This window comes from Methylotuvimicrobium alcaliphilum 20Z, from assembly GCF_000968535.2.
GTDB lineage: Bacteria > Pseudomonadota > Gammaproteobacteria > Methylococcales > Methylomonadaceae > Methylotuvimicrobium > Methylotuvimicrobium alcaliphilum.
Window position 1 is genome coordinate 807,402 of sequence record NC_016112.1, and the last position, 55,474, is coordinate 862,875.

At 47.1% G+C, this 55,474-nt stretch carries 62 protein-coding genes, 1 tRNA gene and 1 pseudogene (2 of these 64 only partly in view); 45 read left to right on the top strand and 19 right to left on the bottom strand.

Features of this window, described 5'->3' with window-relative positions:
* The 14 genes from MEALZ_RS03520 to MEALZ_RS20575 all read left to right on the top strand — a co-directional run.
* On the top strand, positions 1 to 450 hold the 3' portion of the coding sequence (locus MEALZ_RS03520) for an ATP-binding protein (RefSeq protein WP_014147225.1). Its footprint begins 1,146 nt before the window's first position; the window shows 450 of its 1,596 coding nt (coding positions 1,147–1,596); the start codon falls outside the window, past its left edge; the stop codon is at positions 448 to 450.
* A 56-nt stretch (positions 451 to 506) separates the two neighbouring features.
* A complete protein-coding gene (locus tag MEALZ_RS03525) occupies positions 507 to 680 on the top strand; it encodes a hypothetical protein (RefSeq protein ID WP_206742862.1) in 174 nt (57 codons plus the stop codon).
* A gap of 606 nt (positions 681 to 1,286) precedes the next feature.
* On the top strand, positions 1,287 to 2,291 hold the full coding sequence (gene pseB / locus MEALZ_RS03530) for a UDP-N-acetylglucosamine 4,6-dehydratase (inverting) (RefSeq protein ID WP_014147228.1): 1,005 nt from the start codon (positions 1,287 to 1,289) through the stop codon (positions 2,289 to 2,291).
* The gene (gene pseC, locus MEALZ_RS03535) at positions 2,288 to 3,445 is read left to right on the top strand and encodes a UDP-4-amino-4,6-dideoxy-N-acetyl-beta-L-altrosamine transaminase (protein ID WP_014147229.1); all 1,158 of its coding nucleotides are present in this window, start codon (positions 2,288 to 2,290) and stop codon (positions 3,443 to 3,445) included. Before pseB ends, pseC begins: the two co-directional genes overlap by 4 nt.
* Positions 3,446 to 3,716: 271 nt before the next feature.
* A complete protein-coding gene (pseF, locus tag MEALZ_RS03540) occupies positions 3,717 to 4,403 on the top strand; it encodes a pseudaminic acid cytidylyltransferase (RefSeq protein ID WP_014147231.1) in 687 nt (228 codons plus the stop codon).
* Positions 4,400 to 5,512: a UDP-2,4-diacetamido-2,4,6-trideoxy-beta-L-altropyranose hydrolase gene (pseG, locus tag MEALZ_RS03545; RefSeq protein ID WP_014147232.1), complete on the top strand. Its 1,113-nt coding sequence runs from the start codon at positions 4,400 to 4,402 to the stop codon at positions 5,510 to 5,512. Before pseF ends, pseG begins: the two co-directional genes overlap by 4 nt.
* Before the next feature lie 10 nt (positions 5,513 to 5,522).
* A complete protein-coding gene (gene tagD, locus MEALZ_RS03550; RefSeq protein ID WP_014147233.1) occupies positions 5,523 to 5,939 on the top strand; it encodes a glycerol-3-phosphate cytidylyltransferase in 417 nt (138 codons plus the stop codon).
* A 28-nt stretch (positions 5,940 to 5,967) separates the two neighbouring features.
* Positions 5,968 to 6,957, top strand: coding sequence for a glycosyltransferase family 2 protein (locus MEALZ_RS03555; RefSeq protein WP_223842371.1), 990 nt, complete (start codon positions 5,968 to 5,970; stop codon positions 6,955 to 6,957).
* The gene (locus MEALZ_RS20570; RefSeq protein ID WP_014147235.1) at positions 6,957 to 8,030 is read left to right on the top strand and encodes a glycosyltransferase family 2 protein; all 1,074 of its coding nucleotides are present in this window, start codon (positions 6,957 to 6,959) and stop codon (positions 8,028 to 8,030) included. Before MEALZ_RS03555 ends, MEALZ_RS20570 begins: the two co-directional genes overlap by 1 nt.
* Before the next feature lie 221 nt (positions 8,031 to 8,251).
* Positions 8,252 to 9,577: a methyltransferase domain-containing protein gene (locus MEALZ_RS03565; protein ID WP_014147236.1), complete on the top strand. Its 1,326-nt coding sequence runs from the start codon at positions 8,252 to 8,254 to the stop codon at positions 9,575 to 9,577.
* 52 nt (positions 9,578 to 9,629) lie between these two features.
* A complete protein-coding gene (locus MEALZ_RS03570; RefSeq protein WP_052712514.1) occupies positions 9,630 to 10,526 on the top strand; it encodes a hypothetical protein in 897 nt (298 codons plus the stop codon).
* 1 nt (position 10,527) lies between these two features.
* The gene (locus MEALZ_RS03575) at positions 10,528 to 11,637 is read left to right on the top strand and encodes a DegT/DnrJ/EryC1/StrS family aminotransferase (RefSeq protein WP_014147238.1); all 1,110 of its coding nucleotides are present in this window, start codon (positions 10,528 to 10,530) and stop codon (positions 11,635 to 11,637) included.
* A complete protein-coding gene (locus MEALZ_RS22545; RefSeq protein WP_014147239.1) occupies positions 11,634 to 12,281 on the top strand; it encodes an acetyltransferase in 648 nt (215 codons plus the stop codon). Before MEALZ_RS03575 ends, MEALZ_RS22545 begins: the two co-directional genes overlap by 4 nt.
* A 32-nt stretch (positions 12,282 to 12,313) precedes the next feature.
* A complete protein-coding gene (locus MEALZ_RS20575) occupies positions 12,314 to 13,465 on the top strand; it encodes a glycosyltransferase (protein ID WP_014147240.1) in 1,152 nt (383 codons plus the stop codon).
* Here the strand turns inward: MEALZ_RS20575 and MEALZ_RS03590 are convergent.
* Genes MEALZ_RS03590 through pseI form a run of 4 tightly spaced genes read right to left on the bottom strand, consistent with a single transcriptional unit; the run spans position 13,451 to position 17,080 of the window.
* Positions 13,451 to 14,107, bottom strand: coding sequence for an HAD family hydrolase (locus tag MEALZ_RS03590; RefSeq protein ID WP_014147241.1), 657 nt, complete (start codon positions 14,105 to 14,107; stop codon positions 13,451 to 13,453). The genes MEALZ_RS20575 and MEALZ_RS03590 overlap by 15 nt on opposite strands.
* Positions 14,104 to 15,036: an ATP-grasp domain-containing protein gene (locus MEALZ_RS03595; protein ID WP_206742863.1), complete on the bottom strand. Its 933-nt coding sequence runs from the start codon at positions 15,034 to 15,036 to the stop codon at positions 14,104 to 14,106. The genes MEALZ_RS03590 and MEALZ_RS03595 overlap by 4 nt, the downstream gene beginning before the upstream one ends.
* Before the next feature lie 8 nt (positions 15,037 to 15,044).
* Positions 15,045 to 15,971 carry a LicD family protein gene (locus tag MEALZ_RS03600; RefSeq protein WP_014147243.1) on the bottom strand — a complete coding sequence of 309 codons (927 nt, stop codon included), beginning with the start codon at positions 15,969 to 15,971 and terminating at the stop codon, positions 15,045 to 15,047.
* Positions 15,968 to 17,080: a pseudaminic acid synthase gene (gene pseI / locus MEALZ_RS03605; protein ID WP_223842344.1), complete on the bottom strand. Its 1,113-nt coding sequence runs from the start codon at positions 17,078 to 17,080 to the stop codon at positions 15,968 to 15,970. Before pseI ends, MEALZ_RS03600 begins: the two co-directional genes overlap by 4 nt.
* A 168-nt stretch (positions 17,081 to 17,248) precedes the next feature.
* Between pseI and MEALZ_RS03610 the strand changes: the two genes are divergently transcribed.
* The 5 genes from MEALZ_RS03610 (at position 17,249) to MEALZ_RS03630 (ending at position 20,732) form a co-directional block, all read left to right on the top strand.
* Entirely contained in the window at positions 17,249 to 18,100 is an 852-nt protein-coding gene (locus MEALZ_RS03610) for a flagellin N-terminal helical domain-containing protein (RefSeq protein ID WP_014147245.1), read from the top strand.
* 61 nt (positions 18,101 to 18,161) lie between these two features.
* Complete coding sequence (locus tag MEALZ_RS03615; RefSeq protein ID WP_014147246.1) at positions 18,162 to 18,593, top strand: flagellar protein FlaG; 432 nt, start codon at positions 18,162 to 18,164, stop codon at positions 18,591 to 18,593.
* Positions 18,594 to 18,614: 21 nt separating this feature from the next.
* Positions 18,615 to 19,964: a flagellar filament capping protein FliD gene (gene fliD / locus MEALZ_RS03620; protein ID WP_014147247.1), complete on the top strand. Its 1,350-nt coding sequence runs from the start codon at positions 18,615 to 18,617 to the stop codon at positions 19,962 to 19,964.
* A gap of 42 nt (positions 19,965 to 20,006) precedes the next feature.
* Positions 20,007 to 20,393: a flagellar export chaperone FliS gene (gene fliS / locus MEALZ_RS03625; protein ID WP_046060966.1), complete on the top strand. Its 387-nt coding sequence runs from the start codon at positions 20,007 to 20,009 to the stop codon at positions 20,391 to 20,393.
* A 9-nt stretch (positions 20,394 to 20,402) separates the two neighbouring features.
* Complete coding sequence (locus MEALZ_RS03630) at positions 20,403 to 20,732, top strand: flagellar protein FliT (protein WP_014147249.1); 330 nt, start codon at positions 20,403 to 20,405, stop codon at positions 20,730 to 20,732.
* Between the two features lie 449 nt (positions 20,733 to 21,181).
* Here the strand turns inward: MEALZ_RS03630 and MEALZ_RS03635 are convergent, their stop codons facing one another.
* The 3 genes from MEALZ_RS03635 to MEALZ_RS03645 form a co-directional block, all read right to left on the bottom strand.
* Positions 21,182 to 23,677 (bottom strand): 6-hydroxymethylpterin diphosphokinase MptE-like protein, encoded by a 2,496-nt coding sequence (locus MEALZ_RS03635; protein ID WP_014147250.1) that lies wholly within the window; start codon positions 23,675 to 23,677, stop codon positions 21,182 to 21,184.
* Between the two features lie 517 nt (positions 23,678 to 24,194).
* Positions 24,195 to 25,025, bottom strand: a complete 831-nt coding sequence (locus MEALZ_RS03640; RefSeq protein WP_046061347.1) for a flagellin N-terminal helical domain-containing protein — start codon at positions 25,023 to 25,025, stop codon at positions 24,195 to 24,197.
* 189 nt (positions 25,026 to 25,214) lie between these two features.
* Entirely contained in the window at positions 25,215 to 26,012 is a 798-nt protein-coding gene (locus tag MEALZ_RS03645; protein WP_014147253.1) for a cytochrome C assembly family protein, read from the bottom strand.
* Between the two features lie 132 nt (positions 26,013 to 26,144).
* Between MEALZ_RS03645 and ffh the strand changes: the two genes are divergently transcribed.
* The 8 genes from ffh (at position 26,145) to lpxA (ending at position 31,908) form a co-directional block, all read left to right on the top strand.
* The gene (gene ffh, locus MEALZ_RS03650; protein WP_014147254.1) at positions 26,145 to 27,500 is read left to right on the top strand and encodes a signal recognition particle protein; all 1,356 of its coding nucleotides are present in this window, start codon (positions 26,145 to 26,147) and stop codon (positions 27,498 to 27,500) included.
* A gap of 77 nt (positions 27,501 to 27,577) precedes the next feature.
* A complete protein-coding gene (gene rpsP, locus MEALZ_RS03655) occupies positions 27,578 to 27,829 on the top strand; it encodes a 30S ribosomal protein S16 (RefSeq protein ID WP_014147255.1) in 252 nt (83 codons plus the stop codon).
* A gap of 3 nt (positions 27,830 to 27,832) precedes the next feature.
* Positions 27,833 to 28,339: a ribosome maturation factor RimM gene (gene rimM / locus MEALZ_RS03660; protein ID WP_014147256.1), complete on the top strand. Its 507-nt coding sequence runs from the start codon at positions 27,833 to 27,835 to the stop codon at positions 28,337 to 28,339.
* A gap of 10 nt (positions 28,340 to 28,349) precedes the next feature.
* Complete coding sequence (gene trmD / locus MEALZ_RS03665; protein WP_014147257.1) at positions 28,350 to 29,090, top strand: tRNA (guanosine(37)-N1)-methyltransferase TrmD; 741 nt, start codon at positions 28,350 to 28,352, stop codon at positions 29,088 to 29,090.
* A 13-nt stretch (positions 29,091 to 29,103) separates the two neighbouring features.
* Complete coding sequence (gene rplS, locus MEALZ_RS03670) at positions 29,104 to 29,448, top strand: 50S ribosomal protein L19 (RefSeq protein WP_014147258.1); 345 nt, start codon at positions 29,104 to 29,106, stop codon at positions 29,446 to 29,448.
* A gap of 289 nt (positions 29,449 to 29,737) precedes the next feature.
* Positions 29,738 to 30,247 (top strand): methylated-DNA--[protein]-cysteine S-methyltransferase, encoded by a 510-nt coding sequence (locus tag MEALZ_RS03675; RefSeq protein ID WP_014147259.1) that lies wholly within the window; start codon positions 29,738 to 29,740, stop codon positions 30,245 to 30,247.
* Entirely contained in the window at positions 30,244 to 31,128 is an 885-nt protein-coding gene (gene xerD, locus MEALZ_RS03680; RefSeq protein ID WP_014147260.1) for a site-specific tyrosine recombinase XerD, read from the top strand. Before MEALZ_RS03675 ends, xerD begins: the two co-directional genes overlap by 4 nt.
* A 6-nt stretch (positions 31,129 to 31,134) precedes the next feature.
* Entirely contained in the window at positions 31,135 to 31,908 is a 774-nt protein-coding gene (gene lpxA, locus MEALZ_RS03685; protein WP_014147261.1) for an acyl-ACP--UDP-N-acetylglucosamine O-acyltransferase, read from the top strand.
* 63 nt (positions 31,909 to 31,971) lie between these two features.
* Here the strand turns inward: lpxA and MEALZ_RS03690 are convergent, their stop codons facing one another.
* Positions 31,972 to 32,301 carry a DUF2845 domain-containing protein gene (locus MEALZ_RS03690; protein ID WP_014147262.1) on the bottom strand — a complete coding sequence of 110 codons (330 nt, stop codon included), beginning with the start codon at positions 32,299 to 32,301 and terminating at the stop codon, positions 31,972 to 31,974.
* A gap of 316 nt (positions 32,302 to 32,617) precedes the next feature.
* On the opposite strand from MEALZ_RS03690, the gene MEALZ_RS03695 reads away from it, so the two are divergent.
* Genes MEALZ_RS03695 through MEALZ_RS03705 form a run of 3 tightly spaced genes read left to right on the top strand, consistent with a single transcriptional unit; the run spans position 32,618 to position 36,225 of the window.
* Positions 32,618 to 33,085 carry a 4Fe-4S dicluster domain-containing protein gene (locus tag MEALZ_RS03695; protein ID WP_014147263.1) on the top strand — a complete coding sequence of 156 codons (468 nt, stop codon included), beginning with the start codon at positions 32,618 to 32,620 and terminating at the stop codon, positions 33,083 to 33,085.
* A 9-nt stretch (positions 33,086 to 33,094) separates the two neighbouring features.
* Positions 33,095 to 34,945 (top strand): aldehyde ferredoxin oxidoreductase family protein, encoded by a 1,851-nt coding sequence (locus MEALZ_RS03700; protein ID WP_014147264.1) that lies wholly within the window; start codon positions 33,095 to 33,097, stop codon positions 34,943 to 34,945.
* Positions 34,946 to 34,953: 8 nt separating this feature from the next.
* Positions 34,954 to 36,225 carry an NAD(P)/FAD-dependent oxidoreductase gene (locus MEALZ_RS03705; RefSeq protein WP_014147265.1) on the top strand — a complete coding sequence of 424 codons (1,272 nt, stop codon included), beginning with the start codon at positions 34,954 to 34,956 and terminating at the stop codon, positions 36,223 to 36,225.
* A 194-nt stretch (positions 36,226 to 36,419) separates the two neighbouring features.
* Here MEALZ_RS03705 and MEALZ_RS03710 read toward each other — a convergent pair whose 3' ends face one another.
* The 5 genes from MEALZ_RS03710 to MEALZ_RS03730 all read right to left on the bottom strand — a co-directional run bounded on the left by MEALZ_RS03710 (position 36,420) and on the right by MEALZ_RS03730 (position 43,729).
* Positions 36,420 to 37,766, bottom strand: coding sequence for an FAD-dependent monooxygenase (locus tag MEALZ_RS03710; protein ID WP_014147266.1), 1,347 nt, complete (start codon positions 37,764 to 37,766; stop codon positions 36,420 to 36,422).
* Between the two features lie 23 nt (positions 37,767 to 37,789).
* Positions 37,790 to 40,042, bottom strand: a complete 2,253-nt coding sequence (locus MEALZ_RS03715) for a terpene cyclase/mutase family protein (RefSeq protein ID WP_014147267.1) — start codon at positions 40,040 to 40,042, stop codon at positions 37,790 to 37,792.
* A 324-nt stretch (positions 40,043 to 40,366) separates the two neighbouring features.
* Positions 40,367 to 40,969, bottom strand: a complete 603-nt coding sequence (locus tag MEALZ_RS03720) for a hypothetical protein (RefSeq protein WP_014147268.1) — start codon at positions 40,967 to 40,969, stop codon at positions 40,367 to 40,369.
* A 9-nt stretch (positions 40,970 to 40,978) separates the two neighbouring features.
* Positions 40,979 to 42,610 (bottom strand): cytochrome P450, encoded by a 1,632-nt coding sequence (locus MEALZ_RS03725; RefSeq protein ID WP_014147269.1) that lies wholly within the window; start codon positions 42,608 to 42,610, stop codon positions 40,979 to 40,981.
* A gap of 108 nt (positions 42,611 to 42,718) precedes the next feature.
* Positions 42,719 to 43,729: an ornithine cyclodeaminase gene (locus MEALZ_RS03730; protein WP_046060967.1), complete on the bottom strand. Its 1,011-nt coding sequence runs from the start codon at positions 43,727 to 43,729 to the stop codon at positions 42,719 to 42,721.
* Between the two features lie 264 nt (positions 43,730 to 43,993).
* Between MEALZ_RS03730 and MEALZ_RS03735 the strand changes: the two genes are divergently transcribed.
* The 3 genes from MEALZ_RS03735 (at position 43,994) to MEALZ_RS03745 (ending at position 45,572) form a co-directional block, all read left to right on the top strand.
* Positions 43,994 to 44,245 (top strand): MoaD/ThiS family protein, encoded by a 252-nt coding sequence (locus MEALZ_RS03735; protein ID WP_014147272.1) that lies wholly within the window; start codon positions 43,994 to 43,996, stop codon positions 44,243 to 44,245.
* A complete protein-coding gene (locus MEALZ_RS03740) occupies positions 44,238 to 44,525 on the top strand; it encodes a hypothetical protein (RefSeq protein WP_162472909.1) in 288 nt (95 codons plus the stop codon). Before MEALZ_RS03735 ends, MEALZ_RS03740 begins: the two co-directional genes overlap by 8 nt.
* A 351-nt stretch (positions 44,526 to 44,876) precedes the next feature.
* Positions 44,877 to 45,572 carry an SDR family oxidoreductase gene (locus MEALZ_RS03745; RefSeq protein WP_014147274.1) on the top strand — a complete coding sequence of 232 codons (696 nt, stop codon included), beginning with the start codon at positions 44,877 to 44,879 and terminating at the stop codon, positions 45,570 to 45,572.
* A 46-nt stretch (positions 45,573 to 45,618) separates the two neighbouring features.
* On the opposite strand, the gene MEALZ_RS03750 is transcribed toward MEALZ_RS03745, so the two are convergent.
* The 4 genes from MEALZ_RS03750 to arsC are packed head-to-tail and all read right to left on the bottom strand — an operon-like array spanning position 45,619 to position 47,997.
* Positions 45,619 to 46,560, bottom strand: a complete 942-nt coding sequence (locus tag MEALZ_RS03750; RefSeq protein WP_014147275.1) for a ketopantoate reductase family protein — start codon at positions 46,558 to 46,560, stop codon at positions 45,619 to 45,621.
* A complete protein-coding gene (gene hda, locus MEALZ_RS03755) occupies positions 46,547 to 47,251 on the bottom strand; it encodes a DnaA regulatory inactivator Hda (protein ID WP_014147276.1) in 705 nt (234 codons plus the stop codon). The genes MEALZ_RS03750 and hda overlap by 14 nt, the downstream gene beginning before the upstream one ends.
* 3 nt (positions 47,252 to 47,254) lie before the next feature.
* The gene (locus MEALZ_RS03760) at positions 47,255 to 47,602 is read right to left on the bottom strand and encodes a DUF2069 domain-containing protein (RefSeq protein ID WP_014147277.1); all 348 of its coding nucleotides are present in this window, start codon (positions 47,600 to 47,602) and stop codon (positions 47,255 to 47,257) included.
* Between the two features lie 47 nt (positions 47,603 to 47,649).
* Positions 47,650 to 47,997, bottom strand: coding sequence for an arsenate reductase (glutaredoxin) (gene arsC, locus MEALZ_RS03765; protein WP_046061349.1), 348 nt, complete (start codon positions 47,995 to 47,997; stop codon positions 47,650 to 47,652).
* 638 nt (positions 47,998 to 48,635) lie between these two features.
* On the opposite strand from arsC, the gene ubiA reads away from it, so the two are divergent.
* The 3 genes from ubiA (at position 48,636) to MEALZ_RS03780 (ending at position 50,479) form a co-directional block, all read left to right on the top strand.
* The gene (gene ubiA / locus MEALZ_RS03770) at positions 48,636 to 49,508 is read left to right on the top strand and encodes a 4-hydroxybenzoate octaprenyltransferase (protein ID WP_014147279.1); all 873 of its coding nucleotides are present in this window, start codon (positions 48,636 to 48,638) and stop codon (positions 49,506 to 49,508) included.
* A gap of 15 nt (positions 49,509 to 49,523) precedes the next feature.
* Positions 49,524 to 50,339, top strand: coding sequence for a YdcF family protein (locus tag MEALZ_RS03775; protein WP_046060969.1), 816 nt, complete (start codon positions 49,524 to 49,526; stop codon positions 50,337 to 50,339).
* A gap of 64 nt (positions 50,340 to 50,403) precedes the next feature.
* Positions 50,404 to 50,479 (top strand) — tRNA-Thr (locus tag MEALZ_RS03780).
* 162 nt (positions 50,480 to 50,641) lie between these two features.
* On the opposite strand, the gene MEALZ_RS03785 is transcribed toward MEALZ_RS03780, so the two are convergent.
* Positions 50,642 to 50,878 (bottom strand): hypothetical protein, encoded by a 237-nt coding sequence (locus MEALZ_RS03785; RefSeq protein ID WP_014147281.1) that lies wholly within the window; start codon positions 50,876 to 50,878, stop codon positions 50,642 to 50,644.
* Between the two features lie 69 nt (positions 50,879 to 50,947).
* Here MEALZ_RS03785 and MEALZ_RS22550 point away from each other — a divergent pair, with 69 nt between their 5' ends.
* Positions 50,948 to 51,076 (top strand): catalase, encoded by a 129-nt coding sequence (locus MEALZ_RS22550; protein WP_223842345.1) that lies wholly within the window; start codon positions 50,948 to 50,950, stop codon positions 51,074 to 51,076.
* Positions 51,077 to 51,102: 26 nt separating this feature from the next.
* Here the strand turns inward: MEALZ_RS22550 and MEALZ_RS22555 are convergent, their stop codons facing one another.
* Entirely contained in the window at positions 51,103 to 51,246 is a 144-nt protein-coding gene (locus MEALZ_RS22555; protein WP_162472910.1) for a hypothetical protein, read from the bottom strand.
* A 150-nt stretch (positions 51,247 to 51,396) separates the two neighbouring features.
* On the opposite strand from MEALZ_RS22555, the gene MEALZ_RS22560 reads away from it, so the two are divergent.
* The 8 genes and pseudogenes from MEALZ_RS22560 to rmuC form a co-directional block, all read left to right on the top strand.
* Positions 51,397 to 51,570, top strand: coding sequence for a hypothetical protein (locus tag MEALZ_RS22560; protein WP_162472911.1), 174 nt, complete (start codon positions 51,397 to 51,399; stop codon positions 51,568 to 51,570).
* Between the two features lie 848 nt (positions 51,571 to 52,418).
* Complete coding sequence (locus MEALZ_RS23335) at positions 52,419 to 52,670, top strand: hypothetical protein (protein WP_223842346.1); 252 nt, start codon at positions 52,419 to 52,421, stop codon at positions 52,668 to 52,670.
* A gap of 143 nt (positions 52,671 to 52,813) precedes the next feature.
* On the top strand, positions 52,814 to 53,278 hold the full coding sequence (locus MEALZ_RS21475; RefSeq protein ID WP_048481318.1) for a transposase family protein: 465 nt from the start codon (positions 52,814 to 52,816) through the stop codon (positions 53,276 to 53,278).
* Between the two features lie 6 nt (positions 53,279 to 53,284).
* Positions 53,285 to 53,572 (top strand): annotated as a pseudogene (locus MEALZ_RS23895) (ISL3 family transposase); the annotation flags it as partial.
* 49 nt (positions 53,573 to 53,621) lie between these two features.
* The gene (locus MEALZ_RS23700) at positions 53,622 to 54,041 is read left to right on the top strand and encodes a transposase (RefSeq protein ID WP_084685298.1); all 420 of its coding nucleotides are present in this window, start codon (positions 53,622 to 53,624) and stop codon (positions 54,039 to 54,041) included.
* Positions 54,042 to 54,588: 547 nt separating this feature from the next.
* Positions 54,589 to 54,774 (top strand): hypothetical protein, encoded by a 186-nt coding sequence (locus tag MEALZ_RS23345; protein ID WP_014147282.1) that lies wholly within the window; start codon positions 54,589 to 54,591, stop codon positions 54,772 to 54,774.
* Positions 54,771 to 54,953 carry a hypothetical protein gene (locus tag MEALZ_RS03810; protein WP_014147283.1) on the top strand — a complete coding sequence of 61 codons (183 nt, stop codon included), beginning with the start codon at positions 54,771 to 54,773 and terminating at the stop codon, positions 54,951 to 54,953. The genes MEALZ_RS23345 and MEALZ_RS03810 overlap by 4 nt, the downstream gene beginning before the upstream one ends.
* 127 nt (positions 54,954 to 55,080) lie before the next feature.
* Positions 55,081 to 55,474: the beginning of a DNA recombination protein RmuC gene (gene rmuC, locus MEALZ_RS03815; RefSeq protein WP_014147284.1), read on the top strand. It continues 1,409 nt past the right edge of the window; the window shows 394 of its 1,803 coding nt (coding positions 1–394); its start codon is at positions 55,081 to 55,083; its stop codon lies off the right edge, out of view.

The following is a 55,474-nucleotide window of genomic DNA, read 5'->3' on the forward strand; positions in this document are numbered from 1 at the left end:
CAGCATCAGGTTTTTGACAGTCTGAATCAAGGTGATTTGGTACAGTTGCAGACCGTGCTGCAACGCCTATTCGCCGGCATTCCCTGGCGCAATTTTACTCACAATGCATTGCCCGAGTCGGAAGGCTACTACGCCAGCGTTCTCTATGCGTATTTCGCGAGCTTGAACGCGACGATTATTCCGGAAGACACCACAAACCGAGGGCAGGTTGATATGACGGTTATGTTGGGCGACTTTATTTATGTCATGGAAATCAAGCTGGACAAAAGTACGGATTACCAGCCGCAAGATCCCAACCCGGCTTTACAGCAAATTCAGGATAAAGGGTATGCCGAAAAATATTCCGGGCAGGGCAAAGCCGTATTCGAAGCCGGGCTGGTGTTCAATCGAACTCGGCGAAACCTGGTTCAGCTTGATTACAGCGATTACCTAAAGCGGATGGCTCGTTGAAAGTTGTAAATTGAAGGCTCTTGAAAACTTCGATGACACCTATGAAAAAGAAATCAATGATGAAACACGACGCCGGCTTGCGTGAACGTCACGATGACAGCATTTGGCGGCTGAAATTCAAAGAGACCTGGCTGTATCTGAATTTGTTGCTAGAATTTCAATCCGGTGACGAATATTTCATGACCTACATGGGCTTTTGTTTCAAGATATCATGTGCTCTCAGATCTTGAGCAAAGGCGACTTATTTCCAGCAATTCCCAATTTGGAGATCAAAAAGGGTGAGGGCTTGGCGAGGATGTCGGCAGCAGGGAGCTGCCGCCAAGCCCCCATGGATGGGTTTACGGCGCTCCTCGACAGGCATACCCCACACCCTAAAATCGGCGAAACTGCTCAAACTGGGAATTGCTGACTTATTTCCGCCGATCATGCCTATCGTCATTTACAACGGCTCGTCCGATTGGACAGGTTGACACGCAGCACTATCAAAAGATGAGTCGAAGCTCGCTATTTGGCTTAGCCGCTTATTACGCGTAAGATTTAAACAAGACAGTATTCCAGAATATCAAGAACTCAAAACGAGGTAGATGTCATGTTGGCTGAACGGATGACCAACTGGACAAGGCAATAGGAAGAGAGAGGCAAAAAAAAGAGGTGCCGGACAAGAAGCCGTTGATCGAAGACGAACGCACCGGCATCTTCGCCATTCGGTTTCAAGCCGATGGCGGGCTGGGACGTATCATGCAAATTAACGGCCCTTTGAACGCTCAGCTGGGAATGAGTTCCTCCAGCCTACATTCATAGCGGGTTTCGCGATTATGATTTGAATTCAAGAGTTTATGATAAACGGAAAAAGTATATTGATAACCGGTGGCACCGGTTCTTTCGGCAAGCAATGTGTAAAAATGTTGCTGGAACGCTATAGTCCAAAAAAGCTGATTGTGTTTTCCAGGGACGAACTTAAGCAATACGAAATGCGTCAGGTTTTCAACCAGCCATGCATGCGCTATTTTATCGGTGATATTCGTGACTACAGTCGCTTGAAACGCGCATTGGAAAATATCGATATCGTGATTCATGCGGCGGCTTTGAAACAAGTTCCGGCCGCCGAGTACAACCCGTTCGAATGCATCAAGACGAATGTATTGGGTGCGCAAAATTTGATCGAAGCCTGTTTGGATGCGAAGGTGCAGCATGTGGTCGCACTTTCAACCGACAAAGCCGCGGCGCCTATCAATTTATATGGCGCCACTAAACTATGTTCGGATAAGCTGTTTGTTGCGGCAAATAACATCAAAGGTACGCGTGATATTAGGTTTAGCGTGGTGCGTTATGGGAATGTGATGGGAAGCCGCGGTTCGGTAATCCCGTTTTTTCTACAGCAGCGTAAAACAGGAGTGTTGCCGATCACTGACCCGGAAATGACTCGTTTCAACATCCGCTTGTGTGAAGGTATCGAGATGGTGTTATGGGCGCTTGAAAACGCCTGGGGCGGTGAGGTTTTCGTGCCGAAAATCCCGTCTTATCGCATCACGGATTTGGCTAGAGCGATCGGGCCGGATTGTGAACAGCGTATCGTAGGTGTGCGCCCCGGAGAAAAAATTCACGAAGAAATGATTACCGAAAGCGATAGTTTCAATACGGTGGATTTGGGCAACTACTATGTCATTCTACCGGCCGGCGCATCTTATAATACGAAAAACTATTGCGCTCGAACCGGCGCGCAAAAGGTCCGGCCGGGTTTTCGATACGATAGCGGCAGCAACGAACGTTTTCTCAGTGTTGAAGAATTACGGATTTTGATTGAAGCCTATGCTGTCGAGGAAGATTTGGCCGATCAATGATTCCATACGGTAAACAAAACATCAACGAAGACGATATACAAGCGGTTGTTAAAGTTCTGCGCTCGGATTTTCTAACGCAAGGGCCGGTGGTTCCGGCTTTTGAAGCTGCGGTTGCCGAGTATTGCAAGGCAGGCTTTGCCGTTGCCGTCAATAGCGCCACTTCCGCATTACATGTGGCATGTCTGGCGTTGGAGGTTGGCCCGGGCGATTGGGTTTGGACGTCGCCTAATACTTTTGCGGCTAGCGCCAATTGTGCATTGTATTGCGGCGCCAAAGTCGATTTCGTGGATATTGATCCTGCTACTTATAATCTTGACGTGGCCTGTTTGACGCAAAAATTAGCCGAGGCCGAGGAGTTAGGGCGATTGCCTAAAGTCGTTATCCCGGTGCATTTCGGCGGTTTATCTTGCGATATGGCGCCGATTCGCGAATTAAGCAGGCGTTACGGTTTCAAAATCATCGAAGACGCTTCGCACGGCATCGGCGGCCGTTATCGGAATCGATCTATCGGCTGCTGCGAATATTCGGACATTACCGTGTTCAGCTTTCATCCGGTCAAGATCATCACTACTGGAGAGGGCGGCATGGCACTGACTAACGATGCTGGTTTGGCCAAACGCATGGCTAGGCTGCGCAGCCATGGTATTACCCGAGAGCCGTCTGAAATGACACATGCTCCAGACGGCCCTTGGTACTACCAACAAATCGAGTTGGGTTTCAATTACCGCATGACCGATGTGCAAGCGGCCTTGGGATTGAGCCAACTGCGTCGCCTGGATAAATTTATCGAGCGTCGGCATGAATTAGCTGAGTGTTATCGTCAGCAACTTAAAGGGTTGCCACTGACATGGCAAATGGAAAATTGTCATTCAGCGCTGCATTTGTTTGTAATCCGGTTGCAAACCGAGCATTGCGGAATATCTCGGTTGGACCTGTTCAATGCCTTACGCGACGCCGGTATTGGCGTCAATGTGCATTACATTCCGGTGCATCTACAGCCTTATTATCGCGGCTTGGGCTTTAAGCTTGGCGACTTCCCAGAAGCAGAGCGCTATTATCGAGAGTCAATCACGTTGCCGCTTTTTCCTGATTTAACAAAAAACGACATTGCACGGGTTGTGGGAGCTTTAGCAAAATGTATTCATTTGCCGTAAACGTTTCTATGTCCATTGCGGTTATTTTAAATGTAATGGAGAAAATAGTTTGATAACCAGTACGCTGGTTTGGCTGTATATGCGCGATGCGCGTGCCCGAATCCTACGCGATTAATTAATATGGCTCAGAATAAACTGGATGTAGATGATCGTGCTAGACAAATAGTGATGGAAAACTTCACGGTTGCCAATACGGCACAATCGATCATCGATGTTTTGTCTCTTGGTGTTTGATGTTTAATGATTTGTTTGTTGTTGAAAGTTTAATGAAATGAAAATAGCCGTCATTCCCGCCCGAGGCGGTAGCAAGCGCATCCCGCGTAAAAATATCAAGGATTTTTGCGGTAAACCGATGCTGGCGTGGTCTATTGAAGCAGCCAAAGCGAGCGGGATGTTCGACCATATTATCGTTTCCACCGACGATACTGAAATTGCCGAGATCGCAAAGACATGGGGCGCCGAGGTGCCGTTCATGCGGCCCGCCGAATTGGCCAATGATTTCGCGGGTACCGGCGTGGTTACCAGGCACGCCGCCGAATGGGCGCTTGAACATTACGGCAATATCGAGTTTGTTTGTGCGATTTACGCGACGGCACCATTCATCAAACCCAGCGATTTGATTTCTGGATTTGAACTGATGACCAAGCACAACAAGTCAAAATGTTTCGCCGCGACTCGTTTTCCCTACCCGATTCAACGCGCGTTGCGCATTACCCAAACTAGCGGTGTGGCGATGTTTCAGCCGGAACACATGGGGACTCGCTCACAGGACCTTGAGCCGGCTTATCACGATGCAGGACAATTTTATTGGGCTACTATGCAATCCATCCTAGATGGCGTTCCTACTTTTTCGGAAGCTGCCGTTCCGTTGATTCTTCCCAGGCATCGTGTTCAAGATATAGATACCGAGGAAGACTGGCAATTCGCCGAAATGCTGTTCAAACTCTATAAGGAATGAATATCGTTTTTCGCGCCGACGCCTCAGTGCGAATCGGCATAGGGCATATCATGCGTTGCCTGACATTGGCGGACGCATTGGCTATCGAAGGGCATGACTGTACCTTTGTTACCAGAAATCACTCCGGGCATTTAGCGGATTTGATTCAACGGCGCGGTCATCGCGTCGCATTAATGGAGCCACCCGCTAAAAATGGTTCAAATGAAACCGGCGATTCCGAATATGCCGAATGGCTTGGCGCCAGTTGGCAGGCTGACGCCGAGGAAACCATCGAGCTCTTGCAAGATAGCAAAGCCGATTGGTTGATTGTCGATCATTACGCCATCGACCACCGCTGGCATAAAGTTTTGCGGCCCGCGGCCGAAAAAATCTTAGTCGTCGATGATTTGGCAAACCGTGCCTTGGATTGCGAAGTTGTGCTAAATCAAAATTACGGTTGCCGCGAAAATGATTACCGCAAACGAGTTAGGCCGGACTGCTTATTACTCTTGGGGCCGCGTTACGCGTTATTGAGGCCGGAATTTTCGCAGTTAAGGCCGCAAGCCATCGAAAAGCGTAAGACCTTTCAAGGTATACGGCGAATTTTGGTATCCATGGGCGGAACCGATGCGGATAATGCAACCTCTCTGGTGTTACAGACCTTGGCTGGGGTTGATTGGCCAAAACCGCCGGAAATTGACGTAGTACTGAACAGCCGGGCTCCGCATCTGCAGTCAGTCATCGAAAGCGCCCGGCTGCATCCTTTGGCCGTTTCGGTGGCCGTCGATGTGAATGACATGGCCGAACGGATGCTGCGAGCGGATTTGGCGTTTGGTGCCGGCGGGGTGACTACATGGGAGCGTTGTTGTTTGGGGCTTCCGTCGCTAGTTATAATGACGGCAAATAATCAGAATTTTACGATTCAAACTTTGCATGAGTTCGGTGTGATTTTTAGCCTTGGCCCTAAGAACGATTTTATTCGCGATATTTTTATGGACGACATAGAAGCATTGACAGGTTCCGATAAATGGCAAGAAATGTCCAGGCGTTCATTTGCGATGACAGATGGGGCTGGTTGCCTCGAAGTAAGTCACGCAATGATCAATATCTCAGGACAGGCTGCTAGATGAGTCAAAATTGATGAAAACCGTAATTACTTATGGGACTTTCGATTTGTTTCACGTAGGGCATGTCAACTTGTTACAAAGGGCGCGAGCTTTGGGAGATAGGTTGATAGTGGGAGTATCCACCGATGAATTTAACCTTAATGAGAAAGGTAAAACCACTATAGTGCCTTTTGAGCATCGAGTTAAAGTGCTGGAGAGTTGTCGTTACGTTGACCAGGTGATACCTGAGCACAACTGGCGGCAAAAGGAGAGCGATATTAAAAAATATGATGTTGACATCTTTGTTATTGGGGATGACTGGCAGGGCAAATTTGATGAGCTGAAGTCTTGTTGTGATGTGATTTATTTACCCAGAACCCGCAATATATCTTCCACTGCGATTAAGCAGGCAATGGCGGTTATCGAACAACTGAATAAAGAGCTAAATTGAGATGTCTGATCCCATAATTACAGCTCTAATGACTACCTATAACTGCGCTGATTATGTCGAGGAGACCATGATCAGCATTCTGGCACAGACATTTACTGATTTTGAGTTTCTCATTATTGATGATGGTTCAAGCGATGATACATGCGCACGAATCCGTCAATTTGATGATCGTAGAATCCGTCTGTATTCAGAGCCAGACAATCAGGGAGTCGGGGCGAGGTTAAACCAAGCATTGAGCCTGATTCGAACGCCTTATATCGCTAAAGTGGATGCCGACGATATCAGTCTTCCGCATCGATTTTCTCAACAGTTGCAATTTTTACAGAAACATCCGCAATTTGGTATAGCAAAAAGCTATTTTGAGTATTTTACGGACGATCCGTTAGTCGCCCAAAGTGATCGCTTTCGGCAGTTTCGTTCGGTAAAAGAAGCTGAGCATAACTGCGTAAATCAGCCGGACGATATCGCACAGCAATTACGGCGCTGGAATTGTGTGATACACACCAGTTATTTTGCCAAGACCGATGTTGTCAAACAAATAGGCTATGTCAAAAGTCGGGTTGGCGAGGATTACAGCTTATTCTATAAGGCAGCAAAAGCTGGAGTGATAATTGGTTGCGTGCCCGAGGTATTGGTAAGAATGCGTTTAAGTCAAAATTCTGTTACGACCAAACCTGATTCGGCATTTCATTTCGCTCAGGCATTAACTGCACTGAAATACGATGAGTTATCGGCACTTGCCAAGCGGCATGGGTCGCTTTGGTTGTATGGTACCGGTGGGTTGGCAAAAGGTATGGCTAAGGCATTTGCAGAGCATGGAATTGTTTTGGCTGGATTTATAGACAGACAAGCGGGAAGCCTCATACTGGAGGACGGCGAGGATTATCGAGTACTGCCATTAACGACCGATTTAGCCAGGGGCCTTGTTATTGCAGCGCAGCCGGTACGGGCAGAAATACTACAGTTTTTTCTTGATGCCGGCTGGCAGGAGTGGGCAGATTTTATGGTGATTGCGTGATGAAAATTTCAGTTATCACTGCAACTTATAATAGCGAAAAAACATTGCAGGCTTGTCTTGAGAGTGTAGTTAGCCAGACGGCTTTAGAGCACATTGAACACATCATAGTGGACGGTCGCTCAACCGATAGTACGCTGACGCTGGTTAACAACTATCCGCATGTCAGTAAGGTAATATCAGCCAAAGACAGGGGTATTTATCATGCATTCAATCGCGGTGTTGAGTTGGCAACAGGTGATGTTGTTTACTTTTTAAATTCTGACGATTGCTTCTATGATGATAAAGTTATTGAACAAGTTATATCTGAGTTTACTTCTGCGCACCAATACTATCTTGGAGCTGTGTTATGCATAAATCCGAATAACGGTAACAGTTATTTCACTATTCAACAAGACACTACTTTGGCTAACCGCCGACCCTGCCATCAGGGTTTTTTTTGCCGTTTAGAAATGTTTGAAGAATTTGGTGTGTTTAATGAATGCTTTAATATCGCGGCCGATATGTATCTAATGAAAAAAATCATGCAGCATACTAAAGGCATTGTAACAGACAGGCCGATTGCAAAATTCAGCTTACGCGGAATGAGTAGTAATGACGACAGCAAGGCTATCCTACTACGTCAGCATGGCATGATCGATGAATTGCTCGATAACAGTAATTCTCAGCACGAAATGTCGGAGAAGCTGACTATGCAAACGCAGAACCTGTTGTCGTTCAAGCAGTTGATGCTCAATATTCTTCAAGGAAGTTTAAACGTCAACTTTTTGAAGGAAAAACGTCTGGTGATTTTCGGTACACGTGAGTTATCGCAGCTGTTTTATCTTTTTCTCAGTCAACAGCGGTTGCAGGTGATAGGTTTTGTCGTCTCGTCAGCCGATAATCTACTTTCTCCTTATCAGCATGTTCCCGTACTGAGTTTACAGGAGCTTCATTTAGTGAAACCAGATGTTGTGGTGAACTGCATTGAAGGTAATCATGAAGCTGCGGTTACGACACGAATCCGAGAGGCCTGTCCTAGTGTTGACGTGCTAAGTTGGCGAGACTTTACGATCAATTGCCTAATCAGTATGTAGCGATCAATGAATATTAGTGGCTCTTCCGGATTTCCCGTGGTAATTTGAAAAATTAGCGGCAAAGCAAATTCTTAATGAATAAATTACATTTAATATCGGTTGCTTAAAGAAAATCTTCTTTTCTTATTCGGTGTCGATCCGCTATTACCACGGCAAGTATGGAAGAGCCATATTAGTCGCACATACTAAATAACCATAATATACCTAAAAATGGAGTAGTTTTGTTAATAACAGATAATGATGTGAGTTATGTATCTTCTTCGTGTATAGATCCTATAGGGCGAGTATTTTTTTATAAGGAACGTCTCTTTAGAACTATTTGTTGTCCATCATCTGCCGCACTATACCAAAAGTTTATACTAGAGGATGTTTTTCAAGATGCAAAATCTATTGGCTTAGTAAACACATGGATACCAGAAGATATTGAATTTAATAACGCAAATATTTTGTTAGAACATGAGGTATTAAACTTTGCGTCTCATGCAGCAGAATTAACAGCTGAGTCATTATGGAAAGCGGCAAATATGATCGTCAATCTAAATAATTTATTGCTTTCGTTTTTTTTGCAACTCAAGGACTGTCATCCATGGAATGTAATGATGAAGTATGGTCAGCCAATTTATATAGACTTCGGGTCAATAGTGGCTTATAAGGAGTTTAATTTATTGTGGTATGAGGAGTTTAAAAAGTTTTATTTGATACCACTATGGCTATATAAAAACTATGGTGAAAAGGCTTCTAATGAATACAGAAAAGAGCATTGTACGGGGTTTGGTCATTATTTTATGACGAAAGTTTTTCCAACAGATCAGTTTGACTTTCCTAGGTTCACCGGAAAGGTATCAGATAGAGTGACAATATCTGCCTTTTTTGAAGACGTAAAAAATTGGCTAATCTTAAATCAGCCTGTGGCTAATAAGAAAAAATGGGCAGGTTATATTCAATCCGGGGATGATCAAAATCCCTTAAAGCCTATCTCAATAAAACATAAATTTGTGTTTGATGAAATTTCGAGAATTCGGCCTAAGAAGGTTTTGGATATGGCTTCAAATAAGGGTTTTTATTCGGAAGTTGCTGCACGTTTAGGAGCGAAGGTAATTAGCTTTGATAATGAAGAGTTTAACGTAAATAAATGTAACCAGGTTGCTGAACAGCACCACTTGAATATTACAGCAGTTTTGCTCGATTTCCTACATCCTACTCCGCCCTCAGGAATAGGACTGAGTTTTCCATCTGCTTATGATAGATTTCAGGCTGATATGCTTTTGGTGCTTGGCTTTATACATCATATTTGTATTGGAATGGGTGTTTCATTAACACTTTTTAGTAAAATATTGCTTAGCTATAAACCAAACAATATCATCATTGAGTTTGTTTATGCTGATGATGTTCATGTTACAAATTGGAAAAAGTCTATACCTTTAGATTACTCCCGAAGCGCATTAAACAATTTGATGGATAATGAAGGATTTTTAATTAGCTCTGAGGTCTGTGTTGAGTATAAAGGAGTTCATAGAGATATAGTTTTATTTTCTAAAGTTATCTAGCACATCAAAATTTTGACGGGAGATTTTAGTGGTGAATAATGAGACGCGTATCATGCTTGAAGAGGAAATAAGTTTACGGTTGCATAACCTTAATCGTAAATTTGAAATAGAAAACGCGATTCATAAAGTTCTGCTAGGTAAGTTGCTGGCTAAGCTTAATCAGGGATCTCTAACGTCATTGCACGAAGCCGAGTTTAGAGTGTTTTCGCAGTTTGGTGATGATGGCATTATTCAATATCTGATTAGTCAATTGCTGATCGAAGATTGCCGTTTTATTGAGTTTGGTGTTGAAAATTACAATGAATCCAATACTCGATTTTTGTTGGAAAACAATAACTGGCAGGGTTTAGTAATCGATGGTTCCGATGAAAACGTGCAATATATCAAAAGTACCCAAAATTACTGGCGCCATGATTTAACAGCTTTGTGTGGTTTTGTGACGAAACAAAATATTAATCAAACAATTTCCGAAGCGGGGTTTAGTGGAAATATTGGTCTGCTGCATATTGATATAGATGGCAACGACTATTGGATTTGGAAAGCAATCACTGTGGTGCGGCCTACTATTATCATCATGGAGTATAACAGTCTTTTTGGTATCGAACGCAGTATTACTATTCCATACAAACCGGATTTTTCGCGTTTTGCTGAGCATTACAGTGGATTGTATGCAGGCTGCTCGTTGCTTGCATTATGTGAACTTGCCGTAGAGAAAGGTTATGAGTTCGTAGGTTGTAACAGTGCTGGTAACAATGCTTATTTTGTCCGGAAAGATCAGTTGGGGTCATTAAAGGCACTTAGTTGCAAAGAAGGCTATGTATTAGCCAAATTTCGTGAACACCGTGATGAAAAAGGTTTACTAACGTTTACCTCTGGTCTTGAGGCGGTTGAATGCTTGCGTGGTATGCCAGTTTTTAATACGCGGTCACAGCAGATAGAGGCCTTTTAACGTGAAGTCTTTTATCCCCGTATACCAGCCTGACCTGTCAGGAAATGAAAAGGCATATGTCAACGAATGCATCGATACTACATGGATTTCGTCTAAGGGGCGCTTTGTTACGGAATTCGAGCAGCAGTTTGCAAAATCGACTGATGTATCATTCGCTGTTTCGGTATCAAATGGCACGGTAGCATTACACTTAGCCTTGTTAGCGTTGGGAGTTGGACCAGGCGATGAGGTTATTGTGCCCTCGTTTACCTATGTCGCCTCAATTAATGCCATTCATTATGTCGGTGCTATGCCTGTATTTGTGGACATTGAAGCAGAAAGCTGGCAAATGGACTGTAAGCAGGTCGAGCGTTGCATAACAACAAAAACAAAAGCAATAATGGCTGTACATCTATATGGACATCCTTGTGATATGGTGATTCTGCAGCAGTTAGCGCGGCAACATAAATTATATCTGCTTGAAGACTGTGCCGAAGCCTTTGGCACCAAATTATATGGAATGCATGTCGGAAATTTCTCTGATGTGGCAACCTACAGCTTTTTTGGCAACAAAACTATTACCACAGGTGAGGGTGGTATGGTAGTGACACAGAATGTAGAGCTAGATAGCGAAGTTCGACATTTAAAGGGGCAAGGGCTGAAGGCTGGGCGAGAATACTGGCATGATATTGTTGGCTATAACTATCGCATGACAAATATTTGTGCAGCAATTGGGCTAGCCCAATTGGAGAGAGCTGAAGGTTTTCTTAAATGCAAACAGAATATTGCGCAATATTATTTGCGGCAGTTGGCCGATTTACCGTTAACTATGCAAGTTATACAGCAGGGCGCCTGGCACAGTTGGTGGATGTTCTCAATATTAACGGATACTACCGTGCAGCGTGATGCGTTAAGGAAGCATTTACTGGATGCGGGGATTGAAACCCGTCCGTTGTTTAATCCAGTACATTTGATGCCTATGTATAACCAGGAGCAAATATTGCCGATATCGGAAAATATTGCTAGTCGTGGGGTGAATCTGCCTAGTTGGCCGGGCTTGACTATTGAGCAGTTACAGCGAATTGTTGCGGAGGTAAGAGTCTTTTTTAAGCGTGAATATAGTAAGTTATGACTCATGAAGCCGAAACATTATATATTTTTGGTGCGGGGAGCTTTACTCGTTGCGTGATGCATCTGGTCTCGCAAGTAGCGAGAGCCCGGCATTTGGATTACTGGATTGTTGATAGGCAGATAGCGCAGAATAATTTCATTCAAGATCGATTAATCTCTGAGTCCACTTTTTATGGAAGCGCTAAAAAACCATTTTATTTTAATATTCCTATTGCCGATGTGGAAATCAGAGAAAAAATTGCTCTGAATTGTTTAGCGTTGGGCGGCATGCCGTTAAGCTTGATTGATGATGACTATATCAGTTACAGCGATGTTATTGTTAGAGACGGCGCTATAATCTGCGCAAGAACAATGATAACCACAGCTGTTTCAATAGGGCGTTTCTTCCACGGTAATATTTATTCATACATAGAGCATGATTGCACAATAGGTGATTTTGTGACTTTTTCGCCTAGGGTTAGTTGTAATGGTTATGTGAATATTGCCAATAAAGTATTTATCGGTGCGGGCGCGATTATCCGTAATGGTAGTGCTGATAAACCACTGCTGATAGGTGAAGCGGCGGTAATTGGTATGGGTGCGGTAGTTACGAAAGATGTGCCAGCTTTTGCTACCGTTCTGGGGAATCCTGCCAGAATAGTGTGATGATTAATAAAATGAATGAAGGGAGTTGATGCGTGATTAAGGTTGCATTGATGCCTCAGTTTTTTGGCTGGGCAGGTGGGCTGGAGTTTCTTAGAAATATCAGTATAGGCCTTCATTCGGTGGCTGACAAGTATGATTTAAGACTGGTTATAGCGTTAAATCATGATTTTCTAAATTCGCCATTATATGAAATATTTACTGATTACTTTCAGCAGATAACGTTTTCGAGGGATATCATCTATTATGATGCTGTAACCACAGATTTGGCGGTACGATTGCAAGAGAATAGTGTTAGTGTTGTTGTGGCAGTGAATGGTGATTTGGGCGCGACGTTTCCCGTGCCATGGATATCTTATATTCCGGATTTTCAACACAAATATTTTCACCACTTATTTACCGAGCACGAATGTTTCTCGCGTGAGACTGCGTTTGCCGCAAGGCTGAGAGATTGTAAAGCTATGTTAGTCAATGCGCAGGCAGTAAAACAGGATCTACAGATTTTTTACCCGTGGATAAATTCAAAACGCATTTTTGTGCTGCCATTTCTGCCTATTTTACAACCGAGCTGGCTTGATATTGAGCCAACAAACGCGCAGCGGAAATACCAACTGCCAAAGCGTTACTTTATTGTTTGTAATCAGTTCTGGGTGCATAAGGATCATTCTACAGCATTCAGAGCTTTAGCGGCTTTAAAGGATACTAATGTTCATCTCTTGTGTACCGGTACCTTGGAGGATTACCGTAATTCGCTTTATCAGCAGGAGCTTAAAACTTTATTGGACGAGTTAAAGATTACTGAGCGGGTACACTTTTTAGGTCATATTCCTAAGCTTGATCAAATTAGTCTACTAAAAGGTGCGCAGGCCCTTGTCCAGCCGACTTTATTTGAAGGGGGAGCTGGTGGAGGGGCTACCTATGATGCTGTTGCTGTTGGTGTTCCGGTATTGCTATCGGATATCGCAGTAAATAAGGAGATATCTATTCCCCATGTGCAGTTCTTTGTCGCTGGTGATGCTAGGCATTTAGCCGTGTTGATGGAGCAGTTATTGCGATGCCCATGTTCTCGGCTTGCTAGATCCGAGTTGTTACAACAAATGCATGAAAATCAGCAAAGATTGGGGGGCGCTCTATATAAATCAATTAAGTATACGCTTGATGTTTATGCCCAGTTAAATGAAGGCTAATTCTGCGAGGTTTGTTAGTGATAGTATGCGCCATTTTGCATCGGCTGAAGTAGGAACTTTTGCATCTTTATGACAGCCTGCCATTATCCTTATTGTGATCATCCCTAGCTTGTTCAAATTAACAAAGTCTTTATTCGGATTATCCCCTACATATACCATATCCTGCCATTCGCATTTCTCAGCTTTTCTAATTAACTCGAAACAATAAGTCGAAGGCTTCGCATGCTTAATACCGAAGCGATGGGTAATAAATATCCTTTTAAAGTAATGGGCGATGCCAAGCGCCTCAACTTTATTTTGCTGCACAATTTTATTGCCGTCGGTAACTAAATATAGCGGCTTAGGGAGCTGCTGTAATAACTGATGATGTTCTTGCGGCATGCTGATGTTTGGTTTATGCAGCCGGTAGCAGCTGATGCATTTTTTGATATTTGTCTGAGTGGCTAGTCGGTGTTGTGCAAGCCAGTCGTTAAAAATTCGTCCCCGGCCTTGGTTGTCCAATAATTGGATAAGTGTATTGTAGCTTTCGGCAGCATTCAGTTGCCACTGGCTCTTTGCCATCTTGGCTACGGCATGCATGCCGCTTTCCACAAACTGGCGCTCGTCGTAAAGTGTGTCGTCTAAATCAAATATATAGATCACAAATAAATATCCTGGGCATAACGTATCTGCGTTAACGGCCGAGCTAGCGGATTGAACGGGATAGCGCTGATGTTCCTCCCTAATGTTTCCGTTAGGCTCCAGTATAGGCTGTCCAGACCCGCTTTGATTCCTAGTGTGGAGGCTCCACCGAAGCGGCCGTTGCATTCAATGACCCAAAGTTTATTATCGGTATCGATCATCGCCTGTAGCACTACCGGGCCGGTCAGTTGCATTCCTTCTAGCAATTGCCTTATCAAGGCGTCATATTGAGAAAGAATTGCCGTAGTGCTGATTTGCGATTCGCCGTGTTGCACTTTTTCACGGTAGCGGTATATGTGCCCTTTGAGTTTGGCGTTTTTATCCAGCCATGCATCAATACTGACTTCTTTTCCTCTAATCAGAGGTTGAAAGATTGGTGACTGAAGTGTTGCGGCGTGCTTGAGAGCTGATGATTTGTCGAGACCAAGCCCTATGGCTTTACTACCCGCACCATAACGTTCTTTAACAACGAAGTAATCGGCGTAAATGTCGCTAATATTTTCACTGGTAGCGATAATCGGTAAAGCTTTTTCTTTTCCAAAACGAGCAAAGGCTAATTTATCCAAACACAGTTCAATGCCGGCAATTGGGGCTACCAGAATGTGAATATTTTTCTGGTGAAATGCATTTTTATGTCTTGCCCAAAAAAGCAATTCCGCATCGCGGCTTGGTAACACAAAGTCAATATTGCGATCCAAGCAACCGTTGATAATTTTCTCAACGTTGTCATCCGACGTGCTTGGCATTTGCCAAAATTCATCGGCTAGAAATTTACTAACTACGTTAGAGTCCCTATCTGCGGCCAGGATTGACCCGTTTGGATCGAGTTTCAACAGTGCGGACTTTGCGGCGCTAAGCAAAGGAATCTTGGCACTAGCGCTGCTGATCATCAACCGCATTAGTTTGTCGTGGCCAAAATGCGCTTGCGGACGATGGCTGGCGCTCTGTCGGCGATTTCTACACGACGATTGTGATATTCGGTTATGCGGGTGTTTTGTTTAGGTTCGCGCCAGTTGCCATACATAAAAGTCAAAAACTCGTCGGCATGATTTGGGATGTAAAAATGTTGTCCGAGGAAGCTAGTTTTGGCGAATTGCTCAAAATGAATGGCGGGCGCAAAAAACAAACCTGCGGACGACACCAATTCTGAGTTTCCTTCTGATAGCCTGCGCATTTGAATGCTAAGGTCAAACGGTATCAGTGTTATACCTGTTTTCGGACTAAATTCGATGTTAATACAGCAATCTTCGCCCGATACATTGATCATTACGATTTTCCATTCCACTTGGTCTTGTAATGGCGCGAACGGGGCAAAATCTGTCATTAAATTTGTGACCGAAGCAAAATTCTTGCAATCGACGGCAAAGTCGATGTCGTCATCCCAGCTGATCAGCGCATTGTCCCGCATTACGCCTAAGAGCGTTCCCGAGTCGAGACAGGCTTGAATGTCGTTCTGTTGTAGATAGTCGTTTAACGAACGCATTAATTGATGAGCGAGGTTCAGAGTCGGGGAGTGTTGAAAAGGGAGTGCCGCCTTGACCTCGTTTTTACTGGGGATTTGGATTTTATTTTCGTCTATTTCGATTTCCGCAATTAATTGTTGTTTAATGCTGTCGACCCATTGGCTGGTAATGATGATCGATTGAAAGTCCAGTTTTGGTAGTTCTTTCGGTGAAATGATTGGAATTCCAAGTAAAGATGCGCCATGGCGTTCTACGTCGTTGTCTGCAATGGCAATGATGTTTAGCGCGGGATTGTTTTGGATAAAAAACTCGCCCGCCTTGCCGGCGCCAAACAACACAAATTGATTATTCGTTGTTGTCATATCAAGTCCCAGGTTAGTGGTGTTCCTTTATCGCATGCTCGCTTTATTTTTCGACCCAGGAAGTGAGAAAGGTATTTGGGGGCTAATCCCAAGCCCGGTCTAATCGATCTTAAGTTCTCCGGCGTAAATACATCTCCTTCGTGCATATCTTTCGCGACATACAATGATCTTCGGTGTATCCGTGAGCCGAGTTCTTTTGGAGTGCAGCCGTAATGTACCTTGCCTAGCGCGTTCCAAGCACGTTGTGTTTCGTTCACCAGTATTTCAAATTCTTTGGGTTCGAGCGAAAATGCGGCGTCGATACCACCTTTGGATCTATCCAATACGAAATGTTTTTCAATTATTGTGGCGCCTAGTGCAACGGCCGCGACGGGTACTCCAACGCCCAGCGTATGATCGGAAAGCCCAACTTGGCAGTCGAATAAGTCGGCCAAATGCGGGATGGTGCGTAAATTCGCATCAATAGGTTGGGCGGGATAGTTACTGGTGCATTTGAGCAGGATGAGGTTATTACATCCATTATTTCTCAATATTCCGATGGCTTCGGCGAGTTCCGGCAGGCTTGCCATGCCGGTGGACATGATGACGGGCTTTCCGGTCGAAGCGACTTTTTTTAATAAGGCATGGTCTATATTTTCAAATGAGGCGATTTTATAGCAAGGAACATCCAGCGATTCCAAAAACTCTACTGCCGATTCGTCGAATGGTGTGCTAAAAGCGACGAGGCCCAGTTTTTTCGCATGCTCGAATAGCGGTTGATGCCATTCCCAAGGCGTCATCGCTCGTTGGTATAGTTCGTATAACGATTTGCCGTGCCATAAGCTGTCTTTATCATCGATAAAGAATTCGCCGGTATGCAAATCCAATGTCATCGTGTCGGCGGTATAGGTTTGTAGTTTTATCGCGTCTACGCCGGCTTTCGCTGCAGCCTCAATCATCGCTAATGCCGTGTCAAGTGATTGATTATGGTTGCCTGATAGTTCGGCGATGATAAAAGGGGGGCGATTGGGGCCGATAAGGCGGTCGGCAATAGCTGTTTCTTGCATGGCGGGATTAAACCGGTTCTCTAAGGATTTAATTTGGCTTTCAGATTCTATCAAGCTTTTCATGATGAGGCCGATAAAATTTCTTGAATCGGCAAACGGCTTGATGATGAAAATTGTGAGTCAGGTCCGGTAATTGACGAAAATGAATTAAAGGCATCGCCGCTCTTGCCGATAACACAAGCGAGACAAAACTTAATATAACGATTCAATATCCGCTAGGAGGGTAAGATCATGTCAATGGTAATCAATACAAACGTTGCATCAATTAATAGCCAACGCCAATTGAATGCAACAAACAATGTCTTGAAGACATCGATGGAGCGTTTGTCTTCGGGTTTACGGGTAAACTCGGCAAAAGATGACGCGGCAGGCCTTGCAATCGGTAATGCGATGAACTCTCAAATTAGAGGCATGACGGTTGCAGTTAGAAACGCCAATGACGGTATTTCTATGGCGCAAACCGCGGAAGCTGGAATGGGGGTTATAACAGACACATTGCAACGGATGCGCGATCTTGCGGTACAAGCAGCCAATGACGGCGCGGTGACGGGAAACGATAGAGAAAAACTGAATGCCGAATATCAACAACTGAGCGCCGAATTAGTTCGTATCGTTGAAAATACCGAGTTTAACGGTAAAAAAATTCTTGACGGAGATTTGTCGGGAGGTGTCAACTTCCAAGTTGGCGCAAATACTGCCGCTAATAATCAAATATCGGTTACGGTGGCGGGCTTGAAGGGGGCTGCATTGGCAAGCGTTACCGGAACTGGTGGAGGGGCTGCAATTACGGGAACCACTGCATCAAATGCTTTGGCCGCAATTACTGCGATAGACAATGCCATTAAAACGATCGACACTTCTCGTGCCGAGCTTGGCGCTATCCAAAACCGTTTTACCACTACAATTGCCAACCTCCAATCGTCGATTGAAAACCAATCGGCTGCGCGGTCTAGAATCATGGATGCCGATTTTGCCGCAGAAACTGCCGCCTTGAGTCGAAATCAAATTTTACAACAAGCGGGTGTGGCAATGCTGGCGCAAGCCAACCAAGCCCCTCAAACGGTGCTCAGCCTGTTGAGATAAGGTGGTAAGATAACGGGTGTCCCCATATGGGGCACCCTAAAAAGGCGAGTAGAGGTGAGTTATGAGTAATGATATTTCAAATGTCACCAGACTAAGCTTCACATCTTCCCAGAAAATAGACAGCACCGTTTCTAGGATCAAGGATTTCAAAGATAATACTGTCGAGCAAGCCCAAGGCAATGCGGCTAGTGTTTCGGCGGCAGGGCCTGAGAAGGATCATAAAGCAGGCGATAAAAAATCGGAAAATTTGATTTCTTTTGAAGACGCGAAAATATTGGCTGAAGAGGGTAATAAGGTTTTGGCCGAGGCGCAACGTAATTTGCAGTTTAAAGTAGATGACGAAACCAGTCGAGTTGTGGTGAGTGTGGTCGATCGTAAAAGTGGCGAAGTTTTGAGGCAAATTCCGAGTGATGAGATTTTGGCTTTAGCCAAGCGCTTGAAGGATTTGGATGGCAAGCAAGGGCATGGAGTGTTTTTTATGGAGCGTGCGTAATTTATCCAAGAGGAGAAAGTCATGGCCATTACATCGGCATTGGGTCTAGGTAGCGGTATCGATATCAACGGTTTGGTCAGTCAATTGGTTAGGGCCGAAGGTCAGCCGGCTTTGAATGCGATCAACCGCCAAGAAACTTCGGTGAAATCTAGGTTAAGCGCTCTTGGCACTTTGAAGAGCGCTTTGTCTGGTTTTCAAGCCGCGGCGAATAAGTTAAAAGACGGTGGCTTGTTTAGTAAGCATCAAGCAGCGACGGCTAATGACAATATCGCTACGGCTCAAGCAAGCAGCCTAGCGGTTGCCGGAAGTTATTCGTTGAAGGTGACGCAGCTTGCGACCTCGCATAAATTGATCACGGGAGGGGTGGGCTATTCCGGGTATGATGCCGAGATTGGCGTTGGCGAGTTGACTCTTTCCGTTGGTGGTGCTGCGTTTTCGGTGAATATTGATGACACCAATAATACCCTTGGCGGGATTCGTGACACGATCAATAGAGCGCAAGACAATACTGGAGTGACGGCGAGTATCATCAGCGTCGATGAGGGTTATAAACTAGTCTTGACCGCTAAGGACACCGGTAGCGCTAATGCTATTTCAATGTCGTCGACAGATTCAGGTTTAGCTGATTTGGCTGATAACATGCAACAACAAAGACCGGCGCTCGATGCGATAATCGAGGTGGACGGGCAAGTCGCGACGCGAGGCCAAAACTCGATATCGGATGTCATTCAAGGCGTGACATTGGATTTAAAGACCGCCGATCCCGATACCGTCTTTGACTTGGATGTTTCCGTCGATTCGAAGGCCATTACCGAAGCCGCCAATGACTTTGTCAAGGCTTACAATAGTTTGATGAGTTCGGTAAAAAATTTGGGGAAATTCGATGCTGAAACTCAAGCGGCTGGCGCGCTGATTGGAGATTCGACGCTCAGAATGGTTCAAAGTCAAATCAGAAGCGAAATTTCCCGTCCGGTCGATTCGGCGAATGGCGATCTTAATTCTTTGGCATTGATAGGAATAACGATCGACCGTAATGGAGTCATGTCGCTGGATAATTCAAAATTTAGCGAGATATTGGACGGTAATCTTGGCGCGATCAGTGATGTATTTTCATCCGATCAGGGTATTGCGAATCGTTTGAGCGAGCGGTTAGACCAATATTTGAAAACAGGCGGCGTATTGGATTCTAGAACGAAGTCTTTGAGTCAACAGTTGAAAGGATTCGAGACACGCCGCGAAAATGTGCAGGTTCGCTTGGATAACTTGGAAAGCGCTTTGTTGAAGCAATTTATTGCGATGGATACCGCGGTTGGACAGTTTCAAGCTACCGGTTCCTTTGTCGCTCAACAATTGGCGCTATTGAATAGTTAATACGAAATGAATACTATGAAAGAGGCGAATATGAGACCGAGTATGTATAGGAACAATGTAAATAAATATGCCGCGGTGCAAAATGAAGCGGCTTTAGAGGATGCTTCACCTCATAAACTGATTCAGATGTTAATGAGCGGTTTTTTAATGCGCGTTAATGCCGCGAAAGGTGCGATCGATCGAGGCGATTTCGAAGGTAAAAGCGAGCAAATTTCGAAAGCCATTGCAATAGTCGGCGGGTTGACTGATGGGCTGAATGCCGAAGAAGGCGGTGAAATAGCAGAAAATCTGAGCAATCTTTATAGCTATATTAATAATCGCTTATTTCAAGCGAGCTCCGAAAACGATATCGCTATTTTGGACGAGGTTGCCGGTTTAATGCGGGAGCTTAAAGAAGCTTGGGACGCGATTCCGGAAAGATATCTGTAAGTGAACTCTATGGATTCGGTTAATGATTTGATCAAAGAATTGACGGCTTTTTCGGATTTGATCGGTCAGGCAATCGATGATGAAAAATGGGAGTATCTCAACGATTTGCTAGCGCGGCGTCAAGATTGTTTAGAGCGGCTGTTTAGCCGCTCGGACGGCGGGGAAGATAAGAATGAATTGAGCTCATTGTTACGAAAGGTTCAGCGGGAAGATGAGCACTATATGGCGAAAGTTCAAGCTCGGAAATTGGCGTTGCAAAAAGAAGCCGGAGCGCTCAATCAGGGGAGAAAGAGCATTAAGGCTTATCAGGTTATTAGTGATGATTTCGCTAGGGAATGACGGGGCAGCCTTTCATGGGCTAGCCTATTTCCGCAGAAAGTAAATTCCACTCCCTTTTGATCGAAAAATCTGACCTGCTGCCGACATCCTCGCTAGCCTTTTTGGTGAGCGAAATCTCTATACAAACGTATAATTAAGTTATTGAATTAGGAATATGCATAAAATAACTTATACAAGTAGTAGGCTTTGCGGCGGTTCGGTGGCTCGCTTGACAGGGCGCCGTGAATACGTCCATGTAAGCTTGACGGCGGCTATCCCTGCCGCCGACACCTGTCAATCGAGCCACCAAACCCTCTTCCAACAGTTGTCTAAGTTATTTTATTGCTCGCTCCTTAACTTCTTATTCTTCATGATCCTCATGGTGAAATGCTTTTTCTAGGTTGATGGCAACCGCCCCCGCCTTCTGTAAATGATAAAAATAGAGGCATTTTGCCAAACCCCAAGTGCAATTAAGACTGTTTTTGTTCGGCAATGATTTTTTTTAGTGTCAATGCGGCAGGCAGATCGGGTTTTTGCTCCAAAATATGATCAATCATCATTTCCGCCGCATCGGGAATGCGGTTTTCTAAATACAAATTAGCCAGTTTCAGTTTGACTGACGTGTCGTTTGGAAATTGTGCGATATAGGCATTGTAGCTGTCTATGGCGATCATTAATTGCCCCAATATTCTTGCCGATTCTGCGTAAAACGGTAGATATAAAGGAGAAAGTTGGCTGAGACATTCCAGTGCCAAGAAGGCGTTTTCATTGTTTTGTTGGTTGATGCTGATTAATGCGATTCTGAGTAAAGCTTCTTCTAACAATGGCGAGTTTTCATAATTCAATATTTCGTCGTAAAAACCGAGCGCTATGTCGTAATTTTCTTCGATTTCGGCAATGAAGGCCGAAATTAGCTTTAAATAAGAGGCCTTGTTAGGTTCCTTGTCGTCGATTGTCAGTGCGTTGAGTAAGTCATGTAACTCCTCGTTTTTCTTGTGCTTGAGCAGTAATAAGGCTCTTGCTTTGACGTCAGGCAAGCGAGATACGGTTCTATTTTGCGCATAACGCTTCGATGCGTCATTTTTTATGAAAGCATCAAATTTTTCCGAAAATGATTCGAATTCGGTAGCGATTGGTTCGGGAAGATGAGTATTCGGATGGTTTTTAAGCCATATGCGAGCTCGGTTAAAGCATTGATCTTTATTCCATTGCGTAAAAAGCATGGTGAAGTTCGGATTGTTTTTCTGCTCTTCTTGTCTCGTTTGAGTTCGCTGCAAGGTGTCTTCGATAAGCTCAATTAAGTGCTTGGCTCCAGTTAAATAGGATTGGTAGTAAACTAGACCAACGTCCTTTGCTTTTTCCGCGTTCCAATCGCTCTTGTGCGGCGCGGTTATTTTAAGAAAATTTCGGAGGCCGAAGCGTTTGACCAAGTTGCCGTGAACTTTGTAGCGCCTATTGAGCTGCTTTTCGATAATGTCCAGATTTCGCTTATCGCGATAGTTTTCAATCAAGCCCTCTTTGTTATACATCCTATTATTGATTTCGATAGCTTTGTTAGCGAGTTTTTTGATATTGCTAATTTGATGAAGGGCCTTTTTTAGCTCGGTGGTCAAGGCTTCAAAATCTTCCTTGAGGTCGGTGTCGCTAACCTTTGGGATATGTTTTGCGACAATGTCAATTGGCGCGATTTCAATTTCGGTTAATTCAATTTTCTCCGGCGGAATATGTTCGATAGTTCTTGCTTTTGCCGCTGTGGGGGCGAGGTTGATGATTTTTCGTTGATCGGCCGTAATGATTTCAGCCTGTTGCGATAGAACCTCGAGCGCGGTATAAAAGTCTTGACCTGTAGGTCTTTTTTCTCCGTTATAAGTTTCTACTTGCAAGGATGTTAATTTATATTTCGGGCCGGCTAATTGTTCGTTGCTGCCCTTGGCGTGGGTGATGCCTTCTTTTGTGTAACAGAGATCGAATCCTGCCAGTAAAATGCGCTCGAATCCAAAAAAATAAGCGGTATTTAAAGCGGTATTGGTTACTGTGGGGCCGATGCTGTCTAAGTTTTCGGGATTGATGATCGATTTCCACGGTAGACGCTCTCCCAAGTAGAGGCTAGTGTAAGGCCATTGGTTGAGTAATCTTGGATGCACATGATAGGCATGGATAAAAATTGTGTCGGATCCGAATTGAAACATTTCCTTGCTGTAATCAGTGCTAATGGCTTGTGGGTCGACAGAAAATACGAAGTCTGGGTTGATTCCGTTAGCAACTAATTGTCGGGAAATGCGAGAAACCGAAAAAACGGTGAGTTTGCTTCTGTTTTGTTTTACCCAGGGAAGGATATTGGATAAAGACGGCCCTCCCGCAAGAATGATGACGGTTTGGTTTTTGAAGGCATTTTTGAGTAAGCCGGCGGGTAATAGATTATCGGTTGCATTTTCCAGTTGTCTAATGATGAAGCTTTCATTGCCGATTGCCGCATTATGTTGCCAGTGCAGGGTATGCAGGGTTTCTTTAATAGTCCAGCTGAGCTCGGCGTATTCATTTCGTGCGAATTGCTGTGCGCAAATCGAATTAAACGATTTGACTGCGCCGATATAAAGGTATTGGTCTATCTTGAAGTCGCTTGCTTTTTCTAGCCATTCGTCGGCGGTTAGGCAGGCGATTTCAGTCGGGAAATCGCCCAATAAATGGTGTTGATTGAGCGTGTCGAGAATGTCTTGAGTCTCGATGAATATGTATCGAGAGCCGCTTGGAATGCCCTGCTCGGTTATATACTTTGGCAATAATCCCGAATCCGTGCCGATAATGATGTTAAGCGTGTCTTCTTGCAGCAATGACTTGCTGAAAGTCGTTTCGAAAACGACATTGGCGCTGATTTTGTCAAATGTCCCTCGGTTGATCGCATATAAATAGGTATCGCCAAATTTGTTTGTAGATAATATGTTTTCGGTTAGGGTCATTGCTGTCATTTCAATTTACGCTGTGTTGTTTTATTGCTGTGAAAGGTCGTAGATTTGGACTCTTTATCTAATTTTTCGATATACGAAGCTCGGCAGAGAAAATGTCGGCTCCGAAGAGGGTACGGTTGCCCGACCGACAGGCGTCGGCGGCAAGGGCAGCCGCCGTCGAGCCTACACGAACGTATTCACGGCGTTCTGTCGGGTGAGTGACCGCACCCTCCGCCCACCAGAGTGCTTTCATTTGTCGGGGCGATGGCCAGGTCTTCATGAGCGTTAGGCTTAGGATGTCGCCAAAAATAATGACCCTTTTTCCGAAGCGGGCGTGTTGATATCTGTATGCTCTTGGCTAGTCAAATTTCGGGGCGCCGGAGTGTCCGTCAAAGGACGCAGTGAACCCCTCCATGGGGCTTGGCGGCAGCGTTCCCCGTTTCGCTAGCGACACCCCATACCGTCCTAAAGTTAGCCATTTTTTGAGTATAAAGGGAGTCATACCGAAATTTGAGTGCGACGGGTACAGTATAGGTGCTTATTGCAGTAATTGAAGTACTGATTGTTTCGATTGATTTGCTTGCGCAAGCATGGCGGTGCCGGCTTGTTGCAGTATTTGATTTCTGCTAAGAGCGGCAGTTTCGGCGGCGAAATCGGCGTCGATGATACGGGAGCGGGCGGCAGATTGATTTTCAATTGACGATTGCAAATTAGCAATTGTGGTCGTGAAGCGATTTTGAATGGCGCCTAGCTCGGCTCGAGATGTGTCGATCGATTTAATGGCATTGTCTATTGCGCTGATCGCATTTAGCGCGTTTGATGCGTCTGTGCCGGTAATTACTGCGCCAGTAACACTGGTTAGAGTGATTTTTAGGCCCGTTACAGTGACTGAAATTTGATTGTTTGCGTCGACATTCGCGCCAACTTGAAAGTTCACTCCCCCCGACAAGTCGCCGTCCAAGATTTTTTTACCGTTGAACTCGGTGTTTTCGACAATTCGAGTCAATTCTTGGTTGAGTTGTTGGAATTCGGCGTGTAATTTTTCCCTGTCATCTTCTGAAACAGCGCCATCATTAGCCGCTTGGACTGCGAGGTCGCGCATCCGTTGCAATGTTTCGGTCAATACTCCCATTCCGGCTTCCGCGGTTTGGGCCATCGAGATGCCGTCATTGGCATTTCTTGTGGCAACTGTCATTCCGCGGATTTGCGACGTCATACGGTTCGCGATGGCGAGTCCCGCCGCGTCGTCCTTTGCGCTGTTGACGCGTAGGCCCGAAGATAGTCGTTCCATCGAGGTTTGTAGTCCTTCGTTGGTTTTGTTCAGCATGCGCTGACTATTGATGGAAGCGGTGTTCGTATTGATTACCATGCCTGACATAGCGATTCTCCAAAATGAAAACGAAATTTAAGAAGTCATTTTGGAATAAGCGATTGTTATGCCATGTTAATAAATAATTTATTTATCAGATATTTATGGTTGTAATTGAGTGGGGTTCCGGGTGGGTGGCAAAATATTGACGCATGGCAAATAAATTGTTCGGTATTCAGGCTCTGAAGGTTAGTGCTTTTGCAGAATAATCTCTAAAACCAACTTACTGCCGAAATAAGCCAGCAGCAGCAGCACAAAGCCTACTAGTGTCCAGCGGATGGCGATCTGGCCGCGCCATCCGTATCGGATTCTGCCCAACAATAAGCCGGAAAATATGATCCAGGCGACGATCGATAGTACGGTTTTATGTACTAAATGTTGAGCAAATAAATCGTCGATAAACAAGGCTCCGCTGACCAGCGAAATGGTTAGGAAAAAAAGGCCTGCTCCGATCATTTGAAACAATAACGACTCCATTGCCTGTAGAGGCGGCAGGGATCGAATGACGCGTTTAGGCTGGTGGCTACGAAGTTGCCGGTCTTGAATGGCCAAAAGCATGGCTTGTAAAGCCGCGACATTCAATAGGCTAAAGGCCGAAATCGAGGTTAGGATGTGTATGCTCATCGGCCAGTCGTAGCGCAAGCTTGTCTGGGCTTGAAAGGGGAAGAGCATATCCAAGCCGAGCAGTATCGCGGCCGTCGGAAATACCGCAATGCCTAGTTTTTCCACCGGTTTATCGAAGGTGGCGAAAAGAATTAACAAGGCGACCAGCATGGATACCAGCGACGCCGTATCAAAAAAGCCGAAATTCAGTCCGCTTTGTCGTTCGATGATGACTAAGGTGTAGACTCCATGGGCGGATGCGCCGAGCCAACCTAAGTAAATCGAAGGTTTTTGTGTATTCTCGGTAACGGTTTCTCGAATCAAAAAGCCGGTTGCGGCTAAATAACCCAAAATGGAAAAGATACCTATGGCTGTTATGTTCATGGTCGCGTTGGCGAGAGATAAGGAATAATCGAAAGGTGATCTTAAAGGGTTATGTTAAACTATCCAACTGAATAGTTCTAACCGATTTGCGTTAGCGAACATCCGTTTGAATCATAAATAAAAGATGCCGATATGTTTGATAATTTAACCGACCGCCTAAGCAGTACGCTTAAAACGATTAAAGGTCAGGGTCGTCTGACTGAAACCAATATCAAAGACACGTTGCGCGAAGTCCGCATGGCGTTGCTTGAAGCCGATGTCGCGTTACCTGTGGTAACCGAGTTCATTGAGCGCGTTAGGGAGGGGGCACTCGGACAGCAAGTGCAAACCAGTTTGACGCCGGGACAAGCGATGATCAAGCTGGTTCAGTCGGAGCTGATCAAGGTTATGGGCGAGGAGAATGAAGGGCTTAATCTTAAAGCCAATCCTCCCGCTGTTATTTTAATGGCTGGCCTGCAAGGCGCCGGTAAGACGACCACGGCGGCAAAATTAGGCCGTTTTCTGAAGGAAAAGCATAAGAAAAAAGTCGGTGTGGTCAGTGCCGATATTTATCGCCCGGCCGCGATTAAACAATTGCAAACGCTGGCGGACGATTTGTCGTTGGACTTTTTTGCCAGCGACGCTTCGCAAAAGCCGATCGATATTGTCAATAATGCTTTGGATGCGGCGAAAAAGAAATTTCTCGATGTGTTGATCGTCGATACCGCGGGTCGACTGCATATCGATGATGAAATGATGGGTGAAATCAAAGCGTTGCATGCCGCGATCGATCCGGTCGAGACCTTGTTTGTCGTCGATAGCATGACCGGCCAGGATGCCGCCAATACGGCAAAAGCGTTCCATGATGCTTTGCCGCTGACCGGTGTTATTTTGACCAAGGCCGACGGCGATGCGCGCGGTGGTGCGGCGTTGTCGATTCGCCATATTACCGGTAAGCCGATCAAATTTATCGGTGTCGGCGAAAAAACCGATGCATTGGAGCCGTTTTATCCCGATCGTGTCGCGTCACGTATTCTGGGTATGGGCGATGTGCTCGGTTTGATCGAAGAGATCGAACAAAAAATCGATAAGCAAAAAGCCGAGAAGCTGGCGAAAAAAATTCAGAAAGGCAAGACCTTCGATCTAGAGGATTTACGCGAGCAACTGCTGCAAATGCAAAGCATGGGCGGTGTCGGCTCGTTGATGGAAAAGCTGCCCGGTATGAATCAAGTGCCGCAGGGAATGAAAGATAAGGTCAACGATAAAGAACTGGCGCGTCAAATTGCCGTCATTAATTCAATGACGATGCAGGAGCGCCGGTATCCGGACTTGATTAAAGGTAATCGTAAAAAGCGTATCGCGGTCGGTTGCGGCCAAGAATTGCAAGACGTCAATCGTGTTTTAAAGCAACACAAAATGATGGAAAAAATGATGAAGCGATTCAAAAAAGGCAACATGGCCAATATGATGCGCGGTATGCAAAGCAACATGCGCGGCATGAGAATGTAAATTATCCTTCACTTATGCAAAAAAATGCGTAAAATAGGTCGATTAAATTTTTGATTAATGTTTTTTGAGGATTTTAGATGGTAACCATTCGTCTTTCCAGAGGCGGCGCGAAAAATCGCCCTTTTTATCAAGTCGTTGTCGCTGATAGCAGATGTGGTCGTGACGGACGCTATATCGAACGCGTCGGTTTTTTTAACCCATTAGCGCGTGGTAATGAGCAAAAGCTACAATTAGATATTGAGCGTGTTGCTTATTGGCAAGGTCAAGGTGCTCAGCCATCGGATCGTGTTGCCAGTTTGATTAAAACCGCTAAGAAAGCCGTAGCTTAAAATTTGACCGATCGGCAGTATATCCTTGTCGGGGAAATTTCCGGCGTTTTTGGCTTAAAAGGCTGGGTCAAAATTTTTTCTTACACCGAACCGCGGGAAAATATTTTGTCCTATTCGGCGTGGCAGCTAAGAAAAAACGGGGAGATTAAGTCTCTTAAACTTAAAGAAGGGCAGCGACAAGGTAAAAATGTAGTCGCCCATCTTGAAACTGTCGACGATCGAGATGTTGCGGAAAGTTTGATTGGTTGGGAAATTTATATCGAACGCGATCAGTTGCCTACACTTGCAAAAGATGAATACTATTGGGCTGACCTTGTCGGTCTCAATGTCATCACAAAATCGGGTGTGAAATTGGGGATGATCGATCACTTGTTTGAAACCGGCGCCAATGATGTTTTGGTGGTGAGCGGAGATCGAGAGCGCTTGATTCCGTTTGTAATGGGACAGACAGTCCTGGAGGTCGATTTGGATGGCAAATGCTTGACGGTCGATTGGGATCCTGACTTTTAGTCGACAAGCGATGCGCTTCGATGTTATTACGCTGTTTCCCGAGATGGTCGAGGCCGCGTCGAGATACGGCGTTACCGGTAAGGCGATAGACAACGGTGTAGTCCGTTTGAAGGCATGGAATCCTCGGGATTATACTCGCGACAAGCATCGGACAGTCGACGATCGTCCTTATGGCGGCGGCCCCGGTATGGTCATGAAGTATCAACCGCTTTTTGACGCGGTTAGCGAAGCGAAAGAGAATGGCTTTGGCAATCATGCAAAAGTCGTTTATTTAAGCCCGCAAGGCATGCCCATTACGCAAAGCTTGTTGAATGAATCGGTTCATTGTGAGCAATTAATATTAGTTGCCGGGCGTTACGAAGGTATCGACGAGCGTTTTATCGAAACGGTTTGCGATGAAGAATGGTCCCTGGGCGATTATGTTATCAGCGGCGGCGAGTTAGCTGCATTGATCGTTGTCGATGGGATCTCGCGTTTATTGCCTGGCGTGCTCGGTGATGAGAACTCGGCCCTTCAAGATTCGCATATGGATGGCTTACTGGATTATCCGCATTTTACACGGCCGGAAAATATCGAAGGCCGAGTCGTCCCGGAAGTTCTGCTTAGCGGTAATCATGCGGATATCGAGCGCTGGCGGCTTAAGCAAGCGTTGGGGCGAACTTGGCAGAGGCGTCCTGAATTATTAAAAAACAAGCAGTTGAGTGATGTGGAATACGAACTGCTGCAAGAGTTTATTGTGGAATTGGTTTAATTAAGGTGTGGTGATGAGCAATATTATTGATGTATTGGAAAAAGAACAATTAAGAAATGATATTCCTGAATTTGGCGCGGGCGATACTGTAGTCGTCAATGTTAAGGTAAAGGAAGGCGATCGCGAAAGAATTCAGGCTTTTGAGGGCATCGTGATTGCAAAACGCAATCGTGGACTGAACTCTGCGTTTACTGTTAGAAAAATTTCTCACGGCGAAGGCGTCGAGCGGGTTTTTCAAACGCACAGCCCTATTATCAGCGATATCAAAGTTAAACGCCGCGGTGATGTACGTCGCGCCAAGCTGTATTATCTGCGGAACTTGACCGGTAAAGCTGCTCGTATTAAAGAAAAAATTTAAGTCGAGATTTTGCTTCGTTCCGGCAATAAAAAAGGCAGCCAAGGCTGCCTTTTTTATTGCCGGAAAAACCTGGATTTCCTTGTTTCCACGCGCAGCATACCGGCAGCTAAAGTATGGGTTCCCACGGAGGACCGCTCATCGCTATTCATAAATTGTAGGGTACGCTGCGCGTACCATGGTAACTATAAACTGTTGAAAATTTTCGTGACTTTCGAGTATTTCGTGGTTCAATCACTTTTTACAGACAGTTAATCGATACGACAATTCTTTTTAAGAATGGGAGCGCGATATGCCTTTCATCGTTCACTGGGTCAGCGAGTGCCAGGGTGCCAAAAATATTCGAATACTCCAAACGCCTGCCGGAAAACTGTCGGTACAGCGGTGCGGCGAGGTGATTTGCGGTATCGATTGGTTGCCCGGTGGGCCAGTCATGGTCTCCAGCCTCGATAACGACGATAAACAAAGCTTCGATCCGGTTGAAAATTATTGGCGAGAGCCTAATGCTATTGTGGAACTAAAACTGTTACGGCGCGGCAGCCCATTCGTGCAAACCGTTCAAGACGCATTACTCAGGATTCCGTTCGGGACGACGTTGACTTATAAGGATTTGGCTAAAGTCTTAGATTCCGCGCCGAGAGCGGTCGGCGGCGCATGTCGGAGAAACGATTATCCGTTGATTGTGCCGTGCCATCGGGTTGTTTCAGTAACCGGCCCCGGCGGCTACTCGGGACAAACACAAGGCGAGTCGATGGCTGTTAAACTCCAATTATTGGCTTTCGAGGCTTCGTTTAATCAATGAACCCCAGCGATTTGATCGACCAGTTCCTTGATGCGTTGTGGGCCGAGCAAGGCGTTAGCAACAATACCTTGTCTGCCTATGGTAGCGATTTAACTATTTTCGCGCAGTGGCTCAAGAACATCTCGCTGTTGGAAGTGGGAGGAGACGATATTTCTCGATTTCTGGCCTTCAGATACAATCAAGGCATCGGTAGCCGTTCAAGTGCCCGGTTACTGTCGACATTGCGGCGTTTTTATGCTTATCAGATTCGGGAGAATCGGATCAGCGTCGATCCGACCGCATTGATCGATATGCCTTATATCGGCAGAAAATTGCCGTCTTCATTATCGGAAAACGATGTCGAAGCCTTACTTAAGGCGCCCGAAACCTCGAACCCCTTAGGTTACCGCGACAGAACGATGTTCGAAATGCTCTATGCGACGGGACTCAGGGTTTCCGAATTGGTCGGTTTGCGTTTGGAGCAGGTCAGCCTTCGGCAAGGCGTCGTCAAGATTACCGGCAAAGGCAATAAAGAGCGCTTGGTGCCGTTCGGCGAAGAGGCGATGGAATGGCTTGAAGGTTATCTGCAAACGATACGACCGGCGATTCTCGGCGAGCGGCAAAGCGCTTTTTTATTCGTGACGAATCGAGGCGACGGCATGACAAGGCAGGCGTTTTGGCATATCATCAAACGCCGCGCAAAAGAAGCCTGCATCGTTAAGGAACTGTCGCCGCATACGCTTCGGCATGCCTTTGCGACGCATTTGCTGAATCATGGCGCCGATTTGCGCGTCGTGCAATTGCTGTTGGGCCATTCCGATTTATCGACGACGCAAATTTACACGCACATCGCGCGCGAACGACTGAAAGATCTCCACGCAAAATTTCACCCGAGAGGATAAGCCAAGATGGCGCAAAACATTCATCCGACAGCCTGCATTGCAGAAAACGTAAAATTAGGCGAAGACGTCACGATAGGGCCCTTCGCGGTCATTGAAAGCGATGTCGAAATCGGCGCGCGGTGTCAAATCGGCCCGCATGCAGTCGTGCAACGTTATGTCAAAATGGGCGAAGGCAATATAGTGCATCCGCATGCCGTGCTCGGAGGTCTACCGCAAGACTTAGGGTTCAATGCCGAAACTGTAACGTGGCTCGAAATCGGTAATGGCAATCAATTTAGGGAGGGCTTTACCGCTCATCGGGCGACCAAGGAAAACGGCGCGACGCGCATCGGTTCGGGCTGTTATTTCATGAACAATAGCCATGTTGCGCACGATTGCTCGATCGGGGATAACACGATTTTCGCCAACAATGTCGCGATCGGCGGCCATGTTGAAATCGGGCGTAAAGTATTCATGGGTGGCGGCGTGGTCGTGCATCAGTTCTGCCGGGTCGGTTCTTACGCCATCGTACAAGGCACGACCGGGCTCAACATGGATGTGATTCCGTTTATGTTGATCGGCGGTCGTCCGGCTAAACATTATCGATTGAATACGATCGGTCTCAGGCGCGCCGGGATTACCGGAGAACGTTACAAGGTGCTCGAAACGGCGTTTCGCCGGCTTCGAACCAAAAAAAGTCTCGACGATTTGGAAAAAACCGATGAGCTTAAAGAATTGAAAGAATGGTTGGCGGTCAAATCGAAACGCGGTTTGCACGGCTTCGTCGATCTGTCGGATTGAGCTGAAATGTCGCCCGAGGATTAAATTGACACGCTTTACGTCGGTCGGAAAGGTTCCTGCGAGTCAATTGCCGTAACCGATGCTACGAATTTCCATCAATACGCCGTTTTCGAAAATCAGCTGTTGCTTGAGCCTTCTCGGGCCGAAGTTGTAGATCCATTCGTCGATCGTAATTTGCTGATATTCGGATATGTCGAGCGTGCCTTGCGGAAAACGAAAACGACTGCCCGAAACGCCCAAACGCTTATCGGCATAGTCGGGTTCGCCGCATTTCATGCGAACATCGCTGATATGGTCGCCGGTTTGGACGATCCGTTGTCCGCAGCGGAAAGCAAAGGCTTCGGGGGCTAAGGCGAACAAAAAGAACCCCAGCAGCAAAACAAATTTTTTCATAAATACTCATCGAAACAGAGGATTGAAATTAAAGCTAACGCAAACCGATGAACCAAAAATGAATCAGTAGGGTACTTTTTACGGTTTTTATTTTACACTTGAGTTCGACTATAAACCTAAAAAGAGCAGTTGAGAGTCTCAAACTACTGTTCGCCCTGAGCCTGTCGAAGGGTGAACGGTAGTTTGAGGCTTCATCAAACCGGTGATAGTGTTGTAGACCCTTCAGGCTTCGACTTGGCTCAGCACGAACGGTTTACAACACATGTCAACTGCTCTTTATTAGGATAAACCTTTTTTAGGCGGTAGGAGTATTCGAATGCTAAAGTCACTTCAGATAGAGCCGGAAAAATGTACCGGTTGCCTGCAATGCGAACTGGCCTGTTCGTATCATCATGAAGGGGTTTTTAATCCTTCCAAGTCCCGCATCAAAGTCTTCACATTTCATCATGAAGGCCGTTTTGCACCTTATACCTGCACGCAATGTGCCGAAGCCTGGTGTCTGCATACTTGCCCGGTCGAGGCCATCACGGTCAACTTAACGACCGGTGCAAAAGAGGTTGCCGTCGAGCAATGCGTCGGTTGCAAAGTATGCACGATCGCCTGTCCGTTTGGTACCATCAACTATCAAGTCGAAACCGGCAAAGTCGCCAAATGCGACTTGTGCGGCGGTGATCCGGAATGTGCCAAAGCCTGTCCGACCTCGGCAATCACTTATGTCGATGCCGAACAAACCGGCTATCAAAGAATGCGCGCTCATGCCGCACAATCGATTAAATCGCTATAGGAGATTGTCATGGCCTGGACCGGAAACGTACTACGCGTCAATTTGACCGAACGTACCTGCAGCAAAGAACCGCTTAACAAAGACTGGGCGCTGAGCTATTTAGGCCAGCGAGGCCTGGCGACTAAATATCTAACCGAAGAAATCGACCCCAAAATCGATGCTCTATCGCCGGACAATAAATTGATTATGGCAACAGGGCCTCTGACCGGCACGCCGGCATCGACCGCCGGGCGCTATTCGGTTATCACCAAAAGCCCGTTGACCGGTACGGTCGCCTGCTCGAATTCCGGCGGTTTTATCGGCATGGAATTCAAAAACGCCGGCTGGGATATGATTATCTTCGAAGGCAAGGCTTCTTCTCCGGTTTATTTGTATTTGGAAAACGAAAAGGCTCAATTGCTGCCGGCTGACGAAATCTGGGGTCAGTCGGTTTGGCAGGCCGACGAATGGCTGCATAATCGTCATCAAGATCCCTTATTGCGGATCGCGGCGGTTGGTCGTTCCGCCGAACAAGGTTGTTTGTTTTCAGGGATCATCAATGATTTACACCGAGCTGCCGGGCGTTCAGGCGTCGGCACCGTGATGGCAGCGAAAAATCTCAAGGCCGTCGCTGTTCGCGGCACGCGAGGCGTCGGCAATATCAAAGACCCGGTTGCCTTTATGCAAGCAGTCAATGCCGGTAAAAAAGTACTGGCTGAGGGGCCTGTGACTGCCGAAGGCTTGCCGACTTACGGTACGCAAGTCTTGATGAATGTCATCAACGAAGTCGGCGCGATGCCTACCCGAAATTTCAAGGACGTGCAATTCGAAGGCGCCGCGAAGATTTCCGCCGAAGCGATGCACGATCCGCGCCCTTCGGACGGCAAACCGAATCTGGTCACGAATGCCGCCTGCTTCGGCTGCACGATCGCGTGCGGACGCATTTCGACGATAGCCGGCGGCCATTTTACGATCACAAACAAACCGCAATACCGGGGCGCATCGGGCGGTTTGGAATACGAGGCGGCCTGGGCATTGGGGTCGGATACCGGCGTCGACGATCTCGATGCGCTGACCTATGTCAATTTCTTATGCAACGAAGACGGCATGGATCCGATTTCGCTCGGTTCGACGATCGCAGCGGCGATGGAGTTATACGAATCCGGAGCGATCACGATTGAACAGACCGGTGGCATCGAATTGAAATTCGGTTCGGCCGAAGCGCTGGTTAAATTGACCGAGTTGACTGCTAAAGGCGAAGGCTTCGGACGCGAAATCGGTCTCGGCTCGAAACGCTTATGCGAAAAATACGGGCGTCCCGAATTGTCGATGACGGTCAAGGGCCAGGAGTTTCCGGCATACGACCCGCGCGGCATTCAAGGCATGGGGCTGGCCTATGCGACCTCGAATCGCGGCGCCTGTCATTTAAGAGGTTATACGGTTTCATCGGAAATCATGGGTTTGCCGGAAAAGACCGACCCCTTGATTACCGACGGCAAAGCCGCCTTGGTGAAAGCCTTTCAGGATGCGACCGCAGCGGTGGACTCAGCCGGATTGTGCGTGTTTTCGACCTTCTCATGGACGATGGCCGATATCGCGCCACAGATCGCCGCAGCCTGCGACGGCGACTGGACCGTCGATAGCTTGCTCGAAACCGGCGAGCGCATCTGGAATTTGGAGCGAAAATTTAATTTGGATGCGGGCCTCACCGGCGCCGACGACAATTTGCCCGAGCGTTTGTTAAAAGAAGCCGCCAAAACGGGGCCGGCTAAAGGCAAGGTCAACGACTTGGCCAAAATGCTCCCCGAATATTACCAATTGCGCGGCTGGACGGCAGACGGCATACCGAAAGCCGAAACCTTGTCGCGGCTGTCGGTGTAGGAGGCACTATGCATTATGTCATCATCGGCGCGGGGCCGGCCGGTATCAACGCAGCCGAACAATTGAGAAAACTGGATGCCGGTGCGCGAATTACCATATTCGGCGAAGAGCCGGAAACGCCTTATTCGCGCATGGCCTTGCCGTATTATTTGATCGGTCAGGTCGACGAAAACGGCACCTATTTAAGAAAATCGACGGATCATTTCGAACGCTTGTCTATCGACATAAGTCGTCAACGAGTCGAAAAAATAGACGGTCCGGGCAAGTGTTTACAACTGGCCAATGGCGAAACGATAGCATTCGATAAGCTATTGATCGCAAGCGGTTCAAGGCCGATTAAACCCCCGATTCCGGGCATCGATTTGCCCGGCATTTATAATTGCTGGACGCTAGCCGACGGCCGCAAAATCGCCGAACGATTGAAACCGGGAGCCAGAATCGTGCTAATGGGGGCGGGTTTTATCGGTTGCATCATTTTGGAAGCGCTGGTTAAAAGCGGAGCACAGTTGATCGTCGTCGAAATGGGCGAGCGTATGGTGCCGCGCATGATGAACGAAAAAGCCGGAGGTTTGATCAAGCAATGGTGTCTCGAAAAAGGCGTTGCGATTCATACCGGTACGAAGATCACCGCTTTCGAACCGGAACGAAACGGCTTACGGGTGAAGCTCGACACCGGCGAAACGCTGTCTGCCGATTTTGTCGTTTCGGCGGCCGGCGTTAAAGCCAATATCGATTTTTTGGAAGGAAGCGGAGTTGCAACCGAGCACGGTATCCTGGTCGATCGGCATTTAGAGACCAACATAACCGGCATTTATGCTGCAGGTGATGCGGCGCAAGGCCTGGATTTTTCGACCGGCGAATATACCGTACAAGCGATTCAGCCGACCGCAGTCGATCATGGTTTATTGGCTGCAAAAAACATGGCCGGCGGCCGCGAAGTTTTGCATCAGGGCAGCATTAACATGAACGTACTCGATACGATGGGTTTGATTGCCTGTTCGTTCGGTCTTTGGATGGGGGTAGAGCAGGGGAGTTCGGTCGAGCGCTACAATCCGGATCGATACCGCTATCTCAATTTGCAATTTCAAGATGACCGTTTGATTGGCGCCACCGCAGTCGGCTTGACGCAGCATGTCGGCGTTTTAAGGGGGTTGATTCAAAGCCGAATCAAGCTCGGCGATTGGAAACAACGTCTAATCGACGACCCGACCCGCATTATGGAAGCCTATCTGGCGAGCACTCAAGCGATCGGTCTCAATGCTGGCGTAAACGTTAAATAGTGTGAAACTAAGCTTGGCAATTTAATCATTAAGCGCATTAAGTTCTTCAAGTATCTCAAGGGGATATTTGCTCGTTCCCAAGCTCTTTGCTTGGGAATGCGGTACGAGAAGCTCCAGCTTTTTTAAATGCAGGGGGGCTGAATAATTACTTCGACAAAGCTCAAAACTTCAAGAAGTTATTTATCGGAAAATCCTTAACGCTTGAAATAATCGCTAAAAATCCCCACTAGTGACAGCTCGTTTTTAGCCAGAGGCTTAATAATGGTCAACGCATCCGATAATATTTTAGTGGCCTTGGGCAGGTTGCTAATATTTTCGCGCACTAAGGTATAAGCGCCGAAAAGCGCGACAAAAAAGAATTGCTTCATCAAGGAATAATGATTTTTGTTTAGGCCGGCCAATATCGCAATCGATTCTTTCGCGTTTACTCCGCCACGTTGCAGGTATTTGAATACCGCATTTTTGAGTAATTCGTTCGACATGACCCCATAAAGCGCGTTAGCAAGAATGTTAAGGTTGGCGTTGGCATATTGCCGGTCGCGGTAATAGGCTTCAATTTTTTGATAGATCAAATCGGTGTTTTTGAAATCGGGCATAGCCAATAAATGCCCGCTCAATATTTCTATGTCCGAAAATACCGCCGTTAAGCCGCCGCCGGTTAAAGGGTGACGCATGTTCAACGCATCGCCGAGCATGACCGCGCCTTTACGTATTTTCGGCTTGGCCGCCATGTAGTGATTGGGCATGACCTTAAGCCGGTCTTCTTGCAGGGCGTGTCGGTAGCTTGTCTGCATGCCTTCGGGAATGTAAGGCGTTACATTCGTTTCTAAATGCGCCTGCAGGAATGCCTTTCTGGGAAATTGGCCGCCTGGAAAGTCGATTAAAAGTCTGACTTCATTACTGGAAATGGGATAACAAATGAACGGTGTCGGCCCCGACAAAAACACATGGCCATGCTTGGGCACAGGGGTTTCGCAGTCTTTTAAAATCAAACCGATAAAGTAGGAGGTAACGGTTTTTTCGTTGTTGCTGAGAAGCTCTCTAAAATTAGAAAAAAAACCGTCGCTGGTAATAGTTAACGGCGCATAAATAGATTTGATTTCGTTCGAAACCGAATCGCGGTAATTCACGCCGATGATTTCGTTTTGCTCGTTTTCCAATAAGCTCAAGGCTTTACCTTGAATTTGTGTCACCGATGAGTTTTGTAAGGCCGAGGCTCTGATTTGTTGCAGAAAGCGGCCGTTATGTAAACCCATGCCGTGACTGGGCGATGGATAAGGTATGGTCGTTTGTTCATTGCCTTGCAGCAGCGCATAGCCTTCGACCGGTTGTGCGTCGATGCCGTCTAATAAATGCCCGAGACCTAATTGCTCCAGCGATAATACGGCCCCGGGCTGTAACAGCTCGCCGACAATTCGTTTTTTCTCTTTGTAGCAGTGATCGATCAACGCGATGTTGATACCCTTGGGCGCAAGATAAGCGGCGATTGTCGCGCCTGCCATGCCCGCGCCGATAATGCAAATGTCGAAATTTGGTTCCATCTTTAGTTACTTGATACGCATCATCATTTTTCTAACATCCTTAAATTATAGATCCTACAATATCGGTTCAGCGCCCAAATAGGGAAAATATTCCGATAATTCGCATAAGTGATCATGCAATTATAGTTAAATACGCCGGAAATGTTTTCTTGATGCCAGTCGCCTAGCTCGGTTTGTTTGTTCAATAAAACGCGGATACCTTTGTCGATAACCGATTTATCTTGAAAATTGCCTGACAGCAACGCCAATAGTGCCCAGGCGGTATTGACCGATTGTGAAGTCGCGGCTTCGGTATAAACCAAGTCGGAACACGATTTGAAACTTTCCCCCCAACCGCCATCGGCTTTTTGTTTGCCAACTAAAAAAGCGCAAGCTTTGTTGATGCTGTCGGCTAAAACCGTATCATCGAAATAACCTTTATTGAGTGCCTTGCTCAGCGTCTCTACGGCAAACCAAGTCGCATAGGTAAAGCAAACGGCCCATCCGCCATACCAGGAACCATCGGCCTTTTGTTGCTTAATTATAAAACCGAGCCCTGCGCTTATGGCTTTGCTTATTTCATCGTTTTTATAGGCCGGATAATCTTCTTGACTCTCAATCAGCGAAATTAGGCAAGCGGCGCTGCATTCCGTCCAGGAATAGTCAATCATTATATCGGCAAATACTTCAGAAGGGTTGAGTTTTTCCAACCAGCGAGGCGCGCGCGTTAATTCATAAGTCGACCAGCCGCCATTCGTATTTTGATAAGACAGAATGATGTCGATAGCTTGTTTCATCCGCTGCTCGTCGATAACCGCTTCAACCAGACCGGAACGGTGTATGGACAAAGCCGCGCTTAAGCCTTCCGCGGTGCAATCCGACACCGGCCAGCCGTTGTCTGCTGTCGAAAACGGCCAACTGCCGATCATCGGGTGGCGGAAAAACTCGGCATGCGTCGAGTGTTCGGACTTGATTTGCGAGCGTTCGATGAAGCGATAGCTTCTTTCGATGGTTTTCGGAAATCGTTTGCCCAAGTCGCTTTCCAAAATAGCCCGGGTCGCCAGCGCCGTATCCCAAAGTTGCGAACCATTGTAACCATTCATTTTCATGCCGTCCTCGGCAACCCATAAATAATCGTACCAGCGTTCCACATGGCGTTTAAATCGGTCGGAATCCTTGCCGTAAGCATGCCAAATACAGATCGAATTGATCGCCTTGCTGACCGGGCCGATATCAATGTACTGAGTTTGTTGATCTTCGGCGTCGAGGTATTTGAGAATGTAATTGGTCGTTTTTTTTCTGAGCCGGGAGCTAGCGAATTTTTCGTAAGTGTTCGTGAACAAATTCATCCATTTAAGCACACCCGACGGCTTATAGTAGCGGTCTTTGTCGCATACGGCATCGCGTTGTTTCGGCCAGTCTATCGAGTCGAAGTTTTCATAGAGTTCTTCTCTCAAGGATAGTACCAGCTCGTCTTCGGGGGCTTGAATACGGTGCGCCTGGCAATAGGCCATCGGCAGGTACACCATTCGGCAATGGCACCAGTAGCGCGACGGATGCATCGGCAGCCATTTCGGCAGCAGCCACATTTCCGGAAACAGGCTGTTGAAGCCTCGCCAGTCGTAAAGATTCATCACCGCCAGGTAAAACTTGCCCCAGGAAGGAACGCCGGCTGCCCCGCCGTTGTTTTTGATCCAGTTCCGGGCCTTGACGATGGTCGGATGCTCTTTATCGACGCCGAGAATGCGCAGCGAAACATATTGCATGACCGTGCCGAACATCGTCGACTCGCCTTCGATATGCATGCCCCAGCCCGCATCAGGGTTCTGATGATTGAAAATATAAAGTTTCATCATTTCGCGGTGTGCCTTAGGGAATGGCGTGCCGCTGATATAGGAAGCAATCAATAAGCCGGGCAGAAGAAATAGCGGGCCGCCGTAATCGCCCGGCCAATGCCCGTCCTCGCATTGTAAGTATGAAAAATAGTTTATGCCCTTAACGAGAGAGTCGATAACGGCTTGATCTTCGGCGCTTTTTGCTTGCGGTAAGAGACCGTCGAAAGGCTGAAATTGATTGTTGATTGCGCAATGCCGGTAGACCTGGTCGGCGGAATTCGGATTGATCGACGAATCGAAGCGGAAATCTTCGGCAAATTGTACGATTTCCTCGTCCGAGACCGTTTCGGCATTGTGCAGATGTTGATCGATTTGATCGGAGACGGGCTTGAATGCCCAGATATGCCGTCCATGGTCATTCAATAGACGCCATTTTTTCCAAGCGGGTTTTACAGTCAACATGGTTTTTTATTGTTATTACAAATTTGAAAATGAGCGATGGACCGAAAAAAAGCAGTTTGTCTACGATATCCGTAAAATTGCGAAACTATTTAGGATTTCGTGGGTAGCTATTTTCGGTATCGTTGGTTCATAAGCTCGCGCAATTATAGGTTTCAAGTGTGAATATTAGCTGAAGCGTTGAGTTTATAGTTGCGTAGGTCGGGTTAGCGTATGCGTAACCCGACAGATAGCCAACGTCAAGCCGGGTTACGGCTATCGCCTAACCCGACTTACTTAGCGGGCACTAGCGAAAATCCCTGCGCCTTCGCGCGAGTTTCTAAGGTTTCATCGATTGAACAACGCGATTCGCACCATCGCCAAAAAGCCTTTCAGTTTTTTTCCGAAGCTGGGTGGTTTACGCGGGCGCTCATGACCCGGTAACAACTGGCCTTTGGCCAGTTTGCCGATTTTTCGTTTGACGGCGGGATCGAGTTTGCCGTCGGCGGCCAGTTCGAAGAACAAGGCTTTCACATTGCCCAAGTCGAAAAAGTCGCGTTGCCATTCCCATTGATAATTGCCGCCGTAACGAAACCATGAGCCGCCGATACCTTCGACTTGATAATGCGTTCCGTCTTCGCGCAAAGCAGGAGAGACTTGGGTCCATAAGCCTATCACTTCACCGATTTTTTCGTCGATCAGGATGCGGTGATAAGGATAACGCCATTCTTCGAAGCCTTCCATTTGTACGCCTAATGCCCATTCTTCGATTTCTTTACGGTTGCGCGCGACGAATTCTTCATTCGGGCCGATATTCCAACGGTACTCGGCGTCGTCGGTATACATCGGGCCGAGGTGTTTGGGCCAATTGCCTTCTTTTTCGGCGTCCCGGTTGGCTTGAAGCCAGCGTTCGACCATTTCTTCCAGTTCTTCTCTCGGATATACAGGCATCGTCGCTCTCTATTTTAATTGAATTTTAATGGCTTGGGTCGGGCAATATTTTTCGGCTTGCTTGGCTTTGTTCAACAAATCCAGCGCCGGGTTTTCTTGTAACACGGTCAAGTTGCCGTCGTCGTCGACCTGGAACAGTTCGGGCGCCTCGCTCATGCAGGTAGCATGGCCTTGGCAAAGTTCGCGGTCGATGACGATCCGAAAGGATTCTCCGGTCGGGGTTTTTTCGGCCGTGCCGGCTTCCGATGCTTGGGTGGCGGTGTCGCACATGGTTTGGCGTTTGCGGTAACGTACCCTGCACGGCGATACCGGTTGCACCACCATTTGCGTGAAGTCGTCTTGATAATGGTCTTTGGCGTCGGTCAGTTCGAAGGTATAGCGGCGCAGCAGCACGGCGATGATCGCTTTCAATTGCAGCATCGCGAATGCATTGCCGGTGCATTTATGTTTGCCGCCGCCAAACGCGATCCAGCTGAACGGCTTGGCGTCTTCTTGGCGCGCTTCGGTATAGCGCTCGGGATCGAATTTTTCAGGTTCCGGAAAAATTTCCTCAATGCGATGCGATACTCGCGGCGACGTGCAGACATATTTCCCGGCCTTGACCGTGTAATCCTTGAAATGAAAATCCTGCATGACCTTGCGAATCAAGAATATTAGCGGCGGGTGCAGGCGCAAGACTTCTTTGATGACATTTTCCAGCAGCGGCATTTCGCGCAGGGATCGAAAAGTGACTTCGCCGTCCGCACCGAATAATCGATCCAGTTCGCTCAATACGGCTTGCATGTGCTCGGGTCGGCGTGCCAGCTCGAGTAGCGTCCATGCAGCGGTGCCGGCTGTGGTATGGTGTCCGGCGAAGATCGTGCCGATCAGCATGCCGGTAATTTCATGAGGCGACAGGCGGCTGCCGTCGTCATATCGGGCGTCGATCAAGAGTTGAAAGGCGTCTTCGCTCTTCTCGGTTTTTTGCGCGCGCTTGGCAATGATGCCGGTGACCATTTCCTGAAGTCTGGCGCGCGCCTTATCGCGGCGGCGGAAGACCGGCAGCGGCAAATAGGGAAACACGAAGGCGAGGGGATTCACGCCTTTTTCGAGGTCGTGATAGATTTTGGCGAATTCTTCATTCAATTCATAGCGGAACTCGTTGCCGAGCAGGCAGTGGCTGGACGTGTAAATCGTCAATTCCTTCATGAATTCCAATAAATCGATCTCGCCGCTGTCGCCCCAGTCGGCGACCATTTGCTCGACTTCGGCGACGATGATTTGCGCATAGCCGCGCATCGGTTTATCGCGCAACACCGGCATCAGCATTTTCAGTTGTTGATCTTTTTTATCCGGCGGTGCATCGAAAACCACGCCCTTGCCGAAAATGGGCGTCATGATTTTATAGGCCTGGCTTTGGTCGAGTTGCGTGTCGGGCGCGCGAAAAAACGCCTCGTTCGCTTCGGGACCGGTCATCAACACCATGCGTTGGTGAAACATACGGAATTCGCCGATTTCGCCGAGCGTATTTCTAAGCTTCATCATGTAGTTGAAGGGATTCTTGCCGAAGTCGAGCATGTGCCCGATCAGCGGCAACGCGCCGGGCATTTTAGGCGGTGCTTTGTCGGAAGAAGCGGGTTTTTCGGAATTAATCGTATTCATGTCTTGGGTGGGATAAATAATAAATTAACTGAACTGATAGCCGATGATCGGGTGTCAGTTTAATTGGGGGATGGCGACAGGTGATAGCAAATGGTACGCGAAGTCAGGTCAAGAGGCCAAAAAACCGAATAGATCTTTAGGATCATCCGCTTCGGGTAACATGGCTATTTCGGTTCCGAACTTAAATTCGGTCGCGAGTTTGTAGGCGATGCGAAGTATCGAAAAGTCTTCCAGCGCGAAACCTACCGAATCGAACAGTGTAATCTCTCGATCATTGTCACGGCCGATTTTCGTTCCACAAACCAACTCCGCTAATTCGGCATGGATCAATCCGGCATCGCCTTGTTGAATTTCGCCTTCGATCAGGCTTTGCGGCGTATATTCTACGACGAGTTTGACTTGTCTTAGCAGTTCCGCCGGTAATTCGGTTTTGCCGGGGCAGTCGCCGCCGATTGCATTGATATGTGTGCCGGGTGAGATATCTTGAATTGTGAAAAGTGTTTGTCGATGTTTGGCGGCTGTTGCGGTAGTGACGACATCGGCGCCGTGCAGGGCTTCGGCGATACTGCCGCATGGCTTTAATTCGAATGGCTGATTAACCAGATTTCGAGCGAATTTGGACATTGTCAGGCTGTCGATATCGTAATATCGGACCGTTTCAAGCGCATAGTGTCCGGCGAAAGCGATCGTCTGGAATTCCACTTGTGCGCCGGTGCCGATGACAGCTAAGGATTTGGCATCACTCCGCGCGAGATAACTTGCCGCTAGCACGCTGGTTGCGGCAGTTCTTATCGCGGTCAGCAAGGTCATGTCGCACAGCATCAAAGGGTAGCCGCTGCCTGCGTCGCTGATTTGGCCGATCGCGGCAACGCTGAGTTTACCGTTTCTAATATTGCCGGGGTGTCCGTTGACATATTTAAAGGTATAAAATTTGTTATCGGTACAGGGCATCAATTCAATGACGCCTTGCGGATAGTAGGTGGCATGACGCGGCGATAAGTGGAATGAACTCCAGCGAGAAAAGTCCTGTTTTAAGGCCTTAGTCGCTTTTTTAATAAAATGCTCAAGGCCAACATGGCGGGCCATGTCTCGAATGTCGCTTGCGGTTAGAATGAGCATATCGAATCTTGTAAGTAAATGACTGAATTTATACTTCGCGCGGCCACATTTGCGGCTTTCTGGCGCGCTCTTTTGTCCGGTAGCGGCGTTACCTACATGGATGTAGGTAAGGGGCGTGAGCAGGAGCGGAAGCTTTACGAAAACCGTTACATAGCTTGTTATGCGCCTGTTTTCGCGCCTTGCTACCGAACAAAATAGCATTGCCATAAAATCCGCAAATATGACCGCGCGAAGTATATCTTGATTTGTGTTAGTTTACCGTTCATGAAGATCACTGTTAAATTATTTGCCGGTTTGCGGCGTTATTTACCGACCGGAACCACGAGCGAAGGCCTGATTATGGCGTTATCCGAAGCGGAATCGCCTCATCAAGTGCTGGAGCGGTTTAATTTGCCTCGTAATCAAGTTCATTTGCTTTTGATCAACGGTATTTTTATCGAGCCGGTGGATCGTGATCGTCCGATTTTAAAGGAAGGCGATGTCTTGGCGGTTTGGCCGCCGGTGGCCGGTGGCTAAAAGTATACTCGTCAAGACATTGGCAATGACGCAAGATGATTTCGTCAGGCATTTGCCGATTTTACTGCCCGACGGCTATTCGGTCGATGCCGAAACATGGCTATTAAATGAATCAGGGCGGATGTTGACGATCCGTATGAACAGCAACGCCGATCGTGTGTTGGGCAAGCTTCGCTTGCCGCAGTTGCGCGTTGAATTCGAGTTTGACGCGTATTCCGAACAGGAAGTCGACGTTTTTATGTGCCGTCTTTCACGGCTATATCATCGAGGCGGCGGTTAGCGGAAGGCAAAACTTGCCGAACGGAAGATATTAAATATCGGAGAATAGTGCTGTTTGAAAAATCTGCCGATATTGAGCATCAGTGGCTTTGACAATCGCGACGAAGGCGTCGCTCCCACAAGGAGGCCGGAAGCTCTGTGGGAGCGATTCCCAGATCGTGATATCGAAGCCGCAAACGTCAGGCGGCAATAGATGCTATCGAGGTCGCCCTGGCTAAGGAGTAATCATGAAATAACTTGAGCAATAGTTCTTTCCGGGAGAAGGTTGAGGGCTTCAAAAGCCTAAGTTTTCAGTGCTTATCTATTGGGTTGTGAATCATAAAAAATGTGTCATCAATAAGGAGTCAGTACCATGCAAACCATTTTAGTTACCGGAGCCAATCGCGGCTTGGGGTTGGAGTTTTGTCGTCAATATGCCGAAGCAGGCGATCGAGTTATCGCGGCCTGTAGGAATCCCGATAGCGCCGATCAATTGCAGGCATTGGCTGAGAGTTATCCCACGATTCAAATCGAAGCCTTGGATGTCGCCGATTTCGCGCGAATCGATGCCTTGTCGGTTCGATTGGCGGATGAAAGCATCGACGTCTTGATCAATAATGCCGGCGTTTACGGCGATAAGTCCGGGGGCGGTTTCGGCAATTTGGATTATCAGGCGTGGTCGCATACTCTGCTGGTCAATTCGCAAGCACCGGTCAAAATGAGCGAGGCTTTTTTGCCGCAGCTTCAGCGTAGCGATAAAAAATTGATCGTGGCTTTGAGCAGTCAAATGGGCAGCATTGCCGATAATTCCAGCGGCGGCAGTATTTTGTATCGTTCCAGCAAAGCCGCGTTGAATGCCGCGATGAAAAGTGTGTCGATCGATTTAATGGACCGCGGAGTAGGCGTGTTGATTTTTCATCCGGGTTGGGTTAGGACCGATATGGGCGGACCGAACGGTTTGATCGATGCCGACGAGAGCGTCACCGGCATGCGTAAGATGATCGATGCTTTTTCGCTTCGGCAAAGCGGCAGTTTCATTAAATACGAAGGGTCGGCGATGCCTTGGTGATTCGTTTGTCGCGGGATGCTTCGGCGGGTTAGAGTTCGAGTTTGCGTTAATAGGTGTTCGGACTCTGAGCGATTTTCAGTTCTCGCAAATTCATCAAGGCATAGAGTGTCTCCAGATGCGGGCAGGGTATGCCTTCTCGCTGCGCGGCGCGCACCGTATTGCCGAGTATCGCTTCGGTTTCCATCGGGCGGCCTTGTTCGTAATCGAGCAGCATGCTGGTTTTGTAGGGCGGCATTGTGTGCGTGTTGGCGATATTGCGTTCGATGATGTCTTCGGGCAATGGGTGTCCGCAGGCCGATGCGATCGCGGCGATTTCTTGCATGATGCCGCGCACCAAGGGCTCCTGCGTGTTCAATATGTCCTGAGTCGCCAATCCTCCGGATAACACCGACAGTGGATTGAACGGCGCATTCCAAACGCATTTTTGCCAGCGTGCGCCGATGATGTCGTCGGTAATTCGGCATTCGATGCCGGCCGCATTGAATAAGGCGCCAAGCTGTTCGGCTTTGGGGCTAATGGTGTTGGTTAAGCTGCCCAAGGCCAAGCGGCCGTAAGCCAAATGAGCAATTTGTCCGGGTCCGATTCTGTTGCAACAGATGAAAGCCAAGCCGCTGATGATTTCGTTGCCTGGAAAGGCATCGATGAAAGCTTGTTCGGTTTCTACGCCGTTTTGTATAAAAACGATCGCGGTGTTATTCGAAACCGCGGGACGGATGAGCTCGAGGTTTTTCGAAACATCGATCGCCTTGGTGCAGAGCACAACATAATCGGCTTGTTCCGGATAGTCTTCTGAATGTCGCAAGACATGCTGCGGCCTGAAGCGCCAGCCGCCCAAGTCTCGGCTTTCGATCGAATAGCCGGATTGTTCGATCAGGTTGTATTCGGACCGGCATACGACCGATACCATGGCGCCGGCTTTCGCCAATAATGCGCCGTAAAAACCGCCGATCGCTCCGGCACCGACGATTAGTATGTTAATCGCTTTCATCTTGACTGAGAAATTGTTTCAAAAAAGGCAGAGTCAATTTACGTTTGGCGGCTAGCGTCGCATGATCCAGTCGATCGAGCAAGCGCCACAACGAGGCTAAGTCTCGGGCGTAATGACTCAGCAAAAAACGGCCGACCGTGGGATTGATTTCAAAGCCCATTTGTTTGGCTTTAAAGGCCAGAGCCTCAATGCTTTCCTGATCCGACAGTTCCTGCAGTTTTAGTGTCAGTCCCCAGTTCAACCGGGTTTTTAGATCGGGCAGTCGGATGGTCAGCCAATTGGGCGGACAATTCGAAGACAGTATTAACTTAAAGCCACGATCCCGGTGGCGATTATAGAAATTGAAAAATGCGAGCTCCCAGTCCGAGGTTTCGGCAATCGCATCGATGTTGTCGAAGCAGACGACTTCGTATTCTTCGAGGCCGCTCAGAATTTCGGTGCTGGGCAGAGCGTCCGCTACGAAAGAATAGTAAAACGTGGTTTTTTTCAGTTCCTGGGCCAATTGACAGCAGGCTTGCAATAAATGGCTCTTGCCCAGGCCAAGATTGCCCCAAAGATAAATCTGCTGCTCTCCGCTACCGGAAACGCAATCTTTCAAGTGGCCGATAATTTCCCGGTTTTTGCCCGGATAGAAATTGGCAAAGGTCAGGTTAAACTTGTGTTCGAAAAGTAACGGTAATTGCTCGGCCATGCATCAAGGCTTTTTTTTATGATAACGGACATAAAGGCTTGCGCCGACAAACAGCATTAAACTGAAGGTAACTTCCAGTAACGCATAAGGCCTTTGTAATGGATTGGCATAAGCTTCGACCGATCCATGGATAAAATAAAGTAGGCTAATATAGGCTGCCCAGGCACAGCTTCTCGCTTTACCCGCGAGCAAACCGCGCATCGGCAATAATAACGGCGAAACGCTCAGCAGCAATACCAATGCGGTAGGCAGTTGATCCGGCGGCGTCAACACGGTAGGCCAGGCCATCAACAAACTAAACAGCCCGAAAAAACCGGCTAAGGCGATGCGGTGATAATGTTTTGCAGTCATGGGCCGGTCTTAAGTTATTAGTGTGAGCCGTGTCGAGCCGGAACAAGTTATAAAATTTCCAGAACGTGTTCGGGAGGACGTCCGATAGCCGCTTTGCCGTTGGCTAGCACGATCGGTCGTTCGATCAATTTAGGCGTTGCAACCATGCCGGCTATCAAGGCTTGTCGGTCCAGAGAAGGATCGTCCATGCCGGTTTCTTTATACTCGCTTTCGTTCTTACGCATCAAATCGCGCGGCTCGATGCCAAGCAGATTGAGGATTTCGTTCAACTCATCGGTGGTAGGCGGGGTTTTCAAGTATTCGATGATTTCGATATCGAGATCTTTGCCTTGCAGGAGTTGCAAGGTTTGACGCGATTTGCTGCAACGGGGATTGTGATAAATTTTGACAGTCATCGTTTTGGCCATGCTCCAAGTTTAAAACATTACCTGATTACGTAGAACTTTTAGCCAAATCGACAAGGGCTAAGCTACCCGTCATACAGGCATGGATTGCCGGTATCTAGTGTACAGGGAAGTGCAATACTGTGTAGTGTCTCATCCATGCAATTCGGTCTCCGGCAATGTCTGTCCGGGTAAACAGAATTCATGTGCCGGATAAGATACCGATTTTAGCTGAAGCTCGTAATTAATCAGGAAACGTTATGATAACATCATTTATGCGGGCGGCAGATGGGAAACGAAGCGCCTACCTAAAGAGGTCCCCTTGATTTTTTAAAGACTAGGGCTCGCGGCTTTATGGTTTGGGTTTCCTGTTATCTATTACTCCCTTTATACTCAAAAAATAGTTAACCTTATGAAGGTATGGGGTGTGGCTAGCGAGGATGTCGGCAGCAGGGCAGATTTTTGCTCCTGCAAAATCTGCATTCACGCCATCCCTCGCTTTCGATTGCTGCCGTCAAGCCCCCATGGATGGGTTCACGGCGGTCCTCGATAGACACATCTCATACCGTTTATCCTTAGACGGTTTTTCGATCAAAAGGGAGTAGCCGTTTCGGCATTTTTTAACGTACTTAGGACAAAAAGGTAAATCATTGAATACTCAAGTTATTGTCGGCAGGGCAAAACTTTATTGGCGCCTAGCCCGATTCGACCGCCCGATCGGTATATTGATACTCTTATGGCCCACGCTGTGGGCGCTTTGGTTGGCCTCCGGCGGTTCGCCGAGTTTGAAAATTTTGATCGTTTTCGTGTTCGGCGTTATTTTGATGCGAGCGGCCGGTTGCGTTATCAATGACTATGCCGATCGCGAATTCGACCCGCATGTCGAGCGCACCAAACAGCGCCCGATCGCTACCGGAGAGGTGCGGCCGAAGGAGGCATTGGTGCTCTTCGCCGTCTTGAGTCTAATCGCGTTCGGTTTGGTTTTATTGCTGAATACGATGACGATTGTACTGTCTATTGGCGGTGCCATTTTAGCTGCCGGCTACCCGTTTATGAAACGTTATACCCATTTGCCGCAAGCCTTTTTGGGCATGGCTTTCGGTTGGGCCGTACCGATGGCTTATGCCGCCGAAACACAAAGCTTGCCCTTGGTTTCATGGCTGCTGTATTTGGCGGTAATTTTATGGGCTTTGGTTTACGACACAATGTATGCGATGGTCGATAAGGACGACGATTTAAAAATCGGCGTCAAGTCGACCGCGATATTATTCGGCGATAGGGATAGAGAAATTATTGCCGGCTTGCAGGTCGTAATTTTAACGTTACTAATCATTGTCGGGCGAATGGAACAAATGGGGTGGATTTACTATGCAGGGCTAACCGCCGCCGCCGGGTTTTCGGCTTATCAGCAGAAGCTGATTTATCATCGCGAAAAAGCCGATTGCTTCAAAGCGTTTCTCAATAATAATTGGTTCGGTCTGGCTGTGTTTACAGGGATCGTTGTCGATTATTTAATAGGCTAACCGGTGCTTAAGACAGTGGATTCAGTCTTTTATTGGGTGTCGAAACTGGTTTGGGGCTTATTTGCTCCGGATCATTTGTTGTTGATTTTACTGACTCTGGTTTGCGGGTTGCTTTGGTCAGGCTACCAACAAATAGCGCTTTATGGATTCAGTGCCTTGGTTTTATTATGCTGGGTGATCGCTTTATTGCCGGTCGGTAGTTGGTTGCTGCTTCCTTTGGAAACGAAATTTCCGGCGAACCCGCCGCTGCCTGAGCAATTGGACGGCATTATCATGTTAGCCGGCGCAGAAAAAATCGACGCCAGCTATGCTTGGCAGCAGGTTGAGCTAAAAGCCTATTCGGAACGTGCACTGAGCTTCATGCAGATGGCTAGAAAATATCCTGACGCAAGATTAGTCTTTACCGGCGGATTGGGTAGTAAGCTGGATAAGCAATTTCAGGAAGCCGATGTGGCCGCCCGGCTCTTCGAACAACAAGGTTTCGATATCGGGACAATTCAATTCGAACGGCGCTCAAGAAACACCTACGAAAATGCCTTGCTAGGCAAAGAATTGGTTAGGCCCGAAAAAGGCGAAAAATGGTTATTAATCACCAGTGCTTCGCATATGCCAAGAGCAGTAGGCGTATTTTGTCGGGTCGGTTGGCCGGTCATTCCGTATCCGGTCGACCACTGGACGGTGCCGGGCGAGTCGACAAGTCTTGGTTTTGCGTTCGGAGAAAATTTAGAGCAATTGACTTATGCCGTCCGAGAATGGCTGGGATTGGCCGCCTATCATATCACCGGTAAAACAAGTGCTTGGGTGCCGGATACTTGTTCAAATGAGCCATAATCAATAAAGAAAATAAAAAAATACTTGCAGCGAAAAATATGTTCTGTATAATTTCGGCTTCTTCGCTGGTGTAGCTCAGTTGGTAGAGCAGCTGATTTGTAATCAGCCGGTCGCGGGTTCGAGTCCCATCACCAGCTCCAACAAATTTAAAGGCTTGCAGAAATGCAGGCCTTTTTTGTTTGTGCCTGGGTTTGGATTCAGAGAGAACCTCGCGGAATAGGCGAGGCGCATTTTCGGCAAAAAGAAAGTCATATCAACTTTAACTGTTTTGTTCGAAATATAATATAGGCTGTTGTTCCATATCACTTTTTATTTTCTCTCAAAGGGTTTCCCAAGGTTATCGGCGGTAATTTGGTGACGGCAATGTTTCCGTCGACTTTAATAGGGTTGTCGATGCCGACTTGAATAGGTTTATCGATTACAAGTGTAATAGGTTTATCAGTTATCAAATTCACATTGAGTGGACAACCTGTTAAGGTCAAGGCCAACAAAATAAGCGTCGATTTTGCTGTAAAAGAGAGTTGAAGAAACGTATTCATATGAATTATCCTTCTTACTAGAAAAGTTAAGATACCGTATCTAACAAATATTCTATTTTAGGAACCGAATTGCTGAAAAAATATACAACAGCTAAAGTCTTGACCGAAGTGGGTGAACAAACACCAATGTTCACAAGCATTTCAGCCGTAGCAGGCGGCTCGGGGTCTGCCGATATGCCGCGAGATGCCAGTTTTTAATTCGGTTTTTAAACGATTTAAGTTTGCTATCTAAAGAATAAAAACCATAAAATCACACAAACCCCTGCTGGAACACCGAGCATCCATAATAGCAATGGTGGCAATACCCTTCCTTCTACCTGGTGACTAAAAGTCATAGCCTTATCTTTTAATTGAATTAATTTTTTCATGGCTTTCTCCAAAAAATTGATGTTTTGAAATATTGATGACAATTTTTTATTTGGCTATGCGCCGATGGCCATAAACAGCACCACGAATTGTGATACCAATCATTTACTGTGAAAGTTCGTAGATGTAGACTCTTTATCTGATTTTTCGATATGCAAAAGCTCAGCAACGAAAATGCCGATTCCGAAGAGGGTGCGGTTGCCCGATCGACAGGCGGCAGGGCAGATTTTTGCTCCTGCAAAATCTGCATTCATGCCATCCATGGCAATCAGTCGCCGCCGTCGAGCATAGATGGGCGTATTTACGGCGTCCTGTCGGGCGAGTGACCGCACCCTCCCTACGCCCCGAACTTTCATTTGCCGGGGCGATGGCGAGGTCTTCATGATCGTTACTTTATAATGATATGCACCAAAAAGCTGCCGGTCTGTACGGTATCGAACCTAATCCAACAAGAGTTTCTCTCTGCTCAAGTCGAAGAATTTCTCATAATGCGACTCCGTAAAAAGCAATGAAGTGAAAACCGGCTTCAGTTTCCGCAAAGCCATCATCATGCACATGATCGAGATAGCCCCCAATTTTCCAAGGGTAGGTTACTGACAAATACTGTACTTTTATTGATACTCACTGACTGTCCGCAGATGGCCGAATGAGTGATGTCGCCAATGACTGCTTGTAGACCTCTAGTTCACAGAATCTGGATTTGACTGACTGGCCGGTTTGGAGAAGCGCGAGTGCCAATAATGGGTCGATAACGGAAAATCGATTTATTGATGGTACTGCCGCGCAGGCTGCGCAGGATTAGCAGTTTATTTTTATACATCCACAAAAAATAAAAAAATACTGCACACCCTGCAGAGCGGTGATTAAATTATTTTTTCAACCCGATATTTTTTCCTCGTCCCGGAAGTGCCGGCGATCGTCAATTGATATCCGGATTCAATTCTGTCGATGTATTTCATTAGAAATTGGTCCAGTCGCGGCCGGTTAATGCCACTAGAGCTCTCGGGCACATCAAATAGCGCCTGAAAAAGTGGTTCGCATGATGTGGTTGCATATTTGACCAGTTGATTGACCGTTACGCACTCCGTGCCAATTGCGTCGTGCCAACATTCGAGGACCCCCGCCAATTCGGACCGGATGAGGTCGATGGTATCCCACCGGCATAGACCGGCGAATGAATCATCTAAACCGGCCCAAACAATTGCACTGCGTATCCAATCCGACCACGATTCAAACGATCCAAATGGCATTAAATTTTGTCGGGGACGTCCCACGATATCGTATGCGCGCAACACGGTTAGCGCCGCAACAGCCAGATTTGCAAGGTTTTTTTCGATATATACCTATCGCACTTCAAATTTCGGCATTAGCGTATGGAGGCGTCGGGGGGTTCGGCAAAGGCTTTGCCAGCATGGAGCTGGCATAGAGCCTACATGGACGTATTCACGGTGTCCTTTGACGGGCATCCCTGCGCCGAATTTTGATCTGCGATGAGTATAATCTGCCAGAGGTCCGAAACCGAAGCCTGATATATAATACCGAAGCACCGTTACTTTTCCTTGAATACCGATGAATCAAGCGCAGATACAAATACCGCTGGATTTACCCAATGTCCGTGTCGAGAAATACGAACAAACCGACAAGGGCTTGGTGATCACAGTCGTTAGCACCTGTACTACGGCGGTGTGCCGGCAATGCGGTCGAACCATCGATAAATTTCACGGTTACGACAAAGCGATTACGTTACGGCATTTGCCCATCTTTGACCGGCCGGTCTGGATTCGCATCCGGCCGAAGCGCTTTCAATGCACCTACTGTGACAAAGGGCCGACCACGTCCCAGCGCTGCGAGTGGTATGAACCCAAAAGCCCGCATACCAAAGCCTATGAAAATTGGATTCTACGCGAGTTGGTTAATAGCACGCTCAGTGACGTCAGCCTGAAACAGGATCTGAGTGTCGAATGTATTGAGGGTACCCTGGATCGTCATATTCAGCGGCAAGTGGACTGGTCGGTGGTACCCAATTTGGCGTAGCTCGGCATTGACGAAATGGCCTTAAAGAAAGGGCATAAGGATTTTGTCGTTATCGTGTCAGGGCTGACGGCACAGCGCGAAAAGCATATCTTAGCGGTGTTACCGGATCGCAAAAAAGAGACGGTCAAGGCGTTTTTAAAGACGCTGCCGCCCCGGCAACACCGAAGCATCCGGCAAGTCTGTATCGACATGAACGAAGGTTATTGCAACGCGGTTCTAGAAACCCTGCCCGAGGCTCAGGTTGTGGTTGATCGCTTCCATGTCGCCAAAGCGCGCAAAACGGAAATGAAGCGTCTAAAAAAGACTCTGCCGGAGGTCAGAGTATGCACAATTGAAAGGGGTGATGTGGGCTTTCCTAAAACCCTGGGCAGCGCTAACAGAAGAACAGCAAGTGATGTTATTGCTGCTGTTTCAGTATGCAGCGATATTGAGAGACGTGTATGTGCAACGGGAAATGCTGACCGGTATTTTTGAGCAGCGACAGAGTAAAGCCCAGGCCGAACAAGCCTTAACGCAATGGCTGGGGCGAATCAAGGCATTGGGCTTAGAATGTTTTGCGCCTTTTATCACCACGTTGGATAACTGGCGGGATAAGATCACCAACTATTTTATTGGACGCGAAACCAGCGGCTTTGTTGAAGGGCTGAACAATAAAATCAAAGTGATCAAGCGCCGCTGCTATGGCATTTATAATCTGGGTCGATTATTCCAGCATATTTGGCTGGATGTCCAGGGGCGCCGGGTCTTTTTTGCGAATCACTAGATATTGGGGGTTACCACGGGAAATCCGGAAGAGCCAAAGTCTTAGCAACATGGAAATTTCAAAATACAAATACGAAGGCATTAAGTTACCCTTTATTTGAATCACTGAGCCAAAAAGCCTTCGCCGGTGAACTTTAGCGATGCATGAAAGGCATTATAAAACCACAGAGAGCACAGAATGTGGAAGAACATAAATCTCTGTGAACTCTGCGCTCTCTGTGGTTAAAAAATGACAAGAGACCTTTCAGAATGATCGCCGTCTGCGAGACAGCGGGTGGCGCATGGCGGTCACAATATTCCTTCAAAAGATATCCTGATTAGCAAGATGCTTCAGCTTGCCGAAGCCAACTGTCCGAGCAGTGACCAGTCGTAGCCACTTCTGCGGGACGGGTTATTTAACCCGTCCCCAACGTTTCGGTTTGCCCTAAACATTTCGGCTGACTTCGGCCAAAGTCAAAACGTTTAGAACGGGGTTGCAAACCCCGTCCTGCTAGGGATATGCTGGTTTTTGGGTTTTAGCTGAAGAAACTTGCTAATCAGGAAAGATATTGAGCGCCGATTTGCGCGCAGTTTACACAATTCTGCTCATCGATTTTAGTTATGCGGTAAACAACTGCTCATGCTTTATGAATATCGGTGACGAACCCATACTGGTATTAGAGCAGCAGGGAGAAAAGCGCGATGTGGTACACGATATTTTTTATCAACATTTTTTAAAAGAGGCAGGTTTATGAATGCCGTCAAGAAACAACCTTCTGAAAAAAGCAGAATCATTTTGGCTTCATTAAAAGAAGCTGTCGCCAACGCGCTGGAAAAAAAACGACGACTCGGCCAATATGCCGAGTTTTGGGAGGACGGCAAAGTCATTTACCGGGGAGAAGATGCGCCGCAAATGGAACAAAAACGGGATTAGTTTGTTTGTGTCTTTTTTAACTTGATAAAACCACAGAGGACACAGAGAAACACAGAGTTAAAGTCAAAAAACCTCTGTGAACTCTGTGCTCTCTGTGGTTAAAAAACAATAACAATAAGGAAAAAACATGCTTGATCCCCTTCTACTGAGCGGCGCGGCTGCCGTATTTTTGTCGTTAATCACGTTGCTGTTGATCTTGGTGCTACGCAAGGTCAGTGTCTTATCGCGTTCGAACTCCGAACAAATCCGGCTTGAATTGATACAGCTTCTGGAAAGGAACGAGGAATCGTTGAAAGACGGCTTGAGCGAATCACGCAAGGAACTGCGCGAAGTGAGCACTGAAAACCGGCGCGAAATGAGCGAATTGTTCAAGAATTTTCAGGATACCTTATTGAAAAGGGTCGTTGAAAACGGCAGTGAACAAAATCGGCAGTTAGGTAGTTTCAAAGATGCATTAAATGCCTTATCGGAAAAGCTGATCACCAACTCCAATGACTTCAAGCAAAGCGTCAGCGCGTCAT

Excerpts from the sequence above, each read along its gene's own strand:
- MEALZ_RS03735 (WP_014147272.1), top strand. The coding sequence starts at position 43,994 with ATGAAGATCACTGTTAAATTATTTGCCGGTTTGCGGCGTTATTTACCG.
- MEALZ_RS03810 (WP_014147283.1), top strand. The coding sequence starts at position 54,771 with ATGAATGCCGTCAAGAAACAACCTTCTGAAAAAAGCAGAATCATTTTG.
- MEALZ_RS03705 (WP_014147265.1), top strand. The coding sequence starts at position 34,954 with ATGCATTATGTCATCATCGGCGCGGGGCCGGCCGGTATCAACGCAGCC.
- pseI (WP_223842344.1), bottom strand. The coding sequence starts at position 17,080 with ATGAAAAGCTTGATAGAATCTGAAAGCCAAATTAAATCCTTAGAGAAC.
- MEALZ_RS03525 (WP_206742862.1), top strand. The coding sequence starts at position 507 with ATGATGAAACACGACGCCGGCTTGCGTGAACGTCACGATGACAGCATT.
- MEALZ_RS03725 (WP_014147269.1), bottom strand. The coding sequence starts at position 42,610 with ATGAATACGATTAATTCCGAAAAACCCGCTTCTTCCGACAAAGCACCG.
- MEALZ_RS03630 (WP_014147249.1), top strand. The coding sequence starts at position 20,403 with ATGGATTCGGTTAATGATTTGATCAAAGAATTGACGGCTTTTTCGGAT.
- trmD (WP_014147257.1), top strand. The coding sequence starts at position 28,350 with ATGCGCTTCGATGTTATTACGCTGTTTCCCGAGATGGTCGAGGCCGCG.
- MEALZ_RS03635 (WP_014147250.1), bottom strand. The coding sequence starts at position 23,677 with ATGACAGCAATGACCCTAACCGAAAACATATTATCTACAAACAAATTT.
- MEALZ_RS03555 (WP_223842371.1), top strand. The coding sequence starts at position 5,968 with ATGACTACCTATAACTGCGCTGATTATGTCGAGGAGACCATGATCAGC.
- MEALZ_RS03615 (WP_014147246.1), top strand. The coding sequence starts at position 18,162 with ATGAGTAATGATATTTCAAATGTCACCAGACTAAGCTTCACATCTTCC.
- pseF (WP_014147231.1), top strand. The coding sequence starts at position 3,717 with ATGAAAATAGCCGTCATTCCCGCCCGAGGCGGTAGCAAGCGCATCCCG.
- MEALZ_RS03745 (WP_014147274.1), top strand. The coding sequence starts at position 44,877 with ATGCAAACCATTTTAGTTACCGGAGCCAATCGCGGCTTGGGGTTGGAG.
- MEALZ_RS03645 (WP_014147253.1), bottom strand. The coding sequence starts at position 26,012 with ATGAACATAACAGCCATAGGTATCTTTTCCATTTTGGGTTATTTAGCC.
- ffh (WP_014147254.1), top strand. The coding sequence starts at position 26,145 with ATGTTTGATAATTTAACCGACCGCCTAAGCAGTACGCTTAAAACGATT.
- MEALZ_RS03640 (WP_046061347.1), bottom strand. The coding sequence starts at position 25,025 with ATGGTAATCAATACGAACACCGCTTCCATCAATAGTCAGCGCATGCTG.
- fliD (WP_014147247.1), top strand. The coding sequence starts at position 18,615 with ATGGCCATTACATCGGCATTGGGTCTAGGTAGCGGTATCGATATCAAC.
- MEALZ_RS03715 (WP_014147267.1), bottom strand. The coding sequence starts at position 40,042 with ATGTTGACTGTAAAACCCGCTTGGAAAAAATGGCGTCTATTGAATGAC.
- fliS (WP_046060966.1), top strand. The coding sequence starts at position 20,007 with ATGTATAGGAACAATGTAAATAAATATGCCGCGGTGCAAAATGAAGCG.
- MEALZ_RS03710 (WP_014147266.1), bottom strand. The coding sequence starts at position 37,766 with ATGGAACCAAATTTCGACATTTGCATTATCGGCGCGGGCATGGCAGGC.
- tagD (WP_014147233.1), top strand. The coding sequence starts at position 5,523 with ATGAAAACCGTAATTACTTATGGGACTTTCGATTTGTTTCACGTAGGG.
- MEALZ_RS03720 (WP_014147268.1), bottom strand. The coding sequence starts at position 40,969 with ATGCCTGTATATCCGAGAGAAGAACTGGAAGAAATGGTCGAACGCTGG.
- pseB (WP_014147228.1), top strand. The coding sequence starts at position 1,287 with ATGATAAACGGAAAAAGTATATTGATAACCGGTGGCACCGGTTCTTTC.
- MEALZ_RS03610 (WP_014147245.1), top strand. The coding sequence starts at position 17,249 with ATGTCAATGGTAATCAATACAAACGTTGCATCAATTAATAGCCAACGC.
- MEALZ_RS03675 (WP_014147259.1), top strand. The coding sequence starts at position 29,738 with ATGCCTTTCATCGTTCACTGGGTCAGCGAGTGCCAGGGTGCCAAAAAT.
- MEALZ_RS03600 (WP_014147243.1), bottom strand. The coding sequence starts at position 15,971 with ATGACAACAACGAATAATCAATTTGTGTTGTTTGGCGCCGGCAAGGCG.
- MEALZ_RS03595 (WP_206742863.1), bottom strand. The coding sequence starts at position 15,036 with ATGATCAGCAGCGCTAGTGCCAAGATTCCTTTGCTTAGCGCCGCAAAG.
- rplS (WP_014147258.1), top strand. The coding sequence starts at position 29,104 with ATGAGCAATATTATTGATGTATTGGAAAAAGAACAATTAAGAAATGAT.
- arsC (WP_046061349.1), bottom strand. The coding sequence starts at position 47,997 with ATGACTGTCAAAATTTATCACAATCCCCGTTGCAGCAAATCGCGTCAA.
- hda (WP_014147276.1), bottom strand. The coding sequence starts at position 47,251 with ATGGCCGAGCAATTACCGTTACTTTTCGAACACAAGTTTAACCTGACC.
- MEALZ_RS03700 (WP_014147264.1), top strand. The coding sequence starts at position 33,095 with ATGGCCTGGACCGGAAACGTACTACGCGTCAATTTGACCGAACGTACC.
- rpsP (WP_014147255.1), top strand. The coding sequence starts at position 27,578 with ATGGTAACCATTCGTCTTTCCAGAGGCGGCGCGAAAAATCGCCCTTTT.
- xerD (WP_014147260.1), top strand. The coding sequence starts at position 30,244 with ATGAACCCCAGCGATTTGATCGACCAGTTCCTTGATGCGTTGTGGGCC.
- MEALZ_RS03730 (WP_046060967.1), bottom strand. The coding sequence starts at position 43,729 with ATGCTCATTCTAACCGCAAGCGACATTCGAGACATGGCCCGCCATGTT.
- MEALZ_RS03570 (WP_052712514.1), top strand. The coding sequence starts at position 9,630 with ATGCTTGAAGAGGAAATAAGTTTACGGTTGCATAACCTTAATCGTAAA.
- MEALZ_RS21475 (WP_048481318.1), top strand. The coding sequence starts at position 52,814 with ATGAATCAAGCGCAGATACAAATACCGCTGGATTTACCCAATGTCCGT.
- MEALZ_RS03785 (WP_014147281.1), bottom strand. The coding sequence starts at position 50,878 with ATGAATACGTTTCTTCAACTCTCTTTTACAGCAAAATCGACGCTTATT.
- MEALZ_RS03760 (WP_014147277.1), bottom strand. The coding sequence starts at position 47,602 with ATGACTGCAAAACATTATCACCGCATCGCCTTAGCCGGTTTTTTCGGG.
- MEALZ_RS03690 (WP_014147262.1), bottom strand. The coding sequence starts at position 32,301 with ATGAAAAAATTTGTTTTGCTGCTGGGGTTCTTTTTGTTCGCCTTAGCC.
- MEALZ_RS20570 (WP_014147235.1), top strand. The coding sequence starts at position 6,957 with ATGAAAATTTCAGTTATCACTGCAACTTATAATAGCGAAAAAACATTG.
- lpxA (WP_014147261.1), top strand. The coding sequence starts at position 31,135 with ATGGCGCAAAACATTCATCCGACAGCCTGCATTGCAGAAAACGTAAAA.
- MEALZ_RS03750 (WP_014147275.1), bottom strand. The coding sequence starts at position 46,560 with ATGAAAGCGATTAACATACTAATCGTCGGTGCCGGAGCGATCGGCGGT.
- MEALZ_RS03695 (WP_014147263.1), top strand. The coding sequence starts at position 32,618 with ATGCTAAAGTCACTTCAGATAGAGCCGGAAAAATGTACCGGTTGCCTG.
- MEALZ_RS22560 (WP_162472911.1), top strand. The coding sequence starts at position 51,397 with ATGCAAAAGCTCAGCAACGAAAATGCCGATTCCGAAGAGGGTGCGGTT.
- MEALZ_RS23335 (WP_223842346.1), top strand. The coding sequence starts at position 52,419 with ATGAATCATCTAAACCGGCCCAAACAATTGCACTGCGTATCCAATCCG.
- MEALZ_RS22545 (WP_014147239.1), top strand. The coding sequence starts at position 11,634 with ATGACTCATGAAGCCGAAACATTATATATTTTTGGTGCGGGGAGCTTT.
- pseC (WP_014147229.1), top strand. The coding sequence starts at position 2,288 with ATGATTCCATACGGTAAACAAAACATCAACGAAGACGATATACAAGCG.
- pseG (WP_014147232.1), top strand. The coding sequence starts at position 4,400 with ATGAATATCGTTTTTCGCGCCGACGCCTCAGTGCGAATCGGCATAGGG.
- MEALZ_RS23700 (WP_084685298.1), top strand. The coding sequence starts at position 53,622 with ATGTGGGCTTTCCTAAAACCCTGGGCAGCGCTAACAGAAGAACAGCAA.
- MEALZ_RS22555 (WP_162472910.1), bottom strand. The coding sequence starts at position 51,246 with ATGAAAAAATTAATTCAATTAAAAGATAAGGCTATGACTTTTAGTCAC.